General features: G+C 63.8%; 53 protein-coding genes (1 of these 53 cut by a window edge). 27 read left to right on the top strand and 26 right to left on the bottom strand.

Going from position 1 to position 56,008, the window contains the following annotated elements; genetic code table 11:
- Together ACLCGK_RS10200 and mutM are read left to right on the top strand one after the other, a co-directional pair.
- Positions 1-524: the 3' portion of an HDOD domain-containing protein gene (locus ACLCGK_RS10200; RefSeq protein WP_350013434.1), read on the top strand. 295 nt of this gene lie to the left of the window's left edge; the window shows 524 of its 819 coding nt (coding positions 296-819); its start codon lies off the left edge, out of view; the stop codon is at positions 522-524.
- A 3-nt stretch (positions 525-527) separates the two neighbouring features.
- On the top strand, positions 528-1,340 hold the full coding sequence (gene mutM / locus ACLCGK_RS10195; protein ID WP_410951929.1) for a bifunctional DNA-formamidopyrimidine glycosylase/DNA-(apurinic or apyrimidinic site) lyase: 813 nt from the start codon (positions 528-530) through the stop codon (positions 1,338-1,340).
- Positions 1,341-1,451: 111 nt separating this feature from the next.
- Here mutM and ACLCGK_RS10190 read toward each other — a convergent pair whose 3' ends face one another.
- The 5 genes from ACLCGK_RS10190 to ACLCGK_RS10170 all read right to left on the bottom strand — a co-directional run bounded on the left by ACLCGK_RS10190 (position 1,452) and on the right by ACLCGK_RS10170 (position 5,949).
- Complete coding sequence (locus tag ACLCGK_RS10190) at positions 1,452-1,703, bottom strand: YfhL family 4Fe-4S dicluster ferredoxin (RefSeq protein WP_003258518.1); 252 nt, start codon at positions 1,701-1,703, stop codon at positions 1,452-1,454.
- 108 nt (positions 1,704-1,811) lie between these two features.
- Positions 1,812-2,291 carry a pantetheine-phosphate adenylyltransferase gene (gene coaD / locus ACLCGK_RS10185; RefSeq protein WP_003249065.1) on the bottom strand — a complete coding sequence of 160 codons (480 nt, stop codon included), beginning with the start codon at positions 2,289-2,291 and terminating at the stop codon, positions 1,812-1,814.
- Between the two features lie 112 nt (positions 2,292-2,403).
- Entirely contained in the window at positions 2,404-4,002 is a 1,599-nt protein-coding gene (locus ACLCGK_RS10180) for a GMC family oxidoreductase N-terminal domain-containing protein (protein WP_410951928.1), read from the bottom strand.
- 20 nt (positions 4,003-4,022) lie between these two features.
- Complete coding sequence (locus ACLCGK_RS10175) at positions 4,023-4,508, bottom strand: twin-arginine translocation pathway signal protein (protein WP_182328843.1); 486 nt, start codon at positions 4,506-4,508, stop codon at positions 4,023-4,025.
- Positions 4,509-4,518: 10 nt separating this feature from the next.
- Positions 4,519-5,949: a coniferyl aldehyde dehydrogenase gene (locus tag ACLCGK_RS10170; protein ID WP_410951927.1), complete on the bottom strand. Its 1,431-nt coding sequence runs from the start codon at positions 5,947-5,949 to the stop codon at positions 4,519-4,521.
- 151 nt (positions 5,950-6,100) lie between these two features.
- Here ACLCGK_RS10170 and ACLCGK_RS10165 point away from each other — a divergent pair, with 151 nt between their 5' ends.
- Together ACLCGK_RS10165 and ACLCGK_RS10160 are read left to right on the top strand one after the other, a co-directional pair.
- Entirely contained in the window at positions 6,101-6,766 is a 666-nt protein-coding gene (locus ACLCGK_RS10165; RefSeq protein WP_039612545.1) for a TetR/AcrR family transcriptional regulator, read from the top strand.
- Positions 6,767-6,813: 47 nt separating this feature from the next.
- A complete protein-coding gene (locus ACLCGK_RS10160; RefSeq protein WP_410951926.1) occupies positions 6,814-7,668 on the top strand; it encodes a sulfurtransferase in 855 nt (284 codons plus the stop codon).
- A 128-nt stretch (positions 7,669-7,796) separates the two neighbouring features.
- Here the strand turns inward: ACLCGK_RS10160 and ACLCGK_RS10155 are convergent, their stop codons facing one another.
- The 6 genes from ACLCGK_RS10155 to ACLCGK_RS10130 all read right to left on the bottom strand — a co-directional run bounded on the left by ACLCGK_RS10155 (position 7,797) and on the right by ACLCGK_RS10130 (position 15,104).
- On the bottom strand, positions 7,797-8,789 hold the full coding sequence (locus ACLCGK_RS10155) for a hydrolase (RefSeq protein ID WP_085721769.1): 993 nt from the start codon (positions 8,787-8,789) through the stop codon (positions 7,797-7,799).
- A gap of 59 nt (positions 8,790-8,848) precedes the next feature.
- The gene (locus ACLCGK_RS10150) at positions 8,849-10,048 is read right to left on the bottom strand and encodes a M16 family metallopeptidase (protein WP_410951925.1); all 1,200 of its coding nucleotides are present in this window, start codon (positions 10,046-10,048) and stop codon (positions 8,849-8,851) included.
- 197 nt (positions 10,049-10,245) lie between these two features.
- On the bottom strand, positions 10,246-11,592 hold the full coding sequence (locus ACLCGK_RS10145; protein WP_410951924.1) for a M16 family metallopeptidase: 1,347 nt from the start codon (positions 11,590-11,592) through the stop codon (positions 10,246-10,248).
- A gap of 71 nt (positions 11,593-11,663) precedes the next feature.
- Positions 11,664-12,266 (bottom strand): 16S rRNA (guanine(966)-N(2))-methyltransferase RsmD, encoded by a 603-nt coding sequence (gene rsmD / locus ACLCGK_RS10140; protein WP_025340976.1) that lies wholly within the window; start codon positions 12,264-12,266, stop codon positions 11,664-11,666.
- Complete coding sequence (locus tag ACLCGK_RS10135) at positions 12,266-13,756, bottom strand: M16 family metallopeptidase (RefSeq protein WP_410951923.1); 1,491 nt, start codon at positions 13,754-13,756, stop codon at positions 12,266-12,268. The genes rsmD and ACLCGK_RS10135 overlap by 1 nt, the downstream gene beginning before the upstream one ends.
- On the bottom strand, positions 13,749-15,104 hold the full coding sequence (locus ACLCGK_RS10130) for a M16 family metallopeptidase (protein WP_410951922.1): 1,356 nt from the start codon (positions 15,102-15,104) through the stop codon (positions 13,749-13,751). Before ACLCGK_RS10130 ends, ACLCGK_RS10135 begins: the two co-directional genes overlap by 8 nt.
- Before the next feature lie 230 nt (positions 15,105-15,334).
- On the opposite strand from ACLCGK_RS10130, the gene ftsY reads away from it, so the two are divergent.
- From ftsY to rpoH, 4 genes are all read left to right on the top strand, one after another.
- Positions 15,335-16,861 carry a signal recognition particle-docking protein FtsY gene (gene ftsY / locus ACLCGK_RS10125; RefSeq protein WP_410951921.1) on the top strand — a complete coding sequence of 509 codons (1,527 nt, stop codon included), beginning with the start codon at positions 15,335-15,337 and terminating at the stop codon, positions 16,859-16,861.
- Positions 16,862-16,863: 2 nt separating this feature from the next.
- Positions 16,864-17,535: a cell division ATP-binding protein FtsE gene (gene ftsE / locus ACLCGK_RS10120; protein ID WP_013974630.1), complete on the top strand. Its 672-nt coding sequence runs from the start codon at positions 16,864-16,866 to the stop codon at positions 17,533-17,535.
- Positions 17,532-18,554: a permease-like cell division protein FtsX gene (gene ftsX / locus ACLCGK_RS10115; RefSeq protein ID WP_013974629.1), complete on the top strand. Its 1,023-nt coding sequence runs from the start codon at positions 17,532-17,534 to the stop codon at positions 18,552-18,554. The genes ftsE and ftsX overlap by 4 nt, the downstream gene beginning before the upstream one ends.
- Before the next feature lie 111 nt (positions 18,555-18,665).
- Positions 18,666-19,520, top strand: coding sequence for an RNA polymerase sigma factor RpoH (gene rpoH / locus ACLCGK_RS10110; protein WP_003249083.1), 855 nt, complete (start codon positions 18,666-18,668; stop codon positions 19,518-19,520).
- A 167-nt stretch (positions 19,521-19,687) separates the two neighbouring features.
- On the opposite strand, the gene mtgA is transcribed toward rpoH, so the two are convergent.
- Entirely contained in the window at positions 19,688-20,398 is a 711-nt protein-coding gene (gene mtgA / locus ACLCGK_RS10105) for a monofunctional biosynthetic peptidoglycan transglycosylase (RefSeq protein ID WP_085691431.1), read from the bottom strand.
- 64 nt (positions 20,399-20,462) lie between these two features.
- On the opposite strand from mtgA, the gene ACLCGK_RS10100 reads away from it, so the two are divergent.
- From ACLCGK_RS10100 to ACLCGK_RS10080, 5 genes are all read left to right on the top strand, one after another.
- Entirely contained in the window at positions 20,463-20,834 is a 372-nt protein-coding gene (locus ACLCGK_RS10100; protein WP_410951920.1) for a DUF423 domain-containing protein, read from the top strand.
- A 103-nt stretch (positions 20,835-20,937) separates the two neighbouring features.
- Positions 20,938-21,138: a sulfur carrier protein ThiS gene (thiS, locus tag ACLCGK_RS10095; protein WP_003257817.1), complete on the top strand. Its 201-nt coding sequence runs from the start codon at positions 20,938-20,940 to the stop codon at positions 21,136-21,138.
- 53 nt (positions 21,139-21,191) lie between these two features.
- A complete protein-coding gene (locus ACLCGK_RS10090) occupies positions 21,192-21,986 on the top strand; it encodes a thiazole synthase (protein WP_013974625.1) in 795 nt (264 codons plus the stop codon).
- Positions 21,987-21,995: 9 nt separating this feature from the next.
- Positions 21,996-22,718, top strand: coding sequence for a tRNA (guanosine(46)-N7)-methyltransferase TrmB (gene trmB / locus ACLCGK_RS10085; protein ID WP_013974624.1), 723 nt, complete (start codon positions 21,996-21,998; stop codon positions 22,716-22,718).
- 28 nt (positions 22,719-22,746) lie between these two features.
- On the top strand, positions 22,747-22,941 hold the full coding sequence (locus ACLCGK_RS10080) for a hypothetical protein (protein ID WP_410951919.1): 195 nt from the start codon (positions 22,747-22,749) through the stop codon (positions 22,939-22,941).
- Between the two features lie 42 nt (positions 22,942-22,983).
- Here the strand turns inward: ACLCGK_RS10080 and ACLCGK_RS10075 are convergent, their stop codons facing one another.
- From ACLCGK_RS10075 to ACLCGK_RS10035, 9 genes are all read right to left on the bottom strand, one after another.
- A complete protein-coding gene (locus ACLCGK_RS10075; RefSeq protein WP_003257821.1) occupies positions 22,984-23,310 on the bottom strand; it encodes a DUF3392 domain-containing protein in 327 nt (108 codons plus the stop codon).
- Between the two features lie 9 nt (positions 23,311-23,319).
- The gene (gene hemW / locus ACLCGK_RS10070; RefSeq protein WP_085587715.1) at positions 23,320-24,495 is read right to left on the bottom strand and encodes a radical SAM family heme chaperone HemW; all 1,176 of its coding nucleotides are present in this window, start codon (positions 24,493-24,495) and stop codon (positions 23,320-23,322) included.
- Entirely contained in the window at positions 24,492-25,088 is a 597-nt protein-coding gene (gene rdgB, locus ACLCGK_RS10065) for an RdgB/HAM1 family non-canonical purine NTP pyrophosphatase (protein ID WP_046613545.1), read from the bottom strand. The genes hemW and rdgB overlap by 4 nt, the downstream gene beginning before the upstream one ends.
- Positions 25,085-25,519, bottom strand: coding sequence for a DUF4426 domain-containing protein (locus tag ACLCGK_RS10060; protein ID WP_013974622.1), 435 nt, complete (start codon positions 25,517-25,519; stop codon positions 25,085-25,087). Before ACLCGK_RS10060 ends, rdgB begins: the two co-directional genes overlap by 4 nt.
- 22 nt (positions 25,520-25,541) lie before the next feature.
- The gene (gene metW, locus ACLCGK_RS10055) at positions 25,542-26,162 is read right to left on the bottom strand and encodes a methionine biosynthesis protein MetW (protein WP_015272149.1); all 621 of its coding nucleotides are present in this window, start codon (positions 26,160-26,162) and stop codon (positions 25,542-25,544) included.
- A gap of 7 nt (positions 26,163-26,169) precedes the next feature.
- Complete coding sequence (locus ACLCGK_RS10050; protein ID WP_013974620.1) at positions 26,170-27,309, bottom strand: homoserine O-succinyltransferase MetX; 1,140 nt, start codon at positions 27,307-27,309, stop codon at positions 26,170-26,172.
- A 99-nt stretch (positions 27,310-27,408) separates the two neighbouring features.
- Positions 27,409-27,999 (bottom strand): YggT family protein, encoded by a 591-nt coding sequence (locus ACLCGK_RS10045; protein ID WP_013974619.1) that lies wholly within the window; start codon positions 27,997-27,999, stop codon positions 27,409-27,411.
- 10 nt (positions 28,000-28,009) lie between these two features.
- Complete coding sequence (gene proC, locus ACLCGK_RS10040; protein WP_039612533.1) at positions 28,010-28,828, bottom strand: pyrroline-5-carboxylate reductase; 819 nt, start codon at positions 28,826-28,828, stop codon at positions 28,010-28,012.
- Positions 28,829-28,866: 38 nt separating this feature from the next.
- On the bottom strand, positions 28,867-29,553 hold the full coding sequence (locus ACLCGK_RS10035) for a YggS family pyridoxal phosphate-dependent enzyme (protein ID WP_410951918.1): 687 nt from the start codon (positions 29,551-29,553) through the stop codon (positions 28,867-28,869).
- A gap of 65 nt (positions 29,554-29,618) precedes the next feature.
- On the opposite strand from ACLCGK_RS10035, the gene ACLCGK_RS10030 reads away from it, so the two are divergent.
- Positions 29,619-30,617, top strand: coding sequence for a type IV pilus twitching motility protein PilT (locus tag ACLCGK_RS10030; protein WP_410951917.1), 999 nt, complete (start codon positions 29,619-29,621; stop codon positions 30,615-30,617).
- A gap of 127 nt (positions 30,618-30,744) precedes the next feature.
- Here the strand turns inward: ACLCGK_RS10030 and ACLCGK_RS10025 are convergent, their stop codons facing one another.
- On the bottom strand, positions 30,745-31,380 hold the full coding sequence (locus tag ACLCGK_RS10025; protein ID WP_013974615.1) for a C40 family peptidase: 636 nt from the start codon (positions 31,378-31,380) through the stop codon (positions 30,745-30,747).
- Positions 31,381-31,546: 166 nt separating this feature from the next.
- On the opposite strand from ACLCGK_RS10025, the gene ACLCGK_RS10020 reads away from it, so the two are divergent.
- A complete protein-coding gene (locus ACLCGK_RS10020) occupies positions 31,547-31,966 on the top strand; it encodes an NINE protein (protein WP_013974614.1) in 420 nt (139 codons plus the stop codon).
- 146 nt (positions 31,967-32,112) lie between these two features.
- Here ACLCGK_RS10020 and ACLCGK_RS10015 read toward each other — a convergent pair whose 3' ends face one another.
- The 3 genes from ACLCGK_RS10015 to ACLCGK_RS10005 all read right to left on the bottom strand — a co-directional run bounded on the left by ACLCGK_RS10015 (position 32,113) and on the right by ACLCGK_RS10005 (position 36,987).
- On the bottom strand, positions 32,113-32,811 hold the full coding sequence (locus tag ACLCGK_RS10015; RefSeq protein WP_003257831.1) for an SPOR domain-containing protein: 699 nt from the start codon (positions 32,809-32,811) through the stop codon (positions 32,113-32,115).
- A gap of 1 nt (position 32,812) precedes the next feature.
- A complete protein-coding gene (argS, locus tag ACLCGK_RS10010) occupies positions 32,813-34,549 on the bottom strand; it encodes an arginine--tRNA ligase (protein ID WP_410951916.1) in 1,737 nt (578 codons plus the stop codon).
- Positions 34,550-34,767: 218 nt separating this feature from the next.
- Complete coding sequence (locus ACLCGK_RS10005; RefSeq protein WP_039612529.1) at positions 34,768-36,987, bottom strand: primosomal protein N'; 2,220 nt, start codon at positions 36,985-36,987, stop codon at positions 34,768-34,770.
- Between the two features lie 167 nt (positions 36,988-37,154).
- On the opposite strand from ACLCGK_RS10005, the gene rpmE reads away from it, so the two are divergent.
- The 3 genes from rpmE (at position 37,155) to ACLCGK_RS09990 (ending at position 39,640) form a co-directional block, all read left to right on the top strand.
- Positions 37,155-37,370, top strand: a complete 216-nt coding sequence (gene rpmE / locus ACLCGK_RS10000) for a 50S ribosomal protein L31 (protein WP_003257833.1) — start codon at positions 37,155-37,157, stop codon at positions 37,368-37,370.
- Positions 37,371-37,372: 2 nt separating this feature from the next.
- Positions 37,373-38,194 (top strand): thermonuclease family protein, encoded by an 822-nt coding sequence (locus ACLCGK_RS09995; protein WP_410951915.1) that lies wholly within the window; start codon positions 37,373-37,375, stop codon positions 38,192-38,194.
- A 177-nt stretch (positions 38,195-38,371) separates the two neighbouring features.
- Positions 38,372-39,640, top strand: a complete 1,269-nt coding sequence (locus ACLCGK_RS09990) for a malic enzyme-like NAD(P)-binding protein (RefSeq protein ID WP_024087853.1) — start codon at positions 38,372-38,374, stop codon at positions 39,638-39,640.
- A 275-nt stretch (positions 39,641-39,915) separates the two neighbouring features.
- Here ACLCGK_RS09990 and ACLCGK_RS09985 read toward each other — a convergent pair whose 3' ends face one another.
- Positions 39,916-42,366 (bottom strand): penicillin-binding protein 1A, encoded by a 2,451-nt coding sequence (locus tag ACLCGK_RS09985; protein ID WP_410951952.1) that lies wholly within the window; start codon positions 42,364-42,366, stop codon positions 39,916-39,918.
- 207 nt (positions 42,367-42,573) lie between these two features.
- Here ACLCGK_RS09985 and pilM point away from each other — a divergent pair, with 207 nt between their 5' ends.
- The 9 genes from pilM to ACLCGK_RS09940 all read left to right on the top strand — a co-directional run bounded on the left by pilM (position 42,574) and on the right by ACLCGK_RS09940 (position 55,879).
- Entirely contained in the window at positions 42,574-43,455 is an 882-nt protein-coding gene (pilM, locus tag ACLCGK_RS09980) for a type IV pilus biogenesis protein PilM (RefSeq protein WP_410951914.1), read from the top strand.
- Complete coding sequence (locus ACLCGK_RS09975; protein ID WP_410951913.1) at positions 43,452-43,988, top strand: PilN domain-containing protein; 537 nt, start codon at positions 43,452-43,454, stop codon at positions 43,986-43,988. Before pilM ends, ACLCGK_RS09975 begins: the two co-directional genes overlap by 4 nt.
- 11 nt (positions 43,989-43,999) lie before the next feature.
- Positions 44,000-45,001, top strand: a complete 1,002-nt coding sequence (locus ACLCGK_RS09970; RefSeq protein ID WP_410951951.1) for a pilus assembly protein PilP — start codon at positions 44,000-44,002, stop codon at positions 44,999-45,001.
- Complete coding sequence (locus ACLCGK_RS09965) at positions 44,925-46,193, top strand: type IV pilus secretin PilQ (RefSeq protein ID WP_410951950.1); 1,269 nt, start codon at positions 44,925-44,927, stop codon at positions 46,191-46,193. The genes ACLCGK_RS09970 and ACLCGK_RS09965 overlap by 77 nt, the downstream gene beginning before the upstream one ends.
- Before the next feature lie 4 nt (positions 46,194-46,197).
- Positions 46,198-46,716: a shikimate kinase AroK gene (gene aroK / locus ACLCGK_RS09960; protein ID WP_015272136.1), complete on the top strand. Its 519-nt coding sequence runs from the start codon at positions 46,198-46,200 to the stop codon at positions 46,714-46,716.
- Positions 46,717-46,812: 96 nt separating this feature from the next.
- A complete protein-coding gene (aroB, locus tag ACLCGK_RS09955) occupies positions 46,813-47,910 on the top strand; it encodes a 3-dehydroquinate synthase (protein WP_013974602.1) in 1,098 nt (365 codons plus the stop codon).
- A 15-nt stretch (positions 47,911-47,925) separates the two neighbouring features.
- The gene (locus ACLCGK_RS09950) at positions 47,926-49,536 is read left to right on the top strand and encodes an SPOR domain-containing protein (protein ID WP_410951912.1); all 1,611 of its coding nucleotides are present in this window, start codon (positions 47,926-47,928) and stop codon (positions 49,534-49,536) included.
- Positions 49,537-49,908: 372 nt separating this feature from the next.
- The gene (gene gltB / locus ACLCGK_RS09945) at positions 49,909-54,354 is read left to right on the top strand and encodes a glutamate synthase large subunit (protein ID WP_322265035.1); all 4,446 of its coding nucleotides are present in this window, start codon (positions 49,909-49,911) and stop codon (positions 54,352-54,354) included.
- Between the two features lie 106 nt (positions 54,355-54,460).
- Positions 54,461-55,879, top strand: coding sequence for an FAD-dependent oxidoreductase (locus tag ACLCGK_RS09940; RefSeq protein ID WP_013974599.1), 1,419 nt, complete (start codon positions 54,461-54,463; stop codon positions 55,877-55,879).
- The last annotated feature ends 129 nt before the right edge of the window (positions 55,880-56,008 follow it).

Genomic DNA, 56,008 nt, shown 5'->3' with positions numbered 1-56,008 from the left:
ACGTGGCGATGACCTGCCTCACTCTGGCCAAGCGCACCGGCATCCAGGCGGCAGACGAGGCCTATACCCTGGGCCTGTTCCATGACTGTGGCGTGCCGCTGATGCTCAAGCGCTTCCCCGACTATATGGATGTGCTGGAGGACGCCTATGCCAAGGCCGACGAGGAAACTCGCGTGGTTGACACCGAAAACCGCGCGTTCAACACCAATCATTCGGTGGTCGGCTATTTCACGGCCAAGTCCTGGCGCCTGCCCGAGCACCTCAGCGCGGCCATTGCCAACCACCACAACGCCCTGGCGGTATTCCGCGACGAGAGCGCGCGCAATACCCAGAGCCAACTGAAAAACCTGCTGGCGGTGCTGAAGATGGCCGAGCACATCTGCGCATCGTACCGGGTGCTGGGCAGCCAGGCCGTGGACCACGAATGGAGTGTGGTTGGCCCGCTGGTGCTCGATTACATTGGCTTGTCGGAATACGATTTCGAGAACCTCAAGCAGAACATTCGCGAGATGGGCGGGCACTGACACATGCCGGAATTGCCAGAAGTAGAAACCACCCGGCGCGGTATTGCGCCCCATCTGGAAGGCCAGCGTGTCAGCCGGGTAGTGGTGCGCGACCGGCGCCTGCGCTGGCCGATTCCGGAAGACCTGGATGTGCGACTGTCGGGGCAGCGCATCGTCAGTGTCGAGCGGCGCGCCAAGTATCTGTTGATCAATGCCGAGGTCGGCACCCTGATCAGTCACCTGGGTATGTCGGGCAACCTGCGCCTGGTCGAACTGGGCTTGCCGGCGGCCAAGCATGAGCATGTGGATATCGAGCTGGAGTCGGGGTTGATGCTGCGCTACACCGACCCGCGCCGCTTTGGCGCGATGCTGTGGAGCCTGGACCCGCTCAATCACGAACTGCTGCTGCGCCTGGGGCCTGAACCGCTGACCGACCTGTTCGACGGCGAGCGACTGTTCCAGGTGTCCCGTGGGCGGTCGATGGCGGTCAAGCCGTTCATCATGGATAACGCGGTAGTGGTGGGGGTGGGCAACATTTACGCCACCGAGGCGCTGTTTGCCGCTGGCATCGACCCCCGCCGGGAAGCGGGCGGGATTTCCCGGGCGCGCTACTTGAAGCTGGCGATCGAGATCAAGCGTGTGCTGGCGGCGGCGATCGAACAGGGCGGCACCACGCTACGCGACTTCATCGGTGGTGACGGGCAGCCGGGGTACTTCCAGCAGGAATTGTTCGTGTACGGGCGGGGCGGGCAGCCGTGCAAGGTGTGTGGCACGGAGTTGCGCGAGGTGAAGCTGGGGCAGAGGGCGAGTGTGTATTGCCCGCGTTGCCAGCGCTGAGGCTTGAGGCCCTATCGCCGGCAAGCCAGCTCCCACAGGTACTGCACAGCTCTCGAGAGCGATGATATCTCTGTGGGAGCTGGCTTGCCGGCGATGAGGGCTGACCTGATATCAGTCCTTGCCAGTAATCCGGCGGTACTTGGCCATCAGCTCTTCTTCGGTTTCCGGGTGCGCTTCATCCAGCGGGATGCAATCGACCGGGCAGACCTGCTGGCATTGCGGCTCGTCGTAATGGCCTACGCACTGGGTGCACAGGTTAGGGTCGATCACGTAGATCTCTTCGCCTTGGGAGATGGCCTCGTTCGGGCACTCGGGTTCGCAGACGTCGCAGTTGATGCAATCGTCGGTGATGATCAGGGACATGGGGACTCCGGCCGGGGCTCCGCGCCCGGGCATGTTCAACGCAGTGGGCACAATTGTGCCGCATTCGCGCCCGCAGTGCACGCGGGCGCGATGATCAGCCGCTAAAGGTCATTTCTTGAAGCGTTCAGTCAGCGCATCGGCCACCACTGGGTGGACGAACTTGCTGATATCACCACCCAGCGCGGCAATTTCCCGGACCAGGGTCGAGGAAATGAACGAATAACGCTCCGAAGGCGTGAGGAACAGGCTCTCGACGTCGGGGGCCAGTTGCCGGTTCATGTTCGCCAGCTGAAACTCGTACTCGAAGTCGGACACCGCACGCAGGCCACGCAGGAAGACGTTGGCGCCCTGCTCCTTGGCGAAATGCGCCAGCAGGGAGGAGAAGCCGATGACTTCGACATTGGGCAGGTGCTTGGTGACCTCACGGGCGAGCTCCACCCGTTGTTCCAGCGGGAACAGCGGGTTTTTCTTCGGGCTGGCCGCCACCGCGATGATCACGTGGTCGAACAGCCGCGAGGCGCGCTCGACCAGGTCGCCATGGCCTTTGGTAATGGGGTCGAAAGTACCCGGGTACAACACTCGGTTCATCGCGTCATCCTGGCTGGAGTGCGTTGGGGAGTCGGATGGTAGCGCAGCGACGGCGCCCCGGCCAAGTCATGCGGCCGGCTGACGGCACTATAGACAGGGGGCCTGTTCCTTGTCATGCACTGTGTGCCAGGCGGGCGACCAGTGCTTCGGTGAGCCTGGCACTGATGGCATACACTGACAGTTGCGGGTTGGCGCCGATGCTGGTGGGGAACAGTGAGCCATCGTGAACCGACAGGTTTTCCAGCTGGTGATGGCGGCCCAGGCTGTCGCATACCGCCTGGCGCGGGTCGTCGCCAAGGGCGCAGCCACCCATCACGTGAGCGCTGCCCAGGCGCGTGCGGAACGGCTCCAGGCGCAACTTGTCGATCATGGCCAAGGCGTGTTCCAGGCGGGACGCGGCGCTGGCATCGCTGTGCACGGGGGTGACCTGGGTGGCACCAGCGGCGAACTGGATCTGCGCCATGCTGCGATAGGCGCGGCGCAGGCCGTCGCGCAGGTAATCGGTGACCGGGTAATCAAGCACCGGTGAGCCATCGCCGCGCAGCTCCACGGTCCCGCCCTGGCTTTGCGGGTGGAAGCCGTCACGCAGCAGCGCCAGCATCACGTGGGTATGTGGCAGCTCGGTCATGCGCTGGGCATTCTCGTGGCCATGCCCGCCCAGCAGCGTGCTGGCCAGGGCCGGGTGCAGCGGTGGCACCTCCAGCTTGTAGCCAATCGGGCCATCGTTGCCGCCTTGCCATTGGAAGTGGTCGCTGTAGATGGACTGTGGGGCGCCGTAGTAGGGGTCGATACGGTCGTTGAAGCGTGCTGCGCTGAAGTTGACCAGGTGCAGGAAGGTCCGTTTGCCCAGGCGGCCATGCGGGTCGGGCGCGTCGGAACGCAGCAGCAGGGCCGGGCTGTTGATGCCGCCACCGGCAAGGATGTAGTGACGCGCGCGAACGCGGACCTGCCGGCCTGTGGTGTGTATGCCCTGGCTATCCAGCGCCTGGCATGACAGGCCCTGGATACGCTCGCCGTTGTGCTCGAAGCGCTCGGCCCGAGCCAGGTACAGCAGCTCGCCGCCCTGTTCAAGGGTGGCGGGAATACGCGTTACCAGCATCGACTGCTTGGCATTCACCGGGCAACCCATGCCGCAGTAGCCCAGGTTCCAGCAGCCGCGCACGTTGCGCGGGATCACCGCCCAGCGGTAGCCCAGCTGTTCGCAGCCACGGCGCAGTACGTCGTTGTTGGCGTTCGGTGGCAGGGCCCAGGGGGTGATGCCCAGTTCCTGCTCGATGCGCTCGAACCAGGGGCGCATTTGCTCCTCGCCCAGGCCGCTCACGTTGTGGGCTGCGGCCCAGTGCGCCAGGGTCTGTGGCGGCGTGCGAAAGCTCGAGGTCCAGTTGACCAGCGTGGTGCCGCCCACGGCGCGGCCCTGGAGGATGGTGATGGCGCCGTCCTTGCTCATGCGGCCCAGGCCTTCCTGGTACAGGCTGGCATAGGCTTCGTTTTCCAGCAGGTGGAAATCGCTGCTGGTCTTCAGCGGGCCTTCTTCGATCAGCAGCACCTTGAAGCCGGCAGTGCTGAGCATTTGCGCGCTGGTAGCGCCGCCGGCCCCGCTGCCGATCACGGCAACGTCGGCTTCCAGCGTGAGGTCGTGCTCCAGGCGCGACGCGTCGTGGGTGATCCAGCCGCTTTCCAGGCCTTGGCGAAACGGGTCGGGTACAGGCATTGGTGCTGCTCTTGTTGTTTTCAGATTTTCGGTGGCCCGGGGTAGCCGCAGGCGGCCCAGGATTCGGGGCGTTCGTACCAGGCCATCTGCAGCAACTGCAGCAACGAGGCGTGGCCCATGCGCAGCAGATTCAGCGAGCTGTCCTGCCAACGTTGCAGGAAGGCCGTGACCTGCGCGGCGCTGGCTCGTTCCCAGGCGCCCCAGACACCGGTCAGGGGGCCGCGGGTGAGCGGCAGGTTGAGCACGTCGAACAACTGCCGGGTGAGTTTGAGCATTTCCGGCGAAAGCGCTGCCAGTTTGTGGTCGAGGCTATGCAGCACCAGTGTCTCGGCGGCCTGGGTGCCGGCCAGTACCACCGGGATCAGCGCGCGCAACATCGGCAGATCGTCGTCCCGCAGTACCCGGTAACCCGTTGCGGCTGTCTGTGCGCTGCAGCCGACCAGGCTGGTACCGGCCAGAAAGACGCTGGCGCCAAGGCTGAAGCGCAGCAGTTCGCGGCGGTGCATGGGCCGGCCCTCAGCGGATGAAAAGCTTGAAGACCAGGCGCTGCAAGGCTTTGCCATAAGGCGGGTAGATCAGCCGGGCAGCGTTGAAGCGTTGCTTGGCCAGCACAGCCTTGGCCTTGCTGAAGGTCAGGAAGCCGTCGTGGCCATGGTAATGGCCCATGCCTGAAGGGCCGATGCCGCCGAACGGCAAGTCGTCCTGGGCCACGTGCAGCAGGGTGTCGTTCAGGCACACTCCGCCGGAGTGGGTGTGGCGCAGCACCTGCTCCTGTGTGGCGCGGTCATAGCCGAAGTAGTACAGCGCCAGCGGGCGCGGGCGCTGGTTGATGTAGGCCAGTGCCTGCTCGAGGCTGTCGTAGGGAACCAGCGGTAGCAGCGGGCCGAAGATTTCGTCCTGCATCACCTGCATGTCATCGTTCACGCCCAGCAGCAGGTGTGGTGGCAGGCGCCGGCCCTGGCGGGTTTCACCCGGGTACAGGTCAAGTACCTGCGCTCCTTTGGCGTGAGCATCGTCCAGTAAATGCTGCAAGCGCTGCAGTTGGCGCGAGTTGATGATTGCGGTGTAGTCAGGGTTGTCGGCGATGCGCGGGTATAGCCGGCGTACTGCACGCTGGTAGGCGTCGCTGAAGGCCTCCAGGCGCTCGCGTGGCACCAGCACGTAGTCGGGGGCGACGCAGGTCTGGCCGGCGTTTAGGGTCTTGCCGAAGGCAATGCGTTCGGCGGCGCTGTCCAGCGGTACGTCGGCCGAGACTATGGCTGGCGACTTGCCACCCAGCTCCAGGGTGACGGGGGTCAGGTTGTGCGCCGCAGCCAGCATTACCTTGCGCCCCACGCTGGTGGCGCCGGTGAACAACAGGTGATCGAACGGCAGGCGGGCAAAGGCCTGGCCTACCTCGACCTCGCCGAGCACCACGCTGACCAGATCGGTGGGGAACACTTGCTCAAGTAGTCGTTTCAGCGCCAGGCCAGTGGCAGGCGTGGCCTCGCTGAGCTTGAGCATGACCCGATTACCGGCGGCCAGAGCGCAGGTCAGGGGGCCGATGGCAAGGAGCAGCGGGTAATTCCACGGCACGATGATGCCGACCACGCCCAGGGGTTGGTACCGCACATGCGCGCTGGCCGGCTGGAAGGCCAGGCCGACCCTGCGCCGGCTGGCGCGCATCCAGCGCCGCAGGTGTTTTTCGGCGTGGCGCAGGCCTTGCACCGAGGGCAGCAGCTCGGCCAGCAGGGTTTCGTCGGCGCTGCGCCCTTCAAAGTCCTGGCCGATTGCCTCGATCAGTTCGGCCTGGCTGGCCAGCAAGGCTTCCCGCAGGCTTTTCAGCCATTGACGCCGCTGCGCAGCTGGTGGCAGTGGGTTGCCGGCAAAGGCCTGACGTTGGGTGGCGAACGTCGCCGCAAGGTCGAGGTCGAATTGCACAGGGGGCAAGGCACTGGGCGAGTTCATGGCGGCTCCGAGTCCGAGCAGGAAATCACTAGAGCCTATACTCTAATTTGTACCATGGTGCGAATTTTTCCGCTTTATCGAGCGGTGCACTCCACCGCCAATACGCCGTAAGATGCCCCTTTGTTGAAGGCCCGCAGACTGGGAGCTGAGCATGGCCCCGCGCATGAAGACCCGAGAGCGCATCGTGCAGAACAGCCTGGAGCTGTTCAACCAGCAGGGCGAACGCAGCGTCAGTACCAACCACATTGCCGCGCACATGGAAATTTCGCCCGGCAACCTGTATTACCACTTCCCCAACAAGCAGGCGATCATCGCTTTGCTGTTCAGTCAGTACGAAGAACTGGTGGACAGCTTCCTGCGCCCGCCGCAAGGCCGTGCGGCGACCGTGGAGGACAAGCGCTTCTACCTGAAGGCGCTGTTGGCGGCGATGTGGAACTACCGTTTTCTGCATCGTGATCTGGAGCACCTGCTGGACAGCGACCCGGAGCTGGCCGCACGTTATCGGCGTTTTTCCGAACGATGCCTGCGTCAGGGCCAGGCGATCTACCGCGGTTTCGTCGAGGCGGGCATCCTGGCCATGACACCAGCCCAGATCGAATCGCTGACCATCAATGCCTGGATCGTATTGACGTCCTGGGTACGTTTTCTCAGCACCACGCGGGAACATTCCGCGCATCTGGGTGAAGAAGCCTTCAAGCGCGGCGTCTACCAGGTACTGGTGCTGGAGCTCGGCTTCGTCACCGACAACGCCCGCAATGCGGTGGACGCCCTTTGCCAGGAATTCCATGTACCGTTCAACCAGGCCCTGGAGCACTAACCCAGGGCCTCAGTGTTATCGATAGTGCCATCGATCAGGAGATTGTCATGCCCCTTGCGCAATTGATCACCCCGCAGCAGTTGGCCGAGCGTCTGGGCTCGCCCAAGTTGGTGATCCTCGACTGCCGCTTTGCCCTCGAGGATGTGGACTATGGCCAACGCAGCTATGCCCAGGGGCATATTGCCGGAGCGCATTTTGCCGACCTGGAGCGTGACCTCAGCGGGCCTGTGAGCAAGGGACGCACCGGGCGCCACCCATTGCCGGATGCGCGCCGGTTGGTCGAGCGCCTGCGTGAGTGGGGCCTGGACGATGACAGCGAGGTAGTGCTGTACGACGACGGCCCTGGCGCTTTTGCCGCCCGTGCCTGGTGGCTGCTGGCCTGGCTGGGCAAGCGCAGCGGTGTAGCGATCCTCGACGGTGGCCTGAAGGCCTGGCATGCGGCGCACCTGCCGCTCAGCCTGGACCCGCCGCTCAAGCGGGAAGGCACCTTCAACGGTGAGCCGGACGGCAAGCTGCTGATCGATGCCGAGCACCTGGGCAAGCGCCTGGGCAGCGCTGACCTGACCCTGATCGATGCGCGTGCCTTGCCGCGTTTCCGTGGCGAAGTGGAACCGATCGATCCGGTGGCGGGGCATATTCCGGGGGCCCAGTGTGCGGCCTTTACCGACAATCTGGATGCTGACGGGCGCTTCTTGCCGCCAGAGCAGCTCAGGCAGCGTTTTGCCGAGAAGCTGGCCGGGCGGGCACCGGAGCAGTTGGTGGCGTATTGCGGGTCAGGGGTGACGGCGTGTCATAACCTGTTTGCCCTGGCGTTGGCGGGGTATCCGCTGGGCAAGCTGTATGCCGGGTCGTGGAGTGAGTGGATCAACGATCCGCAGCATGGCGTAGCCACTGGCGAGTAAGCAGGCCCGGCCTCATCGCCGGCAAGCCAGCTCCCACAGGTACACCACTGCCCATCAGGCCTATACCACACCTGTGGGAGCTGGCTTGCCGGCGATGAGGCCGGTACTGCCAATGAAAACCGCAGCTCCTATTGACCCTCCACAAGCCACTGTGGAATCCGCCGCTCCAGGTAATAGCCCGGGTTGCGCAGGCTGCCATCGACAAAGCCCACATGGCCGCCGCGGCTGTGCAGTTCGAAGCGGGTCTGCGGCGCCAGTTCGCGGGCTGTTGGCAGGCTGTGGCCGGAGACGAAAGGGTCATCGCTGGAATGGATGATCAGCGTCGGTGTGCGGTTCTGGCCGAGGAAGAAATGGCTCGATGAGCGGCGGTAGTAGTCGTGCGCATCGCGAAAACCGTTCAGCGGTGCGGTGACCTTGCCGTCGAATTCCCAGAACGTGCGCAGATTGACCAGCGGCCCCAGCCGTTGCAGCGTCGCCAGCCGTTCATGCTGGCCCTTGTCGTGGAAGTGCCGCTGCTTGAGCTGAACATAAGCCAGCATCTCGCGCATGAAATGCGCCTGGTACACCTTTGAAAAGCCCTGGCCGATGCGGTCGGCGCAGTGGTCCAGGCGAAACGGCACCGACACTGCCACCGCAGCCTGCAACTGGCTGGCGACACCGCTTTCGCCAAGGTATTTCAGCAGCACATTGCCCCCCAGCGAATAACCCACCGCATACAACGGCGCCAACGGGCGCTGGGCGCGCAGGTGGCTGACGATTTCGGCCAGGTCTTCGCTGGCACCGGAATGGTAGCTGCGTGGCAGCAGGTTGGGCTCGCCCGAGCAACCGCGCCAGTTCACCGCCACGCTGGCCCAGCCGCGGCCGTGCAGCGCTTGCTGCAAACCTTTGACGTAGGGCGAGTGGGAGGAGCCGGTCAAACCGTGCAGGACCAGCACCAACGGCGCGTGGGGCTGGTGCGGGCCGTGCCAGTCCAGGTCGATGAAGTCGCCATCGGCCAGCCATAGCCGCTCGCGGTTGCGCTGCAGCTCTGGCAGTTTTCGCCACAATGGCCCCCACAAGGTTTGCAAGTGGGGGTTGGCAAGGCCGAGGGCTGGACGGAACGTTGCGCTGGGGCTGGGCATGTGGGCGACTCATGTTGTGCGTGCCTAGAATGCCATGGAAAAACCCCGATGTACCTGCGCTATTGGTCGTCCTTCATTGTTTCCGGCAGTGGCAGCTGCATTGACTCGGGGCCTACGGTCACCAGCACTTGCGTCGCGTTGCCCAACCACACCTGCCCGGCTTCACGCAGGTTCGCTGGCGTGAGTGACTGCAGCCTGTCAAGAAAAGTGGCAAGGTGATCGCCTGGCAGCCCTTGGTGGCTGTAAGTCGCAAGTGCTCTGGCCAGTTTGGCGCTGTCTGCAAGGTCGTGATGCAGCTTGGCCGCAATTTCTTTCACAGCGATGTCGCATTCTGCCTGGCTGGGGCCTCGTTCGCGCAGGCACGCGACAATCCCCGACACCAGGGCCGCTGCCGCATCGCGGTACTGCGGGGCGATGTCCCAATGAATTTGCAGCAGGCATGCCGCATCCAGCGGGTTGAGGTCGGAGTAGATTGCGTAAGTCAGGCTGCGCAGGGTTCGCAACTCTTGCGTCAGGCGTGATTCATAGCTGGTGCCAAGTATCACGTTTAGTAGCGTCAAGGCCGGAAATAGCGGGCTGCTTGGTGAAGCTTTCGAGGAAAGCGTCAACAGCGCCCGTGTGGCGCTGCCGGCGGCGGCCAGGTGCTGCACGATTGGCGGGTGTTCGGGTAGTGGCGGCGGGGCAGCGGCGGCCCACTTCTGCGGCAGGACACGGGTGAGTGCGTCGATCAGTTGCTCCGCATCTTCTCGGCTCAGGTCCCCCACCAAGCCAATATCCAGATTGTTCGCCGAGTAAGCCTTCTGGTGGAAGTCCCTGATCTGCTCGACATTGACGGTACCACTGGCTGTCGTGGTGGCGCTGGCAGCGTACGGATGATCACGGAAAACATGAGCCATCGTGGTGTTGGTAAGCCGTATCAGGGGGTGGCTGCCCTGTCGGACCCGGTTGAAAGCCAGCCGCTCCCGGATTTTCGCCACGTCAGGCTCCCTGAAAGCAGGATATGCCAGCATCTGGGTGAACAGCTGCATCACGCTGGAGCGTATCGTGGGCAAGCTCAGGCAGCGGAGTGTGATGACGGCACTGTCATCGGTGATCCTCCTGCCGAGGATGGCCCCGTACCCGGCCAACTGCTCGGCAAACTGGGCTGCATCGAGTTCACCAGTCCCTTGGTCGAGGCTGTACAGGGTGACTGCGGCCAGGCCCGGGTTCGCCCCGTCAAGCACATTGCCAGCACGAAAACGCAAGGCCAGGTCGAACATCGGGCGTTCATGATCTGCGATGAAGCTGACCTTTGTGCCGCTTGTGGTTTGCCAGCACGTGGCTGCGGCTTGCAAGGGCGGTACCTGGCCAAGCTCTATTTCCTTGGCCGATTGAAGGTTGGCCATGGCCTCCAAGGCGGTGTCGGTGGCTGGGCCGTCGCAAAGCGTCGGTCGGGTGGTCGTCAAATTGTCTGGGCTCATGCTTGTGCTCCCGGCTGAAGGTAGGTCGTGGTCAGCCGTTCGCGCCCCAGGTAGGCAACTGCTACCTGTTGCACTGTCGCACTGTCGAGGTTCTGGATAAGAGGGCCGTCCTCGTCAATGACCGATGCCGGCAAACCGGCTGCGGCTGCGGCGCCCAGCTCGCCTGCCTGGGAAGTGAGCGCGTCAAGGTTGAACAGCCGTCGGGCGAGCATGCGTAACTTGGCGCGCTGCAGATCTTCTTCTGGCAAGGCAACACTGCGCAGCGCCTGCACATGCTCGTAAATAGCTTGGGCAGCGTCCTCCGGTGTGGTGTGGCTGGTGTTCACATAGGCTGAGATCGTCAACGGCGTGTCGCCACGCACCAAGGGCTCGTAGGACACCCGTACGCCTGTAAGCAGGCGCTTGTCCCGTACCAGGTCGCTGTACAGCCTGGAGCTGAAGCCTACGCCAAGCAGGTCGCAAAGTAGGCTCAGGGCAAGCGATGTGCTGGCGTCGGGGGCTGTTGCTCGGCCTGGAACATTGAAGGACATGAACAGCCCCTCGCGTAGCCCTGGCAGGCTCACGGTGTGGCTGCGGGCCTTCAGTCGAGCGTCATGGCGTGGGACAGGTCGGGCGGCGAGGGGTGTTTTCGGCACGCCGGCGAAGTAACGTGCCACCTGCTGCCGGAGCGTTGGCAGGTCAACACTACCGACCACCACAAGCGTTGCGTTGTTTGGCTGGTACCAGGTCCTGTACCAGGTTCGCAGCGCTGCCAGGTCGATGCCATGCAGGTCTGCCGGATCACCGAAGCTCGGGCCTGCATAGGCGCTGTCGCCATGTGCAAGGGCGTTATGCTGATCGTACGCTTGCTGGTCAGGCTGGACGTCCAGCTTGAGCCGGCGCTCATCTTCTACCGCCTTTATCTCCCTCTCCATTTCAGCTTTGCCGAAGGAAGCGGTGCTCATGGCATCGGCCATGATCTCCAGCGCTATGGGCAGGCGGCTGGCCGGTAGCGAGATTTCATAAGAGGTGGCATCCAGGTGGGTGGTGGCATTAGCGCTGCCGCCTAAGCGTGCAATCACCCGGCTGTATTGGTCGGCGGGGATTTTGCTGCTGCCTGCGAATATCAGGTGCTCCAGAAGGTGTGACAGGTTGGTGTGGCCGGCAGGCTCATGGCTTGAGCCTATGTGATACCAAAGCTGGACCGCGGCCAGAGAGGTCTTGTGGTTTTCTCGCAAGTAGACGGACAGGCCGTTTTCCAGCGTGAAGTGCTGCAATGCCGAGGTAGTGGGGCAGGCCAGGGCGGCAAGCCCCGCAGAGACCTGGCCCAGGTCGGGTGGTGACGCAGGTGATGGTAAGGTCATCGCTGAAGTGCTCTGGTTGGTGTAAACCCGAACAGCTTCAGCGACAAGGGTGCTGCACCTGCTTTACATAATTAGCCCCGCTGCCAGAGTGCGTAATGCACCTGGCCGGTCTTTTTCTCGCGATGCAGGCGCCAGTTACCTGGCAGTTGCAAGGTCGACGGTGCAGCCTCGCTTTCTGTGTAGACCCACGCCTGCTCGCGCAGCCACTGGTTCTGTTCCAGCAGATTGCAGGTGTCGGCCAGCAGGTCCTGGTGGAACGGTGGGTCAAGGAACACCACATCGAACTGCTGCTTGGCTGGGCCTTGCAGATAACGCAGGGCGTCGGTCTGCAGGATTTGCCCGCGCGGGCAGCGCAGGATCTCGAGGTTGTTCTTCAGGTTGGCGATGGCCGCCGGGTTGCTGTCCAGCGCGACGGCGTCCTCGGCCCCGCGGGACAGGGCTTCGAGCACCAAGGCACCGCTGCCGGTGAAGGCGTCCAGAACGCGGGCACCCTCAATATAGGGGGCCAGCCAGTTGAACAGGGTTTCGCGCACGCGGTCGGGCGTTGGCCGCAGGCCTTCGCCTTCCGGCACCGCCAGACGTCGGCTGCGCCACTCGCCGGCGATGATGCGCAGGTGGCCCTGGCCCTTGCTTTGGCCCGGTTGCGGGCGGGCGGGAGGGGTGGATCTTGGCATTAGTGCTCCGGTACCCCGAGCGGTTGCTCGGAGGGCTTGTCAGTGGGGGCTGGCAGCGGTTTTTGCGGCACTTTCGGGCCAGCGGTGACGATCACCAGTTTATCGGCTGACAGGTGTTTGTTCATGGCCGTCCTTACCTGCTCTACGGTGAGGGCCTGGGACTGCTGCATGAAGTCCTCCAGCCAGGTCAGCGGCAGGTTGTAGAAGCCAATGGCGCCCAGTTGGCCGACGATGCTGGCGTTGCTGGCATTGGACAGCGGGAAGCTGCCGGCCAGTTCGCGCTTGGCATCGTCCAGTTCTTGTTGGGTGGGGCCGGTCTTGAGGTAATCGGCGAGAATGTCCTGCACCAGCTTGAGCGTGCCTTCGCTGAGTTCGGCGCGGGTCTGCAGGTTGATCATGAACGGGCCGCGTACTTGCATCGGGCTGAACACCGAGTACACGCCGTAGGTCAGACCGCGCTTTTCACGTACCTCGCTCATCAGCCGGGTGCCGAATGCACCGCCGCCGAGGATCTGGTTGCCCAGTGACAGGGCCGGCCAGTCCGGGTCCTGGCGGTCGATGCCGAGTTCGGCCAGCATCAGGTGAGTCTGCTTGGACGGGAAGTCGATGTGGGTCAGGCCTGCCTTGGCTTCGCCGGGTTGCGCAGGTGCGGCCAGCGCGGGGCCTTTGGGCAGACCGGCTGACACCTGGGCGGCGATGGCTTCGGCCTCGGCGCGGCTGAGGTCGCCGACCAGGGCGATGACCGCGTTGCCGCCGGTGTAAGCCTTGGCGTGGAAGGCGCGAAGCTGTGCCAGGGTGATGCCGCTGATGCTTTCGGCGGTGCCGTCGCTCGGGTGGGCGTAAGGGTGGTCGCCGTAGAGCTTGGCGAACAGGGCCTTGCCAGCGACCTTGCCAGGGTTCTGCTTTTCATACTCGAAGCCGGCCAGCATCTGGTTTTTGATGCGCTTGAGGGCGTCTTCGGGGAAGGTCGGCTTGCCAGTCACTTCGGTGAACAGCTTTAGCGCCGGTTCACGCTTGTCCTTGGCGCTGAGGCTGCGCAGCGAAGCCACGGCCATATCGCGGTAGGAGCCGTTGCCAAAGTCGGCGCCCAGGCCCTCGAAGCCTTCGGCGATGGCAGTCACATCCTTGCCGGCCACGCCTTCGTTGAGCATGGCGTTGGTCAGGGCGGCCAGGCCTGGCGTGCCGCCATCCTGGCTGCTGCCGGCGGCGAAGGTGACGCGCAGGTCGAACATCGGCAGTTCGCGGGCTTCGACGAACAGTACCCGGGCACCTTCGGCGGTGTTCCAGTGCTGGATGTTCAACTGGCGCCGGCTGGGCGCCTTGCCATCCAGTTCGGCCAGTGACTGCAAGGTATTGGCCGGGCGTGCCGCGTTGCTGTCGGCTTTGGCGGCATTGTCAGCCATGGCCGGGGCGGCCAGCACCGCCGCCAGCGCCAGGGCGCGGATGCCCGTGGTCAGCAGGGTTGGGCGTGGTACGCGGCGATTACTCATGAGCGGACTCCTCGGGCAGTACATGGGCAACGCTCAGGCGTTCGCGGGTGAAATAGGTTCGCGCGGCGTTCTGGATATCCTGCGGAGTGACACGCTTGAGCTCATCCAGCTCGCTGTCGATCAGCTTCCACGACAGGCCGACGGTTTCCAGCTGGCCGATGGTAGTGGCCTGGCTGCTGATGGAGTCGCGGTCGTAGACCAGGCCGGCAATGACCTGGGCGCGTACGCGCTCCAGCTCTTCGGCGCTGGGCGGGGTGGTCTTGAGTTCATCCAGCAGCTGCCAGATGCCTTTCTCGACATCGGCGAGGGTTTTTTGCTTCTGCACGTTCGGCGTGGCCGAGATCAGGAACAGGCTGTCGCCGCGGGTGAAGGCGTTGTAGCTGGAAGAAGCACCGGCCACCAGCTCCTGGCCACGTTCCAGGCGTGCCGGCATGCGGGCGCTGTAGCCGCCGTCGAGCAATGCCGAGATCAGGCGCAGGGCATGCACCGTACGCGGGTCCTTGGCGGTGGACAGGCCAGGTACGTTGAAACCGTAGATCAGGCTCGGCAACTGGGTGCGCACGTGCAGCGTCAGCTGGCGCTGGCCTGGTTGGACCAGCTCGAGCGGCAACTTGGCCGGTGGCACGGCACGCTTGGGGATGCTGCCGAAGTACTTCTGCGCCAGGCCCTTGACCTCATCGACGGTGACATCGCCGACCACCACCAGGGTGGCGTTGTTGGGGGCGTACCAGGATTCGTACCAGTGGCGCAGTTCCTCGACCTTCATGCGCTCCAGGTCGGCCATCCAGCCGATGGTCGGGGTATGGTAGCCGCTGGCCGGGTAGGCCATGGCGCGGAACAGCTCGAACGCCTTGGAGTTGGGCTGGTCGTCGGTGCGCAGGCGGCGTTCTTCCTTGATCACCTCGATTTCGCGGCTGAATTCGTCAGCGGGCAGGCGCAGGCTGGCCAGGCGGTCGGCCTCAAGCTCCAGGGCCACCGGCAGGCGGTCGCGGGCCAGCACCTGGTAATAGGCGGTGTAGTCGTCGCTGGTGAAGGCGTTTTCTTCGGCGCCTATGTCACGCAGGATGCGCGAGGCCTCGCCGGGGCCGACCTTGGCGCTGCCCTTGAACATCATGTGTTCCAGCGCGTGGGACAGTCCGGTCTGGCCCGGGGTTTCGTAGCTGGAGCCAACCTTGTACCAGATCTGCGAGACCACCACCGGGGCGCGGTGGTCCTCGCGCACGACTACTTTCAGGCCGTTGTCGAGGATGAATTCGTGGGTGGGTTGCACATCGGCGGCGAAGGCCGCGAGCGGCAGGCAGAGCGTGCCGAGCAACAGGCCAGCGGCGCGGCGGGCTAGAGCATTCATACGGTGTTTAACCTGTTCGGCGGCCCGCTGGTTTAGCGTCGGCGGGCCAGGAGGTGCTAGGATACTGATCCGGTTGCCTGGCGACCATGCCTGTCGCCGTTCTGGCCCGCAGGACACTAAGACAAAACGTTGCGCATGAACCAGCCGGCTTCAAGATAGTCTGTTCTGCGTAGAGAGAATTCCCGATGCGCCATAGCTGGCCCATCGCTACCCTGAGATAGCCGTCTTCCATGTTTGGTTCCAACGACGACAAAAAAGCGCCAGCCGAGGCTGGTGAGAAGAAAGGCCTGTTCAGCTGGTTTCGCAAGAAACCGCAGCAACCTGTGGCAACGGGTGTGCCCGCGAATGAACCCCCAGCCGTCGAGCAGCCTGCAGCCGCTCCGGTCGAAGGGGCTACCGCCGAAGCGCCACAGGCCCCTGAACCCGTTCAGGCCCCTGCGGCCCCACAGCTGACAGAACCGCAGCAGGTCGCCGCACCCGTCCAATCCCCGGTGGTCGAGGCCCCTGTCCCCGAACCGGTTGCTTCCCAGCCGTTGCAGGCCCCTGAACCCGAGCCGGTCGCTTCCCAGCCGCTGGTGGCACCTGCACCGCAGTCGGTCGCGTCGATGCCCTTGCAGGCGGCCCCGATCGAGCCAGCCCCTGTCGAGGCGGCCCCGGTCGTCGAACCAGCCGCGCCGGTCAGCAACCTGGTGCTGCCGGTTGCTGAAGAGCCCGTGGCCCTGGTGCCGGATCTGGAGCCGAAAACGCCGCCCGCCATCCCGGAACGCCCTGCACCAGAGCCTGCTGCCCCTGTGGCTGCAGCCCCGGTCGCAGTGCAGGCCGAACAGGCCAAGCCCGGCTTCTTCGCCCGCCTCAAGCAGGGCCTGTCGAAGACCAGCGCCAGCATCGGCGAGGGCATGGCCAGCCTGTTCCTGGGCAAGAAGGTCATCGATGACGACCTGCTCGACGAAATCGAAACCCGCCTGCTGACCGCCGACGTTGGTGTGGAAGCCACTTCCACCATCGTCCAGAACCTGACCCAGAAGGTTGCCCGCAAGCAGCTGGCTGATGCCGATGCCCTGTACAAGTCGCTGCAGGAAGAACTGGCTGCGCTGCTGCGCCCGGTCGAGCAGCCGCTGGTGGTGCAGGCGCAGAACAAGCCCTATGTGATTCTGGTGGTCGGTGTGAACGGCGCCGGCAAGACCACCACCATCGGCAAACTGGCCAAGAAGCTGCAGCTCGAAGGCAAGAAAGTGATGCTGGCTGCTGGCGACACCTTCCGTGCCGCTGCAGTCGAGCAGCTGCAGGTGTGGGGCGAGCGTAACCAGATCCCGGTGATCGCCCAGCACACCGGCGCCGACTCTGCTTCGGTGATCTTCGATGCCGTACAGGCCGCCAAGGCCCGTGGCGTCGATGTGCTGATCGCCGACACCGCTGGCCGCCTGCACACCAAAGACAACCTGATGGAAGAGCTGAAGAAAGTCCGCCGGGTCATCGGCAAGCTCGACGCCGAAGCGCCACACGAGGTGCTGCTGGTGCTCGATGCCGGCACCGGCCAGAACGCCATCAGCCAGGCCAAGTACTTCAACCAGAGCGTCGAACTGACCGGCCTGGCCCTGACCAAGCTGGACGGCACTGCCAAGGGCGGGGTGATCTTCGCCCTGGCCAAGCAGTTCAAGCTGCCGATCCGCTTCATCGGTGTCGGTGAAGGCATCGACGACCTGCGTACCTTCGAAGCCGAGCCGTTCGTCAAGGCTCTGTTCGCCGAGCGAGACTGAACATGATCCGATTCGAACAGGTTGCCAAGCGCTATCCCAATGGTCATGTGGGTTTGCATGAGCTGAGTTTCCGGGCGCGCCGGGGCGAATTCCTGTTCGTCACCGGCCACTCGGGCGCGGGCAAGAGCACCTTGCTGCGCCTGCTGCTGGCCATGGAGCGCCCGACCAGCGGCAAGCTGATGCTGGCCGGGCAGGACCTGGGCCAGATCAGCAACTCGCAGATCCCGTTCCTGCGTCGGCAGATCGGCGTGGTGTTCCAGAACCACCAGCTGTTGTTCGACCGCACGGTGTTCAACAACATCGCCTTGCCGCTGCAGATTCTCGGCCTGTCCAAGGCCGAGGTCGCCAAGCGCGTGGACTCGGCGCTGGAGCGAGTGTCGCTGGCCGACAAGGGCGAGCTGTTCCCGGCCGACCTGTCCACCGGGCAGCAGCAACGGGTAGGCATCGCCCGCGCCATCGTTCACCAGCCAGCCCTGCTGCTGGCCGACGAACCCACCGGTAACCTCGACCCGCGCCTGGCCGCGGAGATCATGGGGGTGTTCGAGGACATCAACCGCCTGGGTACCACGGTATTGATCGCCAGCCACGACCTGGCACTGATTGCGCGCATGCGCCACCGCATGCTGACCTTGCAACGCGGCCGCTTGATCGGCGATGGGGAGGCCGGGCAATGAGCACTACACGTACGCCGAAGGTTTCCGAGCGGGTTGCGCCGAAACCGGCCGACCCGCAACCGGCGAAGAAAAAGCACGACGACGATGACGGCCCGGATTTCCGCACGCTGCTGCATGCCTGGCTGGAAAGCCACCGTGCCAGCATGGCCGACAGCCTGCGCCGGCTGGGCAAGCAGCCGATCGGCAGCTTCTTCACCTGCCTGGTGATGGCGGTGGCGCTGAGCATGCCCATGGGCCTGTCGTTGCTGCTGAAGAACGTTGAGAAGCTTGGTGGCTCGTGGCAGCGTGCCGCACAGATCTCGCTATACCTCAAGCTCGATGCCGGTAGCCGCGAAGGCGAGGCGCTGCGCGACGAGATCAAGGGCATGCCTGGCGTGGCCGACGCTCAGTATGTCAGCCGCGAGCAGGCGCTGGAGGAGTTCCAGCAACAGTCTGGCCTGGGCGAAGCCCTGCGTGAACTGCCTGACAACCCGCTGCCCGGCGTAGTGGTGGTGACCCCGACCGAAGTCGACAAGCCGGCCCTGGAAGCCTTGCGTCAGCGCCTGTCGGAGCTGCCGCGGGTGGAGGTGGCGCAACTCGACCTGGTATGGGTCGAGCGCCTGGCGGCCATCCTCAAATTGGGTGACCGCTTCGTCTTCGGCCTGGCCGTGATGCTGATTTCTGCCCTGCTGTTAGTAATCGGTAACACAATTCGTCTACATATTGAAAACCGCCGTACCGAGATCGAAGTGATCAAGCTGGTCGGTGGCACGGATGCCTACGTACGCCGGCCTTTCCTGTACATGGGCGCGCTGTATGGCCTGGGTGCAGGGGTGATCGCATGGGGCATCCTGGCGTTTGGCCTGAACTGGCTGAACGAGGCGGTGGTAGGGCTTTCCGGGCTGTACGGCAGCGACTTCGCCCTGGGTGGGGTGCCGGCGTCCGATGGTCTGTCGCTCTTGATCGGAGCGGTGCTGTTGGGGTATATCGGTGCATGGATCGCAGTGGCCCGCCATCTGAACGAGCTGGCGCCGCGATAGTTTTTACGTGCCAGCATTGACAAATTATTCACCATGGAACTTGTACCGTCGTTCCAGGTCAATGTTGGCAGCGCCCACAAGGCGCGAGTTCTGTAAGTCGGAGGTTCTTGAATGACCACATCGTTGCAACCTGCCTATGCCCTGGTACCTGGTGCAAACCTGGAAGCCTACGTGCACACGGTCAACAGCATCCCGCTGCTGACTGTCGAGCAGGAGCGTGATCTGGGCGAGCGTCTCTATTATGAGCAGGATGTCGAGGCCGCTCGTCAAATGGTGATGGCCCACCTGCGTTTCGTCGTACATATCGCCCGTAGCTATGCTGGCTACGGGCTGGCCCAGGCCGACCTGATCCAGGAAGGCAACGTCGGCCTGATGAAAGCCGTCAAGCGCTTCAACCCGGAAATGGGCGTGCGCCTGGTGTCGTTCGCCGTGCACTGGATCAAGGCAGAGATCCACGAGTTCATCCTGCGCAACTGGCGCATCGTCAAGGTGGCCACCACCAAGGCCCAGCGCAAGCTGTTCTTCAACCTGCGCAGCCAGAAGAAGCGCCTGGCCTGGCTGAACAACGACGAAGTGCACCGCGTGGCGGAAAGCCTGGGCGTGGAGCCACGTGAAGTGCGCGAGATGGAAAGCCGCCTCAGCGGCCAGGACATGGCTTTCGACCCGGCAGCGGAAGCTGACGACGACAGTGCCTTCCAGTCGCCTGCGCATTACCTGGAAGACCACCGTTACGACCCGGCGGTGCAGCTGGAGGATGCCGACTGGAGCGACAACTCCACCAGCAACCTGCACGAAGCATTGCAAGGGCTGGACGAGCGTAGCCGCGACATTCTCTACCAGCGCTGGTTGGCGGAAGAGAAGGCCACGTTGCATGAGCTGGCGGACAAGTACAGCGTTTCGGCTGAGCGGATTCGCCAGTTGGAGAAGAATGCGATGAACAAGGTCAAGGCGCTGATCGCGGCCTGATCGAGCCCTCACAGCAAGGAAAAGCCGCTGGCCCGCAAAGGGTGAGCGGCTTTTTTTTGTGCAGAATTTCCCGCCTCCTTCAAGGACCCTCCTTTCCCAAAAGGTACTGCACAGGCCTCAGGGGTAATGCTGGCCCTGTGGGAGCGGGCGTGCCCGCGAAGAGGCCCTCAAGGCTTGCGCGAAGTGTCGAGCTGCATCAGGTAGCTGGGCCCACCCAACTGGCTCATCTGCCGGCGAATCCAGCCGGCCCGGCTGGCCACATAGGCGCTCGGCCGGCTGGCGCTCCACTTGATCGGGCTCGGCAGCACCGCCGCCAGCTGCGCCGCCTGCTGGCGGCTAAGCCTGCTCGCATCGACGCCAAAGTGGTAGCGCGCTGCCGCCTGGGCGCCAAACACACCTTTGCCCCATTCGGCACTGTTCAGGTAGACCTCGAGAATCCGCTCCTTCGACCAGAACAGCTCGATCAACGCGGTGAACCAGGCCTCCAGTCCTTTGCGGAACCAGCTGCGCCCGGACCACAGGAACAGGTTCTTGGCCACCTGCTGGGTCAGGGTGCTGGCACCGCGAATGCTGCCGCCGCGCTCGTTGTAGGCCAGCGCCGCCTGGATGGCCGGGATGTCGAACCCCCAGTGGTTGGCGAACTTCTGGTCCTCGCCGGCAATGACCGCGACCTTGAGGTCGTCGGAGATGTTCTCCCACGGCTCCCAGTCGCGCTGCAGGTCGATCGGCTCGCCATTCACCCAGGACTGCACCTTGCGCTCCACCATCAGCGCCGTACCGGGTGGTGGGACCCAGCGGAACACCAGTACCAGCACAATGCTGCCGGCAGCGAACCAGAGCAGGGCGCGAGAGAGGCGGCGGAGAAGGGTTGGCAGCATGGCGATGGCTTGGCCGTACGGGTGGAAGGGGCCATTATACAGACCCGATCCAAGGAGTCGTCCCATGCTTCGCAGCTTCCTGATGCTTGCCGCCTTTTTCGGCTTCACCGGTGTCGCCCTGGGCGCTTTCGCTGCCCACGGCCTGAAAAGCCGGCTGACGGCCGACTACCTGGCGATCTTCCAGACTGGTGTGACCTACCAGTTGGTGCATGCCCTGGCCCTCTTCGCTGTCGCCGTGCTCTCGGTGCACCTGCCAGGGCGCCTGGTCGGCTGGGCTGGCGGCCTGTTTGCTCTGGGGATAGTGCTGTTCTCCGGTAGCCTTTACCTGCTGACCCTCAGCGGCCTGGGCAAGCTCGGCATCATCACCCCAATTGGTGGCCTGTGCTTTCTCGCCGGCTGGCTGTGCCTGGGCCTGGCAGCCTGGCGGCTCGGTTGACCGGGTGGTCCACAATCACGACTAATGGTGTGCAGCGCCCTTGGGTTGCAGGGCGGTTCAGCGCTAGAATGCGGGCCCCCAAAGAACAATGGTGGCCGTGCGCATGCGCATTCAACTGAACGGTGAACCTTACGAATTGCCCGCTGGCGAAAGTGTCGCGGCCCTGCTGGCCCGCCTGGAGCTGACCGGGCGCCGCGTCGCGGTGGAACTGAACCTGGATATCGTGCCGCGTAGCCAGCACGACAGCACGCTGTTGAATGACGGCGATCAGGTCGAAGTGGTCCACGCCATCGGTGGCGGCTGATTCTGGCCGGCGATTCACCTGCAAGCCCAGCAACCTTTTCCCGAGGAACAACCATGAGCAACGTTCGTAGCGACAAGCCCTTCACCCTGGCCGGGCGTACTTTCCAGTCGCGCCTGCTGGTCGGTACCGGCAAGTACCGTGACATGGAAGAAACCCGCCTGGCCATCGAAGCCTCGGGTGCCGAGATCGTCACCGTAGCCGTGCGCCGCACCAACATTGGCCAGAACCCGGGCGAGCCGAACCTGCTCGATGTGCTGCCTCCGGACCGCTATACCATCCTGCCGAACACCGCGGGCTGCTACGACGCGGTCGAAGCCGTGCGCACCTGCCGCCTGGCCCGCGAACTGCTGGATGGCCACAACCTGGTCAAGCTGGAAGTACTGGCCGACCAGAAAACCCTGTTCCCCAATGTGATCGAAACCCTCAAGGCCGCCGAAGTGTTGGTCAAAGACGGTTTCGATGTGATGGTCTACACCAGCGATGATCCGATCATCGCCCGCCAGTTGGCCGAAGCCGGCTGCATTGCGGTCATGCCGCTGGCTGGCCTGATCGGTACCGGCCTGGGTATCTGCAACCCCTACAACCTGCAGATCATCCTGGAAGAGTCCAAGGTGCCGGTGCTGGTGGATGCTGGTGTGGGTACTGCGTCCGACGCCACCATCGCCATGGAAATGGGCTGCGAAGCTGTGCTGATGAACTCGGCCATCGCCCACGCCCAGCAGCCGGTGCTGATGGCCGAGGCCATGAAGCACGCCATCGTCGCCGGTCGCATGGCCTACCTGGCCGGCCGTATGCCGAAGAAACTCTATGCCAGCGCCTCTTCGCCGCTGGATGGTCTGATCAAGTAAGAGCCCCTGATGACTGAATCGCACGATACGCCGATCACCCCCGACGGCGAAGCCCGCCCGCACCGCCGCATCAAGAGTTTCGTGATGCGCGCCGGGCGCATGACCGAAGGCCAGCAACGTGGCCTGGAGCAGGGCGGCCCGCTGTACATCCTGCCGCTGGCCGACAGCCCGGTGGACTACGACCAGGTGTTCGGCCGCTCGGCGCCGCGCACCCTGGAGATCGGCTTCGGCATGGGCCATTCCCTGCTGGAAATGGCTGCTGCCGCGCCTGAACAGGACTTCATCGGTGTGGAAGTACACCGCCCGGGTGTTGGTGCGCTGCTCAACGGCGTGCTGACCCAGGGCCTGAAGAACCTGCGGGTATATGACTGCGATGCCATCGAAGTGCTGAACCGCTGCGTGGCGGACAACAGCCTCGACCGCCTGATGCTGTTCTTCCCCGACCCATGGCACAAGGCGCGCCACCACAAGCGCCGCATCGTCCAGCTGGAGTTCGCCGAACTGGTACGGCGCAAGCTCAAGCCAGGTGGCGTGTTCCACATGGCCACCGACTGGGAACCGTATGCGGAGTACATGCTGGAAGTGATGAGCGCTGCCCCGGGCTATCGCAACCGTGCGGCCGACGGTACTTACGTGCCACGCCCGGAAGAACGCCCGATCACCAAGTTCGAACGCCGTGGCGAGCGGCTGGGGCACGGGGTTTGGGATTTGAAGTTCGAGAAGGTGGATTGACCGGCTGATACGGCCTTTCGATATGCCGATGCCTGCAGAAATGCAGGCGAAAAAAAACCGCCTTGAGAAGGGCGGTTTTTTTATGACTGTGCTCAAGACCGTTCGGGACTTTGTGGGAGCGGGCGTGCCCGCGAAACAGGCGACGCGGTGGATGGCACCGGCTTTGCCGGTGTTCGCGGGCATGCTCGCTCCCACAGTGACCGCATGCGCATTTAAATTTTGAGCAAGACAGTTGCTCCTGCAAGGGGCAGTGCAAGGCCGTGGCTCAGCCCCGTCGATCCGCCACCACCCCGATCAGCACCAGTACCACCAGTAACACCGGCGCCAGCGCGTAGTTGTTGAACTGGCTCAGCCCTTTCACCACCCAAGGCGTGGCATAGATCAGCGCAGCACCGCTGCCGATCATCACCAGCAAGGCCATGAACGGTACGCGCAGGGCGCCCGCCAGGCCGCCCAGGCGTTGTTCCACCCAGCCCTTGATATCGGTGCCGAACAGCACCAGCAGGCAGCCTACCAAGGCCAGTGAAATCTCCGATAGGTTGCTGCGGCTCCAGCGAGAAACCGTCGCGAGCAGATCAAGTACCAGATCCATGGGTCATCCTTAGGTCAAGAAATACTGCAGCAGGTCATTGAGGAACAACTGGCCCCTCGGCGTGGCCACCAGTCGATCTGGTTCGACCTGCAAAAGGCCCTTTTGTTCGGCCGCGCGGCGTGCCTCGCGCAGTTGTGCCAGCGGCAAACCGGTGCGTTGGGTGAACAGTTCGGCTTCCACCCCATCGGTCAGGCGCAGGGCGTTCATCAGGAACTCGAACGGCAGCTCGTCGACTGGCAGCAGCTTTTCGCCGGCCTTGAACGGCTTGGCCAGGTTCAGGTAGTCCTTGGGCAGGCGAGTTTTCCAGGTGCGCAGGATGCGCCCGTCGGCGAAGGTCAGCTTGCCGTGGGCACCAGCGCCGATGCCGATGAAGTCGCCAAAGCGCCAGTAGTTGAGGTTGTGCCGGGCGGCGCGCCCCGCTTGGGCATAGGCCGAGACTTCGTACTGGCGGAAGCCGTGTTCGGCCATCAGTGCCTGGCCGGCCTCCTGGATATCCCAGAGGATGTCGTCCTCGGGCAGCTCGGGCGGCTGGTTCCAGAACACCGTGTTCGGCTCCACGGTCAGCTGGTACCACGACAGGTGCGTCGGCCCCAGGTCGATGGCCTGGCGCAGGTCGCCCAGCGCGTCGTCGAGCGACTGGTCGGGCAGGCCGTGCATCAGGTCCATGTTGAAGTTGTCGAAGCCGGCGGCGCGCGCCATGCCGGCGGCGCGGACCGCTTCATCGCCATTGTGGATACGCCCCAGCGCCTGCAGTTTGGCTGGCTGGAAGCTCTGCACACCGATGGACAGACGATTGATACCGGTTTGCCGGTAGGCCTTGAACTTGTCCTGCTCGAACGTGCCCGGGTTGGCCTCCAGGGTGATTTCGATGTCCGGCGCAAACGGGATACGTTGTTCCACGCCACGCAGCAGCCGGCCAAGGGCGTCGGCACTGAACAGGCTGGGGGTACCGCCGCCGAAGAAGATCGAGCTGATCGGCCGGCCTTGCACGGCAGCCAGCTCCTGGTCGAGGTCGGTCAGCAGGGCGGCGACGTAGGCATCTTCCGGCAGTTCAGGCCCGGCAGCGTGGGAGTTGAAGTCGCAGTAAGGGCATTTGCGTACGCACCACGGGATGTGGATGTACAGCGCCAGCGGCGGCAGGCTGGTGAAACCCGCCGCGCCGGGGTTGGACAGCGTTTCGATCATGCCAGGCCCAGACGTTGGCGCAGCAGGGCCATGGCGCGGGCGCGGTGGCTGAGCTGGTTCTTGTCCACAGGGGCCAGGTCGGCGCTGGAGCAGTTGCGCTCCGGTACCCAGAACAGCGGGTCGTAGCCAAAGCCGTGCTCGCCACTGGCCTCGAACATGATGCGCCCGTGCCACAGGCCTTCGCACAGGATCGGCAGCGGGTCGTCGGCATGGCGCACCAGTGCCAGGACGCAGACGAACTGTGCGCCGCGCTCGGCTTCAGGCACGTCTTTCAGCGCTTCGAGCAGCTTGGCGTTGTTCGCCGCGTCACCCTTGCCGTCGGCATAGCGCGCCGAGTAGATGCCCGGCGCGCCGCCGAGGAAGTCCACTGCCAGGCCAGAATCGTCGGCCAGGGCCGGCAGGCCGGAAATGCGTGCGGCGTTGCGCGCCTTGAGGATCGCGTTCTCGACGAACGATAGGCCGGTTTCTTCCGGCTCGACCTGGCTGAACTCACCGATCGAGCGCAGTTGCACGGACGCGCCGAGCATGGCCTGGAGTTCTTTGAGTTTGCCGGCGTTGTGGCTGGCCAATACGAGTTGCTGGAAATTCATCATTCGCCTGGGAACACTTCCTGGTTGAAACTGAGGGAGTTGCTGATACCGCCGGTTTCGATATTCAGGTCGAAGGTGACGGTTTCTGGCTGGTCGATCTTGAACTGGGCGATGTAGTACACCGCGCCCTGTTCGGTGATCTGCTTGAACGACAGGGGGCTGCTGCGCCCGGTCAGGTCCTTGACCGTGCCGCTGACCACCGCCATGGCGGGCTTGTTGGCCTTGAGCACGGCGATGTTGAGTACGCCCTGGTTCTTGCTGCGTACCAGGCCGGTGGCTGCGGCCACCTCCGGTGTCAGCATGCTCGAGGTGAACGCGCTGTAGTGCACCGTCACGTCGCCAAACACTTCCTTGCGCTCGGGACGGGCAGCATCGGCAGCCAGTACCGGCAGGGCCAGGCACAGGCTGATCAGGAACAGGGCTAGGCGACGCATGGGGTGATTCCTCCGGTGGGCGTCAGACCGCGAGCTGATGTTCTTGCAGGCCCGGGCTGCTGACACGATAGATGCCGATCTCACCTAGAAGATTAGGCCAAAGCCGGCCACCCCACCCGTTGCGGTGCAAGTGGTCGACCGCCAGGCGGTCTAGCACCTTGGCGCGGCGCTCGTGGCACAGCTCTTCGAAGTCGGCAAAGGTGCAGAAGTGGATGTTCGGCGTGTTGTACCAGGTGTACGGCATGAAGTCCGAAACCGGCATGCGGCCTTTGGTCGCCAGGTACCAGCGGCAACGCCAGTGGCCGAAGTTGGGGAAGGTGATGATGCACTGGCGGCCCACGCGCAGCATCTCGTCGAGGATGCGGTCGGGGTACTCCACGGCCTGCAGGGCCTGGGTCATGATCACCACGTCGAAACTGTTGCTGGCGAAGTTGCCCAGGCCCTTGTCCAGGTCCTGCTCGATGACGTTGACGCCCTTGGCCACACAGGCCGCGATGTTGTCGGCGTCGATCTCCAGGCCATAGCCGGTGACCTGCTTGCGGTCGCGCAGCGAGGCCAGCAGTTCGCCGCTGCCGCAGCCCAGGTCGAGTACCCGGCTGCCTGCGGGGATCCAGTCGTGGATGATTTCCAGATCGGCTCTCATGCTGTCCTCAGATGGCAATGCGGTTCATGTAGTTCGAGAAACCCTGCATGTAGCGAGGCGTGGGGATCAGGAAGGCATCGTGCCCGTAAGGCGAGTCGATCTCCAGGTAGCAGACATTCTTGCGCGCGGCCATCAGGGCGTCGACGATCTCGCGCGAACGGGCCGGGGAGAAGCGCCAGTCGGTGGTGAACGACATGATGCAGTAATCCGCCTTGACGTGGGCCAGGGTGGCTGCCAGGTCGCCGCCCTGGGCGGCGGCGGGGTCGAAGTAGTCCAGCGCCTTGGTCATCAGCAGGTAGGTGTTGGCGTCGAAGCGCCCGGAAAACTCCTCGCCCTGGTAGCGCAGGTAGCTCTCGACCTGGAATTCGACGCTGTGGAAGTCGTAGTTGAGCTTGTCGCTCTTCAGCTCGCGGCCGAATTTTTCACCCATCGAGTCATCCGACAGGTAGGTGATGTGGCCGACCATGCGCGCCAGCATCAGGCCACGCTTGGGGATCACGCCCTGGTCCTGGAACGAACCGCCGTGGAATTCGGGGTCGGTGAGGATGGCCTGGCGTGCCACTTCATTGAAAGCGATGTTCTGTGCCGACAGCTTGGGAGCCGAGGCGATGTCGACGCAATGGCGCACACGCTCGGGGTAGCTGATGGTCCACTGCAGCGCCTGCATGCCACCCAGGCTGCCACCGACCACGGCGGCCCACTGCTGGATGCCCAGGCGCTCGGCCAGGCGCACCTGGCTGTGCACCCAGTCTTCCACGGTCAGCACCGGGAAGTCGGCGCCGTAGGGCTTGCCGGTGGCCGGGTTGATGCTGCTGGGGCCGGTGCTGCCGTTGCAGCCGCCCAGGTTGTTCAGGCTGACCACGAAGAAGCGGTTGGTGTCGATCGGCTTGCCAGGGCCGATACAGCTGTCCCACCAGCCCGGCTTGCGGTCGGTGGCGGCATGGTAGCCAGCGGCATGGTGGTGGCCGGAGAGGGCATGGCAGATCAGCACGGCGTTGCTTGCGCTGGCGTTCAGGGTGCCATAGGTCTCGTAGACCAGTTCGTAACTGGCCAGGGAGCGGCCGCAGGCCAGGGCCAGCGGCTCATCGAACCGGGCGGTTTGCGGTACTACCAGACCGACGGAATCTTCGGGAAAGACAGTGGACATCGACCCTGCTCACGCTTGACGGAGGCGTAAGTCTAAAGAGCGCTACCCCCAGCGGCAAGCAGAGGCTTGTCGCTGGAAGCAACCAGAGTCAGCTGGGGCTCAGATCATCCGCCACAGCTCTTGTGGCATGCCGGCGTAGGCGGCCAGCGGCGGCATGACGAACGACTGGATTACCTGGATCGCGAGGAAGGCGAAGATCGGCGAGATGTCCATGCCGCCCAGGTTGGGCACGATGCGGCGGAACGGTGCCAGCACCGGTTCACTGATCTGGTAGGCCAGCTCAGCCGCCGGGTTGTGGCTGTTGGGAGCAACCCAGGACACGATCACCATGACGATCATCGCGACCCAGAAAATCTTCAGGAACAGCGAGGTGATACCGATGATGGCCCACATCAGCAGGTGCAGGATGTCACCGAAGGTCCCGTAGGTGACCATCAGCACGAAAGCCATCAGCAGCGCCTGGATGACCACCGACAACAGCAGCGACGAGGTATCCAGCCCACCAACGCTGGGGATGACTCGGCGAATCGGCTTGAGCAGCGGCTGTGTGGCGCGCACGGCGAACTGGCACAGCGGGTTGTAGAAGTTGGCCTTGACCAGCTGCAGGACAAAGCGCAGCAGGACGATCACCAGGTACAGGCTGACCAGGGTTTGCACCACGAAGATCGCGGCGCCGGACAGTGCATTCATCTGAAGCTCCTTATTTGCCCAGTTGTTCGGCCAGCTCGGCGGAACGTGTAGCCGCAGCCTGCAGCGCCTGTTCGACGATGGCTTCGAAGCCGCTGGCCTGGAACGACTTGATCGCTGCTTCGGTAGTGCCTGCAGGCGAGGTGACTCGGCGGCGCAGTTCGGCAGCATCGACATCGCTGGCAACCGCCATGCGTGCGGCGCCCAAGGCTGTCTGCAGGGTCAGCTGGGAGGCAGTTTCACGTGGCAGGCCAAGCTTTTCGCCTGCCGCGGTCATGGCTTCGATCAGCAGGAAGAAGTACGCCGGGCCGCTGCCGGAGACTGCCGTCACGGCGTCCAGTTGCTGCTCCTGCTCCAGCCACAGGGCGGTGCCCACGGCCGACAGCAGTTGCTCGGCCTGCTGGCGTTGTTCGCTGGATACTTCCGCGGTGGCGTACAGGCCGCTGACGCCCTGGCGCAGCAGTGCCGGCGTGTTGGGCATGCAGCGAACCACCGGGCGAGCGCCGACCCAGCTTTGCAGGCTGGCGCAGGTGATGCCGGCGGCAATGGAAACGATCAGCTGGCCTTCCTGCAGGTTCGGTTGCAGGGCCTGGCATACGGCTTTCATGACCTGCGGCTTGACCGCCAGCACGATGACGTCGGCACCATCGATGGCCTGGGCGTTGTTCTCGAAGGTTTCGATGCCGTGCTCGGCCTGGATGCGGCTGCGGGTCTCGGCGCCCGGGTCGCTGGCGCGGATCTGCGAGGCGTCCAGGCCCTGGGCACGCAGACCACCGATCAGGCTGGCGGCCATGTTGCCGGCGCCGATAAAGGCAATACGAGTCTTGCTCATGTCAGGTCCTTGTAGGAAAGAGTGAGTAAAGCATGGAATCAGGACTGCCCGTAATCGCGGGCACCGAACAGGGCGGTACCGATACGCACCCAGGTCGCACCCTGTGCAATGGCCGCTTCCAGATCGTGGCTCATGCCCATGGACAGGGTGTCCAGACCAAGGCCAAGGCCTTCCTGCAACTGGCGCAGGGTGGCGAAGGCGGCTTCCTGGGCGGCGCGGTCATCAGTGGGTTCGGGAATGGCCATCAGCCCGCGCAGGCGCAGGTTGGGCAGTGCGGCTACCGCTTTGGCCAGGGCCGGCAGGTCGGCAGGGGTGCAGCCGGATTTGCTGTCTTCGCCGCTGACGTTCACCTGCAGGCAGATGTTCAGTGGTGGCAGACCGGCCGGGCGCTGCTCCGAGAGGCGTTGGGCGATTTTCAGGCGGTCCACGGAATGTACCCAGTCGAAATGCTCGGCGATGGCTTTGGTCTTGTTCGACTGGATGGGGCCGATGAAGTGCCAGATCAAGGGCAGGTCGCCGAGTGCCTGCTGCTTTGTCAGCGCTTCCTGTAGGTAGTTTTCCCCGAAATCGCATACGCCGGCGGCGTGGATTTCGCGGATGGCGCTGGCTGGCTTGGTCTTGCTCACGGCCAGCAACTGGACGCTGGCCGGATCACGCCCGGCAGCCTGGGCAGCGCTGGCGATACGGGCGGAAATAGCGGAAAGGTTGTCTGCTAGGGTGGACATGGACTGATGCCGGCTGCTGGAGGGTTTGCGGCATTCTACCTACTTGAAGGCCTTTGGGGAGTCTCATGGATGTGACCGACCTGTTGGCCCGGGCCGTGGATGCGGGGGCTTCCGACCTGCACCTGGCGGCGGGCCAGTTACCGATGTTGCGCCTGGATGGCGAGCTGCAGCGCATGGCCCTGCCGACCTTGGGCCCGGCGACCTTGACCGAGGGCATGGCACCCATGCTGGATGAAGACCAGCGTCGACAGTGGGCCCAGGGTGATGAGCTGGACCTGGCGCTGGAATTGCCGGCGCTAGGGCGCTTTCGGCTGAATCTGTTTCGCCAGTTGCACGGCCCTGCGGCCACCTTTCGCCTGATCCCGGGGCATATCGCCACGCTCGACGAACTCGACCTGGGCGATGTGTTTCAAGCTGTTGCGCAGTGCCGAGATGGCTTGATCCTCGTCGGTGGGCCGACCGGCAGTGGCAAGTCCAGCACCTTGGCGGCACTGCTCGACCAGCTGAACCGCGATCGTGCTCTGCATATCATCACCCTTGAGGACCCTGTCGAAGTTATCCACAGCAGCCAGCGCAGCCTGGTCAACCAGCGTGAGGTCGGCCGCCATTGCGGTGGGTTCGCCCAGGGGCTGCGCAGTGCCCTGCGCCAGGACCCGGATGTGATCATGATCGGTGAGCTGCGCGACCTGGAAACCATTCGCCTGGCCTTGCGTGCGGCTGAGACTGGGCACCTGGTGCTGGCGACCGTGCATACCCGTTCGGCGGTGAGCAGTGTTGACCGGTTGGTGGAGGTGTTCGCTGCCGAAGAGAAGCCGTTGGTGCGGGCGATGCTGGCCGAGTCGTTGCGCCTGGTGGTAGCGCAGGTGCTGGTCAGGCGCGCGGGCGGAGGGCGGGTTGCTGCGCGGGAAGTGCTGGTGGTGACGCCAGCGGTGCGTAACCTGGTTCGGGAAGGGCGGATGGCGCAGTTATGTTCGGTGATGCAGGCGGGTGGTGCGGACGGGATGCGGACGATGGAAGGGGCGATGCGAGGGTTGAAGGAGAGGGGGCTGATCAGCGATCTATAGTGCCTGTGCTGGCCCTTTCGCGGGTAAACCCGCTCCCACATGGATAACACAGCCTTCGAATGCTGTGGTGTACCTGTGGGAGCGGGCGTGCCCGCGAAGAGGCCGATACAGGAGAGCGCCGATCAGATCAGCGCTTGGCCAGGCTCAGTTGCTGCTGTTCTTTCGGCAGCACTCGCTTGGCCACCACGTAATGCTTCTGCCAGTAAGGCTTGCTCAGGGTGTCGATGCTTACCCGCTTGCCACGGCGTGGAGCATGGATGAAGCGGTCGTTGCCCAGGTAGATGGCAACGTGGTTCACCCGACGGCTCTTGATGTTGAAGAAGATCAGGTCGCCTGGCTTCAGGTCACCCTTGGCCACCTTGACGCCGTGGCCCTGAGCCATGGCATTGGAGGTGCGCGGCAGGTCGACGTCGGCGACGTCGTTGAAGGCGTATTTGACCAGCCCGCTGCAGTCGAAGCCTTTCTTCGGGCTGCTGCCGCCCCAGACATAAGGGGTGCCCAGCACATTCACCGCACGGCTGAGCACATCGCTGCTCTGCTTCGGCGACATGGCAGCGACCGGCACACCGGGCACGCCGCGGCTGTTGGCGGCATTGCTTGGACGGGTGCGCATTGCGGTCTGCTTGACCGGTGCATGTTTTACCGAGGCATTGGTGGTGTAGCCGGTAAAACCATTGGGAAGACGTTGCTCACGATTGGTGGCGTGGGCGGCCAGGGGCAATAATAGGCAGAGGGTCAGCCATGTCTTGAGTAAAGGCGGCATAGATGAAGCTCTTATGAATAGTTATGTGTTGGGCGCGCAACTTTATAACAGCTTTTTGATCAATCTTTGATCCGTTGGTCGATTGTCCAGGTGCCGTACGTCGGCCTGCGACGAGAAAGTCACATTTTTTCTTAGAAAATTTTCGGATAACCCACGGGGGCTATGAATGAACAGTTATCAACAGGGGGCGCCGTTTCACGACACCCACAGCAAGACCATTGGCTACCTGCTATGGATTTTCGGCTTTACCGGGTCGCATCGTTTCTATTACGGCAAGCCCGTAACCGGCACCATCTGGTTCTTCACCCTAGGCCTGCTGGGCATCGGCTGGTTGATCGACCTGTTCCTGATCCCGTCCATGGACCGTGAAGCCGACCTCCGGTTCCAGTCCGGGCGCATTGACTACAACATCGCCTGGATCCTGCTGACCTTCCTCGGGGTGTTTGGTCTGCACCGGCTGTATCAGGGCAAGTGGATCACCGCGATCATCTACTTCTTTACCGGCGGGCTGTTTCTGGTGGGGGTGCTGTATGACTTCTGGACGCTGAACAGCCAGGTTTCCGAGCGGAATGCGGGGCGGGGTTGAGTTCACATGGGGGCTGCTTTGCAGCCCTATCGCGACACAAGGCCGCTCCTACAGGGGTCGCGTAAACCCGACTTTCAGGTTTACCCGCACATTGTAGGAGCGGCCTTGTGTCGCGATAGGGGCGCAAAGCGCCCCCCGAATGCAGGTTACTGACGGGTCTGCCGCTGTTGCAGCAGCAGGTTGCTGAAACCTGCCCCGGCCAACTGCTTCTGCGCCCCGGTCAGCTGCTCGCGGTTGCTGAACGGGCCCACTAGCACGCGGTACCAGGTTTCGTCCTTGACCGTGCCCGACTCTACCTTTACCGACTGCCCCAGCAGGATGATCTGCGCGCGCACCTTGTCGGCATCGGCCTGCTTGCGGAACGAGCCGGCCTGCAGGAAGAACTGGGTGGTCGCCGCCGGCTTGATGACTGGCGGTGCTGGTGGCGGTGTCTGGCCCATCAATGCTGCCTGGGCTCGCGCCGTGTCGATCTTTGCCGCTTCGGCTGGCGTCACCGGGGTCACCGGCTGGGCCGGGACGGGAGGCGTCTTCTCTGGCACGGCCTCCGGCGGCACGATCACCTCGGACTCCGGCAGCAGCGTGTAGAAGTCGTACTTCGGCTTCACAGGCTGCTGCGGAGTGGGCTGCGCCGACTTGCCGGCTTCGGCCACCTTGTCCGCTTTCTGCTGCTCCGGCTTGGTGCGCTTGATGTCTTCGCCACCAGGCTCGAGCTTCATCAGGAACACAATGAACGCGCCTACGGTCAGGCCGACCGCCAGCCATACCCAACCGGGAATCGGCTGCTTGGCCGGCGCCGTCTGGCGGCTGGCGCCGCGTTTGGGTGCAGGTTTTTTCTTGGCAGCCAACTTACATGCGCTCCAGGGTTTCCAGGCCGAGCAGTTCCAGACCTTGCTTGAGGGTGCGGCCGGTCAGGGCCGCCAGGCGCAGGCGGCTCTGCTGCTGCTGCGGGGTTTCGGCGGCAAGAATCGGGCAGTTCTCGTAGAAGCTGGAGAACAGGCCGGCCAGGTCGTACAGGTAGCTGCACAGCACGTGCGGCGTGCCCTTGTCGGCGACGTTGTTGAGGATTTCGCCAAACTGCGCCAGGCGCGCGGCCAGGTCCTGCTCGTGGGCAGCCTGCAGCACAATGTTGCCATCGACTTCATCGAAGCCTTTGCCCAGTTTGCGGAATACGCCGGCCACGCGGGTGTAGGCGTACAGCAGGTAAGGCGCGGTGTTGCCTTCGAAGTTGAGCATCAGCTCGAAGTTGAAGCTGTAGTCGCTGGTGCGGTGCTTGGACAGGTCGGCGTACTTCACAGCGCCGATGCCAACCACTTCACCGATGTGGCGCAGTTCTTCGTCGGCCAGGCTCGGGTTCTTTTCCTTGACCAGCGCGTAGGCGCGTTCCTTGGCCTCGGTGAGCAGGTCGATCAGCTTCACGGTACCGCCGTCACGGGTCTTGAACGGGCGGCCATCGGCACCGTTCATGGTGCCGAAGCCCATGTGCTCCATCTGCATCGGGTGGCCCACGAAGCCTGCGCGGCGTGCAACTTCGAACACCTGGTTGAAGTGCAGGGCCTGGCGCTGGTCGACGAAGTACAGGGCGCGGTCCGCCTTGAGCACGTTGCTGCGGTAGCGCACGGCGGCCAGGTCGGTGGTGGCGTACAGGTAGCCGCCGTCGGCCTTCTGCACGATCACCGGCAGTGGCTCGCCTTCGCTGTTCTTGAACTCGTCGAGGAACACGCACTGGGCGCCCTGGTCTTCGACCAGCAGCCCCTTGGCCTTGAGGTCGGCGACCACGTTGGCCAGGTCGTCGTTGTAGGCGCTTTCACCCATCACGTCGGCCATGGTCAGCTTGACGTTGAGCAGCTCGTAGGTCTTCTGGCAGTGCGACAGCGAGATGTCCTTGAAGCGCGTCCACAGGGCCATGCAGTCCGGGTCGCCGGCCTGCAGCTTGACCACCAGGCCACGGGCACGGGTGGCGAACTCTTCGGATTCGTCGAAGCGCTTCTTGGCGGCGCGGTAGAAGTTTTCCAGGTCCGACAGCTCGTCGCTGGTGATCGGGTTTTCTTCCAGGTAGGCCAGCAGCATGCCGAACTGGGTGCCCCAGTCGCCCACGTGGTTCTGGCGGATCACGTCATCGCCGAGGAACTCCAGCACGCGCGCCACGCTGTCACCGATGATGGTCGAACGCAGGTGGCCGACGTGCATCTCCTTGGCCAGGTTGGGTGCCGACATGTCGATCACAACCTTTTGCGCAGGGCCGGCCTTGCGCGCGCCCAAGTGGGCGTCGGCCAGTGCGGCATCCAGGCGGTTGGCCAGGGCGTCGGTGTTCTGGAAAAAGTTGAGGAAGCCGGGGCCGGCGATCTCGACCTTGCTGATGTCGGCGCTGGCCGGCAGGGCATTGATCAGTTTCTCGGCCAGGTCGCGCGGCTTCATGCCGGCTGGCTTGGCCAGCATCATGGCGATGTTGCTGGCGAAGTCGCCGTGGGTCTTGTCCCGGGTGTTTTCCACCTGGATCGCCGGCGACAGCCCTTCAGGCAGCACACCGTCGGTGACGAGTTGGGTGAGGGCTTGCTGGATCAGCTGGCGAATGGTGTCTTTCATGGGGATCTCTTTTCGACCGCAAGCGCGGTGGAGCGCTTGGATGCGCAGGTGGAAAAACTGGGCATTATCCGTGGCTGGGGGCGGGTTGCCAACCTTTGGGGTGCAACCATCAAGGGTTCCATGTTGTGTTCGAGGGCCTCATCGCCGGCAAGCCAGTTCCCACAGAAGAGTGCGCGCAACCTGTGGGAGCTGGCTTGCCGGCTATGAGGCCGGTCGATTCAGTACAGGTCTACCGGGTCGACATCCAGCGACCACCGCACCTGGCGCCCGCTCGGCATCTGCTCCAACACTAGCAACCAGGCGCTGATCAGTCGATGCAAAGGCGCCCGCGTATTGGCCTGTATCAACAGTTGTGCGCGGAAGCGCCCGGCGCGGCGCTCCATCGGTGCTGGCACCGGCCCCAGCAGCTCGATGCCGGGCAGGCGCTGTTCGGCCACCAGGCGCTCGGCGGCGGCGCAGGCCTCGTCGAGGAAACCTTCGGCCTGCCCGGGCTTGTGCGCTTCGGCGCGTAGCAGCGCCAGGTGCGAGTAAGGTGGCAGCCCGGCGGCGCGGCGTTCGTCCAGGGCCTGCTCGGCAAAGGCGAAGTAGCCCTGCTCGGTAAGCTGCACCAGCAGTGGATGGTCGGCCAGGTGGGTCTGGATGATGACCTTGCCGGGCTCTTCGGCCCGCCCGGCCCGCCCGGCGACCTGCACGATCAACTGTGCCATGCGTTCGCTGGCACGGAAGTCGCCGGAGAACAGCCCGCCATCGGCATCGAGGATGGCCACCAGGGTCACCCGCGGGAAGTGATGGCCCTTGGCGAGCATCTGGGTGCCGACGAGGATGCTCGGCTGGCCGCGCTGGATGGTGCTGAACAGGTTGTGCATGGCGTCCTTGCGCGCGGTGCTGTCGCGGTCCACACGCAAGATCGGGTAATCCGGGAACAGCACTTTCAGGCGCTCCTCGGCGCGCTCGGTGCCGGCGCCGACCGGGCGCAGGTCAACATGGTTGCACTGCGGGCACTGCTGCGGCAGGCGCTCGTCATAGCCGCAATGGTGGCAGCGCAGCACGCCGGAGCGTTGGTGCACGGTCATGCGTGCATCGCAGCGCGGGCATTCGGACAGCCAGCCACAATCGTGGCACAGCAAGGTCGGGGCGAAACCGCGGCGATTGAGAAATACCAGCACTTGCTGGCCTGCCTCCAGGGTTTGGCGGATGGCCTGCTGCAGTGGGCCGCTGATACCGCTGTCCAGCGGCAGGCTCTTCACATCCAGGCGCAGCATGCGTGGCGGGCGGGCACCGCCGGCGCGCTGGTTCATGCGCAGCAGGCGGTAGCGACCGGTCAGGGCGTTGTGCAGGGTTTCCAGCGATGGCGTGGCGGAACCGAGCAGGATCGGGACGTTTTCCTGGTGGGCGCGCACCAGAGCCAGGTCGCGGGCGTGGTAGCGCAGGCCTTCCTGCTGTTTATAGGAGCCGTCGTGCTCCTCGTCGATGATGATCAGGCCGGGGTTCTTCATCGGCGTGAACAGTGCCGAGCGGGTGCCGATGATGATGTCGGCCTCGCCGTCCCGGGCTGCCAGCCAGGCATCCAGGCGTTCGCGGTCGTTCACCGCCGAATGCAGCAGGGCGATGCGGGCGTTGAAGCGCTGCTCGAAGCGGGCCAGGGTCTGCGGGCCGAGGTTGATCTCCGGGATCAGCACCAGGGCCTGCTTGCCGGCTTCCAGTGTTTCGCGGATCAGTTGCAGGTACACCTCGGTCTTGCCGCTGCCGGTGACACCGGCCAGCAGGAAGGCGCCAAAGCCGCCAAAGCCTTCGCGCACGGCGTCGAATGCATCGCGTTGCTCTTCGTTGAGCGGTAGTTCCGGCTGTGCCAGCCAGTGTTCGTGGCGCAGTGCCGGCAGATGGCGGCGGACCTCGATCTGCACCAGGTCCTTGGCCAGCAGCAGGTCCAGGCTGTCCTTGTTCAGATTGAGCTTGGCCAGCAGGCTGTGGGCCACGCCATGCGGGTGCTGGGCCAGGGTCTTGAGGGCATCGCGCTGGCGCGGAGCGCGGGCGATGCGCGGGTCTTCCAGGCGGGCGCCGGGGGCGACGTGCCAGAAGCGCTCCTGGCGCATTTCGGCAGGTTCGCCCTGGCGCAGCAGGGTCGGCAAGGCCCAGCTCAGCGTGTCCCCCAGACTGTGCTGGTAGTACTGGGCGGTCCACAAGCACAACTTGAACAGCGACGGCGGGATCGGTGATACCGGGTCGAGCAGGGCGCTGGCCGGCTTGAGCTTGTCGGCGGGCACTTCGCTTTGCTCGCACACCTCCACCAGCACCCCGATCATTTCGCGGCGGCCGAATGGCACGCGAATGCGCATGCCCGGAGTCAAGGCCTGGCGCGCCATGCTTGCCGGCGCCTTGTAGTCGAACAGGCGACGCAGCGGGGAGGGCAGGGCAAGGCGCAGGATGACGTCGGACACGCGGAAAGTCTCGGAGGGCGTTTCAAAGACTGGCGAGCCTAGCAGACGACGGTCGGTGCAAGCGACAACTTGCGTTGGCGTGATGCTCTGGTATTATTCGCCGCCTAATTACGTGCGGTATTCAACAATTGGTGTTGGGTGGCGGCACGCAGCTCGAGGAAGTGACCATGAAAGCAGATATTCATCCGAACTACGAAGTAGTTGCAGTCACCTGCAGCTGCGGCAACAAGTTTGAAACCCGTTCGACCCTGGGCAGCACCCTGGCGATCGACGTTTGCAACCTGTGCCACCCGTTCTACACCGGTAAGCAGAAAGTCCTGGACACCGGTGGTCGCGTACAGAAGTTCGCCGATCGCTTCGGTATGTTCGGTACCAAGAAGTAATCATGCGCATGGCGAACCCCTCGGGTTTCGCATTGCTGCAAAAAAAGGCGCCCCTTGTGGGCGCCTTTTTTATGGGCGTCATCTGGCATTTCCCGGCCCTGGCGTTCTGCCCGTTACCAGGCAGCCCTCAGGAGGTGGCGGTGCGCCAGGTGGTCGATGGCGATACCTTGCGCCTGGTCGATGGCCGCAGCGTGCGATTGATCGGCATCAATGCCCCGGAAATCGGCCGTAACGGGCGCACCAGCGAGCCCTATGCCGAGGCCGCCAGGCAGCGTTTGCAGGCCTTGGTCAAGGCCAGCGATGGGCGTGTCGGGCTGGAGCCGGGCGTCGAGTCCAAGGACAAATACGGTCGCACGCTGGCGCATATCTACGACCGCAATGGCGACAATATCGAAGCACAGCTGCTCAGCGAGGGCTTGGGCTATCGCGTCGCGGTTGCCCCCAATGTGCGCCTCAGCGCTTGCCAGCAGCTTGCCGAGCAGGCTGCGCGCAAGGCTGGCTCCGGGCTGTGGCGTCGTTCGCCGGTGGTGCGTGCAGGGGATGTCCGGCAGTCGGGTTTCGCGGTCATTGCGGGCCGCATCGAAGGCGTGGAGCGCAACCGTGGCGGGGTCTGGCTGAACCTGGACGGTGCGGTGGTGCTGCAGGTTCCCGCTCGTCTACAACGCAACTTCCCCGCCAGCTTCTTCGATAACCTCAAGGGACGCCAGGTCGAGGCGCGTGGCTGGGTGCTGGATCGTTCCCGCAAGGGCGGCCTCAAGCCCGGGCAGCGACGCTGGATGATGCCGTTGACCGATCCGAGCATGTTGGAGCGCATTTCAGGCTAAAAGATGTAGACATTTCGCTATTGGATTGTACACACTGTTAGGCGTATGCCCCGTGGGTTATAGCGTAAAGTCGTAGGCTAAAGGCCTTGACACAAGTGACCGACCAGTCTTGTGGCTCCCCGGCTCTTTGCGTATCCTCGGCGGTCCGTCAGAACAGTAAATAGCGGAATGCCCACCATGTCAGACCTGAAAACCGCCGCTCTCGAATATCACGCTCAACCTCGTCCGGGGAAACTGAGCGTCGAACTCTCCAAGCCCACAGCCACCGCCCGTGACCTCGCCCTGGCCTACAGCCCAGGTGTTGCTGAGCCCGTGCGTGAAATCGGCCGTGATCCAGAGCTGGCTTACAAATACACCGGCAAAGGCAACCTGGTTGCGGTGATTTCCGATGGCACCGCCATCCTCGGTCTGGGTGACCTCGGCCCACTGGCTTCCAAGCCGGTCATGGAAGGCAAGGGTGTTCTGTTCAAGCGTTTCGCCGGTATCGACGTGTTCGACATCGAAGTGGAGTCGGAAAGCCCGCAGGCGTTCATCGACACCGTTCGCCGCATCTCGATCACCTTCGGTGGCATCAACCTCGAAGACATCAAGGCGCCTGAGTGCTTCGAAATCGAGCGCACCCTGATCGAACAGTGCGACATTCCGGTATTCCACGATGACCAGCACGGTACCGCCATCGTGACCGCTGCCGGCATGATCAACGCCCTGGAAATCGCCGGCAAGAAGCTGGAAGACGCCAAGATCGTCTGCCTGGGTGCCGGCGCTGCCGCCATCTCCTGCATGAAGCTGCTGGTAAGCATGGGTGCCAAGGTCGAAAACATTTACATGATCGACCGCAGCGGCGTGATCCACGCTGGCCGTGACGATCTGAACCAGTACAAGGCGCAGTTCGCCCACGCCACCGACAAGCGCACCCTGGCTGACGCCCTCGACGGTGCCGACGTGTTCGTAGGCCTGTCCGGCCCGAACCTGCTGAGCGCCGAAGGCCTGAAGTCGATGGCTGCCAACCCGATCGTGTTCGCCTGCTCGAACCCGGACCCGGAAATCTCGCCAGAGCTGGCGCACGCCACTCGCAGCGACGTGATCATGGCTACCGGTCGTTCCGACTACCCGAACCAGGTCAACAACGTACTGGGCTTCCCGTTCATCTTCCGTGGTGCCCTGGACGTTCGCGCCAAGCGCATCAACGAAGAAATGAAAATCGCCGCCGCCATCGCCCTGAAAGATCTGGCCAAGCTGCCAGTGCCGAAGGAAGTGTGCGACGCCTACGGCGTACAGGCTCTGGAATTTGGTCGTGAGTACATCATTCCGAAGCCGTTGGACGCACGCCTGATCACCGTCGTTTCCGACGCTGTGGCCAAGGCCGCCATCGAATCCGGCGTGGCAACCCTGCCGTATCCGAAGCACTACCCGCTGACTAGCGTGGATGACGTGTTCAAAGGCTGATTGCTGCCTGGCGACACAAAAAAGCCCCGGCTCGTATGAGCCGGGGCTTTTTGTTTGGCGGTGCGCCATGCTGCTATTTTTGGCTGCCTGTCGGATTCTGGGGCTGCTTTGCAGCCCATCGCGACACAAGGCCGCTCCCACAAGGGCTAGGCGTTTCCTGTGGGAGCGGCCTTGTGTCGCGACACAGTCCCGCCCCCATAGGGTCTGGTTTTTTCTTGTGGGGTTTTCTTTTTTCCCCGATAGGGGCGCAAAGCGCCCCCCGGCTTTACATCTGGTCAGAACAGGTCCATCGGCGCCGCTTCATCCGCCGGCAGAGGGCTGCCCGGTGCTGCGCCAGTGCCCAGTTCGTCCACCGACGGCGGCGAGTCTTCGGCCTTGAACAGCTCGAAGTAGGCATTCGGCGTGCTCGGCGAAGCGGCACGGCCGCTGACCGGGTCGACGCGCAGGCTGAGGATGCCTTCCGGTTCTGCCGGCGCATGCGCAGGCTTGTCCTTGAGTGCCGCGCCCATGAAGCTCATCCAGATCGGCAGTGCCGCCGTGCCGCCGTACTCGCGGCGCCCAAGGGTTTCGGGCTGGTCGAAGCCGACCCACACGGTGGTCACGTAATCGGCATTGTAGCCAGAGAACCAGGCGTCCTTGGACTCGTTGGTGGTACCGGTCTTGCCTGCCAGGTCGGTGCGGCCCAGGGCCAGCGCCCGGCGGCCGGTGCCGCGCTTGATCACGTCCTGCAGCATGCTGGTGAGGATGTAGGTGGTGCGACCGTCGATGATCCGCTCGGCCACGGCCGGCGCCTGCGGTGCAGAAGCCACCTGGCTGAAGGCAGCGGGTGCCTCGCCAGGCATGGCGGTTGTGCTGATCGGCTGTTCGGGCGCGGCCACACCCGCCTGGTCCTCGGCACCTTGCGGTACCCGAGCCGGGTTGGCGGTGAACAGCGTCTCGCCGCTGCGGCTTTCGATGCGTTCGATCAGGTACGGGGTGATCTTGTACCCGCCGTTGGCAAAAGTACTCCAGCCTGTGGCGATTTCCATAGGGGTCAGGGTGGCGGTGCCCAGTGCCAGCGACAGGTTGCGTGGCAGGTCCTGCTTGTTGAAGCCGAACTTGGCGATGTAGTCGATGGTACGGTCCACGCCCATGGCCTGCAGCAGGCGGATCGACACCAGGTTGCGCGACTTGTACAGCGCTTCGCGCATACGGATCGGGCCAAGGAAGGTATTGGTGTCGTTCTTCGGTCGCCAGACTTTGTCCAGGTACTCGTCGACGAACACGATTGGTGCATCGTTGACCAGGCTGGATGCGGTGTAGCCACTGTCCAGTGCGGCGCTGTAGATGAACGGCTTGAAGCTCGAGCCCGGCTGACGCTTGGCCTGCATGGCGCGGTTGTAGTTGCTCTGCTCGAACGAGAAACCGCCGACCAGGGCGCGGATGGCGCCGTTGTAAGGGTCAAGGGTGACCAGCGCACTCTGCGCGCCAGGTACCTGGCTGAACTTGAACTTGCCATCTTCCAGGCGCTGCACGCGCACCAGGTCGCCAACCTGGGCCACATCTGCCGGTGACTGCGGCGCACGGCCCTGGGAGTTGCTGTTGATGAACGGGCGCGCCCATTTCATGGTGTCCCAGGCCACCTGCTCTTCCTGGCCGCTGCGGGTCAGCACCTTGAGGCCGTTTTTTTCGACCTGGGTGACGATGACCGGCTCCAGGCCGCCGAGGCTGCGCTGCTTGCCCAGTTCCTGCAGCCAGGCTGCCTGGGTGCGGCCCGGGAAGCGTGCTTCGGGGCCGCGGTAGCCGTGGCGCTCATCGTAGTCGGAGAGGCCGTTGAGGATGGCCTTGTTGGCCATTTCCTGCATGTCGCTGGGCACCGTGGTAGTGACGCGGAAGCCTTCGGTGTAGGCGTCGCTGCCGTAGCGACCGACCATTTCGGCGCGGGCCATTTCGGCGATGTAAGGCGCATTCACTTCAGGCGTGGGCACGTGGTAGCTGGCGTTGAGCGGCTCGGCCAGGGCCGCCTGGTAACTGGCTTCGTCGATCTTGCCCAGCTTGTACATGCGGCCGAGGATCCAGTCGCGGCGCTCTTTGGCGCGTACGGGGTTGGCCAGCGGGTTGAAGCGCGAGGGTGCCTTGGGCAGGCCGGCGATCATCGCCATCTGCGCCAGGCTCACGTCGCGGATCGACTTGCCGTAGTACACCTGCGCGGCGGCATCGATACCGTAGGCGCGGTTGCCCAGGTAGATCTTGTTCACGTACAGCTCGAGGATCTCGTCCTTGGTCAGCTCACGCTCGATCTGCAGGGCCAGCAGGATTTCGTTGGTCTTGCGCGAGAAGCTGCGCTCGCTGGTGAGGAAGAAGTTCTTCGCCACCTGCATGGTGATGGTACTGCCGCCGGTCTGGATATGGCCGGTTTTCACCAACTGGGTCGCGGCGCGCATCAGGCTGCTGGGGTCGACACCGTAGTGATTGAGGAAGTTGTCGTCCTCGGCCGACAGAAGCGCCTGGATGAATTGTGGGGGAATTTCCTCGAAGCGGATCGGTGAGCGACGCATTTCGCCGAACTCGGCAATCAACTTGCCGTCGCTGCTGTACACCCTGAGGGGGATCTGCAACTGGATGCTTCTGAGCGACTCGACCGAGGGCAGGTTGGGGCTAAGATACAGAAACGCACCGCTCACACCGAGTACGAGCGCGCAGATGACTGCGACGGAAGACCACCAGAAGAACTTCAGCAGACGTATCAAGGCTTTTCGGTGTCCAGGTTGGGAGTGGATTGCACGCAGGTCCGGCGGACCAAAAAACGCTGGGCATTATAAGCATTTTTTCGCCTCTCCGGGTTACCGGCCAGGCTGCCCGTCGCCTCGATGGGCAGGCGCGGCCTAGTGCTGACGCGGGGTTGGGGCAGGTAGCCGCGAAGGATGGCGGCGACAGACAACAAGGATGCCACGATGCTAGGACGCTTCGGCAAGGATGCCGGTTCACTCGTGGGGGTGGAAATTGCCCCTGACTCCGTTCGGATTGTGCAACTGCAGCGGCGTAACCGGCGCTGCCGGGTGCTTGCCTCGGTACAAGAGCCGTTCGAATCATTGGCTGGCAGTGATTGGGCGGCAGAGCCTGGCGCCGTGGCGGCTGCCTTGAGGCGCGCCTACAGGCGCAGCGGCCTCAGGCAGCGCCGGGTCGCGCTGGCACTGCCGGGTAACCAGGTGATCTGCAAGCTATGCCACCTGCCAGTGGAACAGGGCGGTGCAGAAGTGGAGGCGCAGCTGCTGGCTGACGCCGAACGGCTGTTTCCATTTCCGCTGGAAGACCTGGCCCTGGATTTTCAGGTCCTGGGAGGTTCTCGCGTCCAGGCAGGCTGCGCCGAGGTGATGGTGGCTGCGTGTCGGCAGAGTGCACTGGCGCCACTTGAGGGCATCGTCGAGGAGGCCGGGTTGCAACTGGAGGCCGTGGAGGTCGACAGCATTGCCTTGGGGCGCATGCTGCCGCTGGCCAGGCACCAAAGCTCGGCGTTGCTGCGTATCGAGGCGCACAGCACCATTCTTTATGGCTGGCATTCGGGGCAGCCTCAGCAACGGCGTGAGCTGAGCCTGGGGCTGTCGACGATAACCGGGGCGCTGCCAGAGCGCCTGCTGGCCTTGCTCGCCGGTGAGCCTTTGCCGGAATGCCTGTTGATTGCCAGCTGTTCTCCGGTCGAAGCGGGCCAGTTGCAAAGCCTCGGCTCCCAGCTGAACCTTCCGTGCCGCCTAGTGCCTGACCTGGCGCGCCTGGAACACGTCGATCGTGCGATGATTCTGGCTTGCGCCCTGGCTCTCGGAGGATTGCGTCGATGATGCGGCTGAACCTTCTGCCCTGGCGCGAACGGCAGCGGCAAGCCGCGTTGCGGTCTTTCCGCAGGCAACTGGTCGCCGGCGCTCTACTGGCCCTGTGTGGCGTGATGTTGGTCGACCAGCTGGCCCGCCAGCGCGGGGAGCAGCAGGCGCTGGCCAATACCCGGCACCAGGCAGCCCTTGAAGTGTTGGGCGAGCAATTGCAGCCGCTGGCCGATGTGCATGCGCAGCATGAGGCGCTGCTGGCACGCGCGGCGGCGCTGGAAGCACTGCGCGCCCATCAGGATGTGCTGGCCGGGGTGTTCGCTGACCTCGAGCGGGCGTTGCCGGTGGGTGTGCAACTGCTCGACCTCAGCCTGGAAGATGGCAATTTGCACATGACCGGGCTGGCCAAGTCAGGTGCCGTGGTCGCGCAGTTCATGCGTGACCTGAGCCGCTCGAGTGCGCTGGTTGGTCTGGAGCTCAAGCGCATCAGGAGCCTGCCAGGCGGCGATGAATTCCTGCTGGGGGCGCGCGTTTCGGCGTTCTGGTCGTGAATGCTGCGCAGGTGCTCGGCTGGCTGGCCATGGCCGAGAGCTCCAGCCGCTTCAGGCAGCTGGCGCCAGTGCTGGTGGCCTTGGCGCTGTTCGGCCTGGGCTGTGCCATACGTCTGCCTGCAGCGCTGCAACAGCAGGCGCAGGAGGAGGCTCGGCACGCCGAGTTGCACGAACGGCATTCAGCCGGCGCGGTGCAACTGGCCGAGTTGGAGCAACTCCACGCGTCGGTAGCCATCGCCGAGCAACGCTTGCGCGAGGCGCACTGGCACCTGGCGGCCGGTGAGGGCATGAGTGACCTTCTCGAGCGTCTGGCGGCTTCGGGGCACGCGCATGGCTTGCTGATCGAGCGCTTCGACGTTCATGAAGACGAACAGCAGGCCGGTTTCCGCCAGGTGCCGCTGGAGCTACAGGTGGTGGGGCGATACGCGGCATTGCGCCAGTGGCTGGGTGACTGGTTGGGCCAGGCGCGTGTTTTGCGTAGTGGTGACCTGCAACTGGCTCCAGCAGATGGCAAGCCTGGGCTGCTGCGCCTGCAGTTGCGGGTTGATGCCTATCAGGCGCTGGCGCCAGTGCCGCAGCCTGCGATGCTAGCGCGCATGCCAGCCAGGGGCGGGACGGCAGCGCCCGCAGTCGACCCGTTTGCGCCTGGAGCGACGCGATTGTCGGCCAGCGGGTTGGCCGGCGTGCCTTTGGCGCAACTGGAGATGGTCGGCAGCCTGTCACGTGGAGCGGAACACGAAGCACTGCTGATGGCGGCGGGCAGGCTCTATCGCGTACGCCCTGGGGACCGGGTCGGGCGTGATCAGGGGGTGGTGGCGAGAGTTGATCAATCCCAGGTCGAAGTACGCGAACGGCTGTTCATGGCCGGGGGGTGGCATGAACGCACGGCGTTCATCACGCTGGCAAAGCACCTGGGCAAGGAGGCCCCGGATGACGATGAAAAGATTGATGAAATGGATGCTGGCAGCCCTGCTGCCGTTCCCGCTGGCGTCGGCAATGCCTTATCAGGGTGAACCACTGTCGCTGAACTTCCAGGATGTGGAAGTGCGCTCGGTGCTGCAGGTGCTGGCTGACTATGCCGGTGTCAACCTGGTTGCCAGCGATGCCGTGCAGGGTAGCGTCACCTTGCGCCTTGAGGATGTTCCATGGGACCAGGCGCTGGATCTGGTGCTGCGCAGCAAGGGCTTGGCCCGGCGACAGGAGGGCAATGTGCTGCTGGTGGCGCCCGCGGCGGAGTTTGCCGCGCAGTCTGTCGATGCCCACGTGGGCCAGGCGCTGGATGCACAGTTGCAGCCGTTGCGTCGGGAGCTGTTGCCCATTCATCACGCCAAGGCCGCCGATCTGGCAGAGCTACTGCTGGCGAGCCTGGCGGATGACGGCATCCTCACCGGTCGGGGCAGCCTCAGTGTCGATGAGCGCACCAATACGCTGGTGGTGCACCAGCCGGCAGACCGCCTTGCCGAGCTGAGGCAACTGGTGGCGCAGCTGGATGTGCCGGTGCGTCAGGTGGCGATCGAGGCACGTATCGTCGAGGCCAACGTCGATTACGAGAAAAGCCTGGGGGTGCGCTGGGGTGGGCCGCTGTATGTCGAGAGCCCGCGCCCGGGCAAGGATCTGTTCGTCGATCTCGGGGTGGAGCGGGTGGGTGGCAGCATCGGCCTGGGCCTGTTGCGTGGCGATGTGCTGCTCGACCTGGAACTCAGTGCCATGGAAAAGAGCGGCAACGGCGAAATCATCTCGCAGCCCAAGGTGGTCACGGCCGACAAGGAAACGGCCAGGATCCTCAAAGGCACCGAGGTGCCGTACCAGGAAACCAGCAAGAGCGGCGCCACCTCGGTAGCGTTCCGCGAAGCCTCGTTGTCGCTGGAAGTGACCCCGCAGATCACCCCGGACAACAAGGTGATCATGACCGTCAGGGTGACCAAGGACGAGCCGGATTACGTCAATGCCTTGAACAACGTACCGCCGATCCGCAAGAACGAGGTCAATGCCAAGGTTCGCGTGACGGACGGAGAAACGATCGTGATCGGTGGCGTGTACTCGACTTCGCAAAACAATGTGGTCGACAAGGTGCCATTTTTCGGCGATCTGCCGTATGTTGGGCGGCTGTTTCGACGCGATGCATTACAAGAGAAAAAATCCGAGCTGCTGGTCTTCCTGACTCCGCGTATCATGAGTGACCAGGCGATTGCTGTGAGTCGTTGATTCTGTGCGAAATTTGATACTTGTGGGGCCCATGGGTGCTGGTAAAAGCACCATCGGACGCCTATTGGCCAAAGAGCTGCGCCTGCTGTTCAAGGATTCCGACAAGGAAATCGAACTGCGATGCGGCGCCAACATCCCGTGGATTTTCGACAAGGAAGGCGAGCCGGGTTTCCGTGACCGCGAGCAGGCGATGATCGCCGAGCTGTGCGCACTCGATGGCGTGGTCTTGGCGACCGGCGGTGGCGCGGTAATGCGCGAAGCCAACCGCAAGGCCCTGCACCAGGGTGGCCGGGTGATCTATCTGCATGCTTCGGTCGAACAGCAGGTTGGTCGCACCGCGCGTGATCGCAATCGCCCCCTGTTGCGCACCGCCAATCCCGAGGCGACCTTGCGCGCCCTGCTGGAAGCCCGCGACCCGCTCTACCGCGAGATCGCCGACCTGGTGGTAGAAACCGACGAGCGGCCGCCACGCATGGTGGTGATCGATATTCTCGAGCGCTTGCAGCAGTTGCCGCCCCGTTAGCCCGGGACTATTCTCGGCCACCAGCGCCGAGGCGAGGTTCAACGTAACCGCGTAGGTGCCCGAGCGGCGCCGCGCCCAAGTACATTGTGGGGATACATGCAGACACTAAAGGTCGACCTGGGCGAGCGTAGCTACCCGATCTACATTGGCGAAGGCCTGCTGGACCAGCCTGAGCTGCTGGCGCCGCACATTGCCGGGCGGCAGGTTGCCATTGTTTCCAACGAGACCGTCGCGCCCCTGTATCTCGAACGCCTGAGCAAGACCCTGGGGGCCTATTCGGTGCTGCCGGTGGTATTGCCCGATGGCGAAGCCCACAAGAACTGGGAAACCCTGCAGCTGATCTTCGATGGCCTGCTGACTGCACGGCACGACCGCCGCACCACCGTGGTTGCCCTGGGCGGCGGCGTGATCGGTGACATGGCCGGCTTCGCTGCCGCCTGCTACCAGCGCGGCGTCGACTTCATCCAGGTGCCGACCACTTTGCTGTCCCAGGTCGACTCCTCGGTCGGCGGCAAGACCGGCATCAACCACCCGTTGGGCAAGAACATGGTCGGTGCCTTCTACCAGCCCAATGCGGTGCTGATCGACACCACCAGCCTCAAGACCCTGCCGTCGCGCGAGCTGTCCGCAGGCCTGGCCGAAGTGATCAAGTACGGCCTGATCTGCGACAAGCCGTTCCTCGCCTGGCTCGAGGACAATATGCAGGCACTGCGTGCCCTCGACCCGGTGGCGTTGACCGAAGCCATCCGCCGCTCCTGTGCGGCCAAGGCCGCGGTGGTGGGTGCCGACGAGCGCGAGTCTGGCGTACGCGCCACGCTGAACCTGGGGCATACCTTCGGGCATGCCATCGAGACCCACATGGGTTACGGCGTGTGGCTCCACGGCGAAGCCGTGGCGGCGGGCACGGTGATGGCCCTGGAGATGTCCATGCGCCTTGGCTGGATCGACCAGGCCGAGCGCGATCGCGGAATCCGCCTGTTGCAGGACGCAGGTTTGCCGGTGGTGCCACCACAGGAAATGACCCCGGCGCATTTCATGGAGCACATGGCGGTCGACAAGAAGGTGCTCGACGGCCGTCTGCGTCTGGTGCTGCTGCGCCAGATGGGCGAGGCCGTGGTGACCGACGACTATCCGAAAGAGATTCTACAGGCCACGTTGTCGGCGGATTACCGCGCGATCGTGGCCCAGCTTTGAGGTTGTGACAGCGCAATGACCAGTTTGCATGCCGATGAGGCCTTTCTCGACCATTACCAGTTGAGCCATGATCCGTTCGCGCCCCGTGTGCCCGGCTTCAAGTTCTTCCCGGCCCAGCGCAAGCCCGTGCTCGGCCAGCTGCATCACCTGGCGCGCTACAGCCAGCTGATGCTGGTTGTCACCGGCCCGCTGGGCAGTGGCAAGACCCTGCTGCGCCAGGCCTTGGTGGCCAGTACCAACAAGCAGGCGGTGCAGAGCGTGGTGGTGTCCGCCCGTGGCGCCAGCGATGCCGCCAGCGTACTCGGCCAGGTTGCACAGAACCTGGATGTGGCCGAGGCCGAAATGCAGGCGATCCTGGCCAAGGTGGTGCAACTGGCACTGACCGGCCAGGAAGTGTATTTGCTGGTGGACGATGCGGAACAACTCGACGAGTCGGCACTCCAAGCGTTGCTGGAATTGGCGGCGGGTGTACCGGAAGGGCGCCCGCACGTGTTCCTGTTCGGTGAGCCGTCGCTGATTGCCGGGCTGGACGAGATCAATATCGAGGAAGAACGCTTCCACATCATCGAACTCGCCCCCTACAGTGAAGAAGAAACCCGCGAGTACCTGGAGCAGCGCCTGGAAGGTGCTGGCCGGGGCATCGAGGTGTTCAGCCGTGAACAGATCGTCGATATCCATGAAAACTCCGACGGCTGGCCTGGCAACATTAACCAGGTCGCCCGTGACACTTTGATCGAAGCCATGATCGCCAGCCGCTCGACGGCCAAGCGACCATCCATGGGGTTCAAGATGCCTAAAAAACATGTGCTCGCGCTGTCCGCTGTGGTTGTGGTCGCCGTTGCGGCCGCGGTGTTGATGCCGAAGAAAGGTGACAAGGCACCTGCCGAAGCGCCGGCCGCCCAGGCCCAGCTGCCGCTTGGCGAGGGCCAGGCCAATGGTGGCAATCCCGCCATCGAGTTCTCGGGTTCGTCCCAGCCGATGCCGCTGCCGCTGGTTGGCCAGTCGCAGCCGGTGATGCGCGAGCCACTGGCCCAGGCCGCGGGCATGGGCGAGGGTGAAGAGGGCAGCCCGGCCGGTGATACCGCCCTGCAGCCAGGCAACCCGCCGCCAACCGTGACCACCATCGCGCCGCCGCAAGGTGTGCCAGCGGGCCCGGCACCGGTACCTGCCCAGCCAGTACAGACGCCACCGCAGCTGGTTGCGCCTGCGCCAAAACCTGTCGCAACCCAACCTGCCAAGCCGGTTGCGCCTGCCAAGCCTGCACCAGCACCAACCCAGGTCGCCGTGGCCAAGCCGGCCGCCAAGCCTGTCGAGAAGCCGGCAGCCGGTGGCAGCGGCAACAGCGGTTGGTACGCTGTGCAGAAACCGGGCAATTACGTGGTGCAGATCCTGGGTACCAGCTCCGAGGCTTCGGCTCAGGCGTTCGTGAAGGCTCAAGGTGGCGACTATCGCTACTTCAAGAAAAACCTGCAGGGCAAGCCGCTGTACGTAGTCACTTACGGCAACTTCGCCAACCGCGACGCAGCGGTTGCGGCAATCAAGAACTTGCCAGCGAAGGTCCAGGCTGGTAAACCTTGGCCACGTACCGTCGCCAGCGTCCAACAAGAGCTGGCCTCGGCCCGCTGATACCTTCCGGGCGGCACCACCCCGCCGCCCAGTTGCTGAGCGATTACTGACTTTCGACTAGCCTGCTGCGTTGTCACGCGGCAGGCTTTTCTGTCCCAGGCTGCCGGCCACAAGCCTTACTTGCAGTCATGGCTGAAACGCTTCAGACTCGAGCCAAGCCGCTATCACGGCGCATGGCGCAAAAACATTCAAAATTGCGACATAAATTTTCAATGGTGAGACATGAAAATTTGTGGGCATTGCTGTCGCTGTGCAACAATGGTTTTCCATGGCCACCGCAAAAAAGCTGGCGTTTGATCGGCGTGGATGGTAAGTGGTTGTTAAAAAAGAGATTTACCTCCGTTGAGAGGTGAACCTGGTGAGAATGTGTCTATGAAAACAGGTCTGTACCATCCCGAAGAATTCAAGGACAACTGTGGTTTTGGCCTGATCGCCCATATGACGGGCGAACCGAGCCACCACCTTCTGCAAACCGCCATGCAGGCACTGACCTGCATGACCCACCGCGGCGGTATCAACGCCGACGGCAAGACCGGTGACGGTTGCGGTCTGCTCATGCAGAAGCCCGATCAATTCCTGCGTGCCGTGGCCCAGGAGCACTTCGCCGTCGAGCTGCCCAAGCAGTACGCCGTCGGCATGGTGTTCTTCAACCAGGACCCGGTCAAAGCAGAAGCCGCCCGCGCCAACATGGACCGCGAAATCCTCGCTGCTGGCCTGAAACTGGTTGGCTGGCGCAAGGTGCCGATCGATACCAGCGTGCTCGGCCGCCTGGCCCTTGAGCGCCTGCCACAGATCGAGCAGGTGTTCATCGGCGGTGAAGGCCTGAGCGACCAGGAATTCGCCATCAAGCTGTTCAGTGCCCGTCGCCGTTCGTCCGTGGCCAACGCCCACGACGCCGACCACTACATCTGCAGCTTCTCGCACAAGACCATCATCTACAAAGGCCTGATGATGCCGCGCGATCTCGCGGCCTTCTACCCGGACCTGGGTGACGAGCGCCTGCAAACCGCGATCTGCGTGTTCCACCAGCGCTTCTCCACCAACACCCTGCCGAAATGGCCGCTGGCGCAGCCGTTCCGCTTCCTCGCCCACAACGGCGAGATCAACACCATCACCGGCAACCGCAACTGGGCCATGGCCCGTCGCACCAAATTCGCCAACGACCTGATCCCCGACCTCGAAGAGCTCGGCCCGCTGGTCAACCGCGTCGGCTCCGACTCCTCTAGCATGGACAACATGCTGGAGCTGATGGTCACTGGCGGCATCGACCTGTTCCGTGGCGTGCGCATGCTGGTACCGCCAGCTTGGCAAAACGTCGAGACCATGGACGCCGACCTGCGTGCCTTCTACGAATACAACTCCATGCACATGGAGCCGTGGGATGGCCCGGCCGGTATCGTCATGACCGAAGGCCGCCATGCGGTGTGCCTGCTCGACCGTAACGGCCTGCGCCCGGCGCGCTGGGTGACCACCAAGAACGGCTACATCACCCTGGCGTCGGAAATCGGCGTATGGGACTACAAGCCCGAGGACGTCATCGCCAAGGGCCGCGTTGGCCCGGGCCAGATCTTCGCCGTGGACACCGAAACCGGCCAGATCCTCGACACCGACGCCATCGACAACCGCCTGAAGTCGCGCCACCCGTACAAGCGCTGGCTGCGTCAGCACGCCACGCGCATCCAGGCGACGCTGACCGATGACCAGGGCGTGGCCAGCTACGACGCTGACCAGCTCAAGCAGTACATGAAGATGTTCCAGGTCACCTTCGAAGAGCGTGACCAGGTGCTGCGCCCGCTCGGCGAGCAGGGCCAGGAAGCGGTCGGCTCGATGGGTGACGACACGCCGATGGCCGTTCTGTCGCAGCGCGTGCGTTCGCCGTACGACTTCTTCCGCCAGCAGTTCGCCCAGGTGACCAACCCGCCGATCGACCCGCTGCGCGAAGCGATCGTCATGTCCCTGGAAATCTGCCTGGGCGCCGAACGCAACATCTTCCAGGAATCCCCCGAGCACGCTTCGCGGGTAATCCTAAGCTCGCCGGTCATCTCGCCCGCCAAGTGGCGTTCGCTGATGAACCTGGAGCGCGAAGGTTTCGACCGCCAGCTGATCGACCTCAACTATGAAGAGAGCGTCGGCCTGGAAGCGGCCATCCGCAACATCGCCGACCAGGCTGAAGAAGCAGTGCGCGCTGGCAAGACCCAGCTGGTGCTGAGCGACCGCTACATTGCCCCTGGCAAGCTGCCGGTGCACGCCTCGCTGGCCGTTGGTGCGGTACACCACCGCCTGACCGAACAGGGCCTGCGTTGCGACAGCAACATCCTGGTGGAAACCGCCACCGCCCGCGACCCGCACCACTTCGCCGTGCTGCTGGGCTTCGGTGCCTCGGCCGTTTACCCGTACCTGGCCTATGAAGTGCTGGCTGACCTGATTCGTACCGGCGAAGTGCTGGGCGACCTGGACGAAGTCTTCAAGTACTACCGCAAGGGCATCTCCAAGGGCCTGCTGAAGATCCTGTCGAAGATGGGGATCTCCACCATTGCCTCGTACCGTGGTGCGCAGTTGTTCGAAGCCATCGGCCTGTCCGAGGAAGTGGTCGGCCTGAGCTTCAAGGGCGTTTCCAGCCGCATCAAGGGTGCGCGTTTCGCAGACCTGGAAAGCGACCAGAAGCTGCTGGCAGCCGAAGCCTGGAGCGCGCGCAAGCCGATCCAGCAAGGCGGCCTGTTGAAGTTCGTTCACGGTGGCGAGTACCACGCCTACAACCCGGATGTGGTCAACACCCTGCAGGCTGCCGTGCAGCAGGGCGACTATGCCAAGTTCAAGGAATACACCACGCTGGTCGACCAGCGTCCGGTGTCGATGATCCGCGACCTGCTGAAGGTGAAAGTGGCTGACCAGCCGCTGCCGCTGGAGCAGATCGAGCCGCTGGAGGCGATCCTCAAACGCTTCGACTCCGCCGGTATTTCGCTGGGTGCACTGTCGCCGGAGGCTCACGAAGCGCTGGCCGAGGCGATGAACCGCCTGGGCGCGCGTTCCAACTCTGGCGAGGGCGGTGAAGACCCGTCGCGCTACGGCACCATCAAGAGCTCGAAGATCAAGCAGGTGGCCACCGGCCGCTTTGGCGTGACCCCTGAGTACCTGGTCAACGCCGAAGTGTTGCAGATCAAGGTTGCCCAGGGCGCCAAGCCCGGTGAAGGCGGCCAGCTGCCAGGCGGCAAGGTCAACGGCCTGATCGCCAAGCTGCGTTACGCGGTACCGGGCGTAACCCTGATCTCGCCACCGCCGCACCACGACATCTACTCGATCGAAGACCTGGCCCAGCTGATCTACGACCTCAAGCAGGTCAACCCGCAGGCCCTGGTTTCGGTCAAGCTGGTGGCAGAAGCCGGCGTCGGCACCATCGCCGCCGGTGTGGCCAAGGCCTATGCCGACCTGATCACCATCTCCGGCTACGACGGTGGTACCGGTGCTTCGCCGCTGACCTCGATCAAGTACGCCGGCGCCCCATGGGAGCTGGGCCTGGCCGAGACCCACCAGACCCTGCGCGGCAACGACCTGCGCGGCAAGGTACGGGTACAGACCGACGGTGGCCTGAAGACTGGCCTGGACGTGATCAAGGCAGCCATCCTCGGCGCCGAAAGCTTCGGCTTCGGTACCGCGCCGATGATCGCCCTGGGCTGCAAGTACTTGCGCATCTGCCACCTGAACAACTGCGCTACCGGCGTGGCCACCCAGAACGACAAGCTGCGCAAGGACCATTACATCGGCACCGTCGACATGGTGATCAACTTCTTCACCTTCGTCGCCGAAGAAACCCGTGAGTGGCTGGCCAAGCTGGGCGTACGCAGCCTCGGCGAGCTGATCGGCCGTACCGACCTGCTCGACGTGCTGCCAGGCGACACCGAGCGCCAGCAGTACCTGGACCTGACGCCGCTGCTGGGCAGCTCGCACATCCCGGCTGACAAGCCGCAGTTCTGCGAAGTCGACAAGAACCCGCCGTTCGACCAGGGCGAGCTGGCCGAGAAGATGGTGGAAATGGCCATGCCGGCCATCCGCGACCAGGCCGGTGGCGAGTTCAGCCTCGACATCTGCAACTGCGACCGCTCCATCGGTGCGCGGGTCTCGGGTGAAATCGCCCGCCTGCACGGCAACCAGGGCATGGCCGCGGCACCGATCACCTTCCGCTTCAAGGGCACTGCGGGCCAGAGCTTCGGCGTGTGGAACGCTGGTGGCCTGAACCTGCACCTGGAAGGCGATGCCAACGACTACGTCGGCAAGGGCATGACCGGTGGCAAGGTCACCATCGTGCCGCCAGCCGGCAGCCCGTTCGAAACCCAGCACAGCGCCATCGTTGGCAACACCTGCCTGTACGGCGCCACTGGCGGCAAGCTGTTCGCCGCCGGTACTGCTGGCGAGCGCTTCGCTGTACGTAACTCCGGCGCCCACGCTGTTGTCGAGGGCACTGGCGATCACTGCTGTGAGTACATGACCGGCGGCTTTGTCTGTGTGCTGGGCAAGACCGGTTACAACTTCGGTTCTGGCATGACTGGCGGCTTCGCCTACGTGCTCGACATGGACAATACCTTCGTTGACAAGCTCAACCATGAGCTGGTGGAAATCCAGCGTATCAGTGGTGAAGCGATGGAGGCCTACCGCAGCCACCTGGCGCGGGTCCTTGCCGAGTACGTGGAAGAGACCGGCAGCGAGTGGGGGCGTGAGCTCTCGGAGAACCTGGACGACTACGTGCGGCGCTTCTGGCTGGTCAAGCCGAAGGCAGCCAACCTGAAGCAACTGCTGTCCAGCACCCGTGCCAACCCGCAGTAACAACAGCTGCAAGTGACGGCCCCGTGCGCGGGGCCCGTCGTGCTCAAGTGATCGTCTTGCAGCTTGCAGCCTGAGGCTGGCAACTGCGGTAAAGAGGTTTTGAAAAATGGCTGAACGTCTGAACAACGACTTCCAGTTCATCGAAGTGGGCCGCAAGGACCCGAAGAAAAAGCTGCTGCGCCAGCGCAAGAAGGAGTTCGTGGAAATCTACGAGCCGTTCAAGCCGCAGCAGTCCGTGGAGCAGGCGCACCGCTGCCTGGGCTGCGGTAACCCGTATTGCGAATGGAAGTGCCCGGTACACAACTTCATCCCCAACTGGCTGAAGCTGGTTTCCGAAGGCAACATCCTGGCTGCGGCGGAGCTGTCGCACCAGACCAATACCCTGCCGGAAGTGTGCGGCCGCGTATGCCCGCAGGACCGTCTGTGCGAGGGTGCCTGCACCCTGAACGACGGCTTCGGTGCGGTGACCATCGGCTCGGTGGAGAAGTACATCACCGACACCGCCTTCGCCATGGGCTGGCGCCCGGACATGTCCAAGGTCAAGCCAACCGGCAAGCGCGTTGCCATCATCGGTGCCGGCCCGGCTGGCCTGGGCTGTGCCGACGTATTGGTACGTGCCGGCGTGACCCCGGTGGTGTTCGACCGCAACCCGGAAATCGGCGGCCTGCTGACCTTCGGTATTCCCGAGTTCAAGCTGGAAAAGACTGTGCTCAGCAACCGCCGTGAAGTGTTCACCGGCATGGGCATCGAGTTCCGCCTGAACACCGAGGTGGGTAAGGACGTGACCATGGAGCAACTGCTCGCCGAGTACGACGCGGTGTTCATGGGCATGGGTACCTACACCTACATGAAGGGCGGCTTCCCGGGCGAGGACCTGCCGGGCGTGCATGACGCGCTGGACTTCCTTATCGCCAACGTCAACCGCAACCTGGGCTTCGAGAAGTCGCCGGAAGACTTCGTCGACATGCAGGGCAAGAAGGTGGTGGTACTGGGCGGTGGTGACACCGCGATGGACTGCAACCGCACCTCGATCCGCCAGGGCGCCAAGTCGGTGACCTGCGCCTATCGCCGTGACGAGGCCAACATGCCGGGTTCGCGTCGTGAGGTGAAGAACGCCAAGGAAGAGGGCGTGAAGTTCCTCTACAACCGCCAGCCTATCGCCATTGTCGGCGAGGACAAGGTCGAAGGCGTGAAGGTGGTCGAGACCCGTCTCGGCGAGCCGGATGCCCGTGGCCGCCGCAGCCCGGAGCCGATCCCGGGGTCTGAAGAGATTCTGCCGGCCGATGCCGTGGTCATCGCCTTCGGCTTCCGCCCAAGCCCGGCGCCTTGGTTTGAGCAGCATGGCATCCAACTGGACAGCCAGGGCCGCGTGGTTGCACCGGAGAAAGGCAAGTTCAAGCACCAGACCAGCAACCCGAAAGTGTTTGCCGGCGGCGACATGGTGCGTGGGTCGGACCTGGTGGTGACGGCTATCTTCGAAGGGCGTACTGCTGCTGAAGGCATTCTGGACTACCTGGAAGTCTGATTGATTGTCGGGGCCGCTTCGCGGCCCATCGCGACACAAGGCCGCTCCTACAGGGGGATCGCGTACTTCCTGTAGGAGACGACCTTTTTGTATGACGGTTTCCACCACACCCCCCACCCCATCTTTTTC

It is taken from the genome of Pseudomonas sp. S1(2024), assembly GCF_046557535.1.
Note: the sequence above shows the minus strand (reverse complement) of the source record. Positions and strands in the feature narration are given on the sequence as shown.

Bases quoted from the DNA above. Each gene is read 5' to 3' on its own strand.
- mutM (WP_410951929.1), top strand. From the start codon at position 528: ATGCCGGAATTGCCAGAAGTAGAAACCACCCGGCGCGGTATTGCGCCC.
- ACLCGK_RS10190 (WP_003258518.1), bottom strand. From the start codon at position 1,703: ATGTCCCTGATCATCACCGACGATTGCATCAACTGCGACGTCTGCGAA.
- coaD (WP_003249065.1), bottom strand. From the start codon at position 2,291: ATGAACCGAGTGTTGTACCCGGGTACTTTCGACCCCATTACCAAAGGC.
- ACLCGK_RS10180 (WP_410951928.1), bottom strand. From the start codon at position 4,002: ATGCCTGTACCCGACCCGTTTCGCCAAGGCCTGGAAAGCGGCTGGATC.
- ACLCGK_RS10175 (WP_182328843.1), bottom strand. From the start codon at position 4,508: ATGCACCGCCGCGAACTGCTGCGCTTCAGCCTTGGCGCCAGCGTCTTT.
- ACLCGK_RS10170 (WP_410951927.1), bottom strand. From the start codon at position 5,949: ATGAACTCGCCCAGTGCCTTGCCCCCTGTGCAATTCGACCTCGACCTT.
- ACLCGK_RS10165 (WP_039612545.1), top strand. From the start codon at position 6,101: ATGGCCCCGCGCATGAAGACCCGAGAGCGCATCGTGCAGAACAGCCTG.
- ACLCGK_RS10160 (WP_410951926.1), top strand. From the start codon at position 6,814: ATGCCCCTTGCGCAATTGATCACCCCGCAGCAGTTGGCCGAGCGTCTG.
- ACLCGK_RS10155 (WP_085721769.1), bottom strand. From the start codon at position 8,789: ATGCCCAGCCCCAGCGCAACGTTCCGTCCAGCCCTCGGCCTTGCCAAC.
- ACLCGK_RS10150 (WP_410951925.1), bottom strand. From the start codon at position 10,048: ATGTTCGACCTGGCCTTGCGTTTTCGTGCTGGCAATGTGCTTGACGGG.
- ACLCGK_RS10145 (WP_410951924.1), bottom strand. From the start codon at position 11,592: ATGACCTTACCATCACCTGCGTCACCACCCGACCTGGGCCAGGTCTCT.
- rsmD (WP_025340976.1), bottom strand. From the start codon at position 12,266: ATGCCAAGATCCACCCCTCCCGCCCGCCCGCAACCGGGCCAAAGCAAG.
- ACLCGK_RS10135 (WP_410951923.1), bottom strand. From the start codon at position 13,756: ATGAGTAATCGCCGCGTACCACGCCCAACCCTGCTGACCACGGGCATC.
- ACLCGK_RS10130 (WP_410951922.1), bottom strand. From the start codon at position 15,104: ATGAATGCTCTAGCCCGCCGCGCCGCTGGCCTGTTGCTCGGCACGCTC.
- ftsY (WP_410951921.1), top strand. From the start codon at position 15,335: ATGTTTGGTTCCAACGACGACAAAAAAGCGCCAGCCGAGGCTGGTGAG.
- ftsE (WP_013974630.1), top strand. From the start codon at position 16,864: ATGATCCGATTCGAACAGGTTGCCAAGCGCTATCCCAATGGTCATGTG.
- ftsX (WP_013974629.1), top strand. From the start codon at position 17,532: ATGAGCACTACACGTACGCCGAAGGTTTCCGAGCGGGTTGCGCCGAAA.
- rpoH (WP_003249083.1), top strand. From the start codon at position 18,666: ATGACCACATCGTTGCAACCTGCCTATGCCCTGGTACCTGGTGCAAAC.
- mtgA (WP_085691431.1), bottom strand. From the start codon at position 20,398: ATGCTGCCAACCCTTCTCCGCCGCCTCTCTCGCGCCCTGCTCTGGTTC.
- ACLCGK_RS10100 (WP_410951920.1), top strand. From the start codon at position 20,463: ATGCTTCGCAGCTTCCTGATGCTTGCCGCCTTTTTCGGCTTCACCGGT.
- thiS (WP_003257817.1), top strand. From the start codon at position 20,938: ATGCGCATTCAACTGAACGGTGAACCTTACGAATTGCCCGCTGGCGAA.
- ACLCGK_RS10090 (WP_013974625.1), top strand. From the start codon at position 21,192: ATGAGCAACGTTCGTAGCGACAAGCCCTTCACCCTGGCCGGGCGTACT.
- trmB (WP_013974624.1), top strand. From the start codon at position 21,996: ATGACTGAATCGCACGATACGCCGATCACCCCCGACGGCGAAGCCCGC.
- ACLCGK_RS10080 (WP_410951919.1), top strand. From the start codon at position 22,747: ATGCCTGCAGAAATGCAGGCGAAAAAAAACCGCCTTGAGAAGGGCGGT.
- ACLCGK_RS10075 (WP_003257821.1), bottom strand. From the start codon at position 23,310: ATGGATCTGGTACTTGATCTGCTCGCGACGGTTTCTCGCTGGAGCCGC.
- hemW (WP_085587715.1), bottom strand. From the start codon at position 24,495: ATGATCGAAACGCTGTCCAACCCCGGCGCGGCGGGTTTCACCAGCCTG.
- rdgB (WP_046613545.1), bottom strand. From the start codon at position 25,088: ATGATGAATTTCCAGCAACTCGTATTGGCCAGCCACAACGCCGGCAAA.
- ACLCGK_RS10060 (WP_013974622.1), bottom strand. From the start codon at position 25,519: ATGCGTCGCCTAGCCCTGTTCCTGATCAGCCTGTGCCTGGCCCTGCCG.
- metW (WP_015272149.1), bottom strand. From the start codon at position 26,162: ATGAGAGCCGATCTGGAAATCATCCACGACTGGATCCCCGCAGGCAGC.
- ACLCGK_RS10050 (WP_013974620.1), bottom strand. From the start codon at position 27,309: ATGTCCACTGTCTTTCCCGAAGATTCCGTCGGTCTGGTAGTACCGCAA.
- ACLCGK_RS10045 (WP_013974619.1), bottom strand. From the start codon at position 27,999: ATGAATGCACTGTCCGGCGCCGCGATCTTCGTGGTGCAAACCCTGGTC.
- proC (WP_039612533.1), bottom strand. From the start codon at position 28,828: ATGAGCAAGACTCGTATTGCCTTTATCGGCGCCGGCAACATGGCCGCC.
- ACLCGK_RS10035 (WP_410951918.1), bottom strand. From the start codon at position 29,553: ATGTCCACCCTAGCAGACAACCTTTCCGCTATTTCCGCCCGTATCGCC.
- ACLCGK_RS10030 (WP_410951917.1), top strand. From the start codon at position 29,619: ATGGATGTGACCGACCTGTTGGCCCGGGCCGTGGATGCGGGGGCTTCC.
- ACLCGK_RS10025 (WP_013974615.1), bottom strand. From the start codon at position 31,380: ATGCCGCCTTTACTCAAGACATGGCTGACCCTCTGCCTATTATTGCCC.
- ACLCGK_RS10020 (WP_013974614.1), top strand. From the start codon at position 31,547: ATGAACAGTTATCAACAGGGGGCGCCGTTTCACGACACCCACAGCAAG.
- argS (WP_410951916.1), bottom strand. From the start codon at position 34,549: ATGAAAGACACCATTCGCCAGCTGATCCAGCAAGCCCTCACCCAACTC.
- rpmE (WP_003257833.1), top strand. From the start codon at position 37,155: ATGAAAGCAGATATTCATCCGAACTACGAAGTAGTTGCAGTCACCTGC.
- ACLCGK_RS09995 (WP_410951915.1), top strand. From the start codon at position 37,373: ATGCGCATGGCGAACCCCTCGGGTTTCGCATTGCTGCAAAAAAAGGCG.
- ACLCGK_RS09990 (WP_024087853.1), top strand. From the start codon at position 38,372: ATGTCAGACCTGAAAACCGCCGCTCTCGAATATCACGCTCAACCTCGT.
- pilM (WP_410951914.1), top strand. From the start codon at position 42,574: ATGCTAGGACGCTTCGGCAAGGATGCCGGTTCACTCGTGGGGGTGGAA.
- ACLCGK_RS09975 (WP_410951913.1), top strand. From the start codon at position 43,452: ATGATGCGGCTGAACCTTCTGCCCTGGCGCGAACGGCAGCGGCAAGCC.
- ACLCGK_RS09965 (WP_410951950.1), top strand. From the start codon at position 44,925: ATGAAAAGATTGATGAAATGGATGCTGGCAGCCCTGCTGCCGTTCCCG.
- aroB (WP_013974602.1), top strand. From the start codon at position 46,813: ATGCAGACACTAAAGGTCGACCTGGGCGAGCGTAGCTACCCGATCTAC.
- ACLCGK_RS09950 (WP_410951912.1), top strand. From the start codon at position 47,926: ATGACCAGTTTGCATGCCGATGAGGCCTTTCTCGACCATTACCAGTTG.
- gltB (WP_322265035.1), top strand. From the start codon at position 49,909: ATGAAAACAGGTCTGTACCATCCCGAAGAATTCAAGGACAACTGTGGT.
- ACLCGK_RS09940 (WP_013974599.1), top strand. From the start codon at position 54,461: ATGGCTGAACGTCTGAACAACGACTTCCAGTTCATCGAAGTGGGCCGC.